At 62.3% G+C, this 56,584-nt stretch carries 49 protein-coding genes and 3 tRNA genes (2 of these 52 only partly in view); 30 read left to right on the top strand and 22 right to left on the bottom strand.

What is annotated here, in order from left to right; all coding sequences use genetic code 11:
* A protein-coding gene (locus AQS8620_RS06875; protein WP_085836102.1) for a sugar-binding transcriptional regulator crosses the window boundary here: on the bottom strand, positions 1 to 821 show its 5' portion. It extends 136 nt beyond the left edge of the window; only the first 821 of its 957 coding nucleotides appear in the window; its start codon is at positions 819 to 821; its stop codon lies beyond the left edge, outside the window.
* A gap of 191 nt (positions 822 to 1,012) precedes the next feature.
* Positions 1,013 to 4,090, bottom strand: coding sequence for a valine--tRNA ligase (locus AQS8620_RS06870; RefSeq protein ID WP_085836101.1), 3,078 nt, complete (start codon positions 4,088 to 4,090; stop codon positions 1,013 to 1,015).
* Positions 4,091 to 4,259: 169 nt separating this feature from the next.
* On the opposite strand from AQS8620_RS06870, the gene AQS8620_RS06865 reads away from it, so the two are divergent.
* Together AQS8620_RS06865 and AQS8620_RS06860 are read left to right on the top strand one after the other, a co-directional pair.
* Entirely contained in the window at positions 4,260 to 5,372 is a 1,113-nt protein-coding gene (locus AQS8620_RS06865; RefSeq protein ID WP_143267453.1) for a serine hydrolase domain-containing protein, read from the top strand.
* 258 nt (positions 5,373 to 5,630) lie between these two features.
* On the top strand, positions 5,631 to 6,923 hold the full coding sequence (locus tag AQS8620_RS06860; RefSeq protein ID WP_085836099.1) for a T6SS phospholipase effector Tle1-like catalytic domain-containing protein: 1,293 nt from the start codon (positions 5,631 to 5,633) through the stop codon (positions 6,921 to 6,923).
* Positions 6,924 to 6,932: 9 nt separating this feature from the next.
* On the opposite strand, the gene metF is transcribed toward AQS8620_RS06860, so the two are convergent.
* Positions 6,933 to 7,799 carry a methylenetetrahydrofolate reductase [NAD(P)H] gene (gene metF, locus AQS8620_RS06855; protein ID WP_085836098.1) on the bottom strand — a complete coding sequence of 289 codons (867 nt, stop codon included), beginning with the start codon at positions 7,797 to 7,799 and terminating at the stop codon, positions 6,933 to 6,935.
* Between the two features lie 94 nt (positions 7,800 to 7,893).
* On the opposite strand from metF, the gene AQS8620_RS06850 reads away from it, so the two are divergent.
* From AQS8620_RS06850 to AQS8620_RS06835, 4 genes are all read left to right on the top strand, one after another.
* Positions 7,894 to 8,799 carry a LysR family transcriptional regulator gene (locus tag AQS8620_RS06850; RefSeq protein ID WP_085836185.1) on the top strand — a complete coding sequence of 302 codons (906 nt, stop codon included), beginning with the start codon at positions 7,894 to 7,896 and terminating at the stop codon, positions 8,797 to 8,799.
* A 132-nt stretch (positions 8,800 to 8,931) separates the two neighbouring features.
* Positions 8,932 to 9,720, top strand: coding sequence for an inositol monophosphatase family protein (locus tag AQS8620_RS06845; protein WP_085836097.1), 789 nt, complete (start codon positions 8,932 to 8,934; stop codon positions 9,718 to 9,720).
* A 223-nt stretch (positions 9,721 to 9,943) separates the two neighbouring features.
* Positions 9,944 to 10,204 carry a hypothetical protein gene (locus tag AQS8620_RS06840; protein WP_143267452.1) on the top strand — a complete coding sequence of 87 codons (261 nt, stop codon included), beginning with the start codon at positions 9,944 to 9,946 and terminating at the stop codon, positions 10,202 to 10,204.
* A 230-nt stretch (positions 10,205 to 10,434) separates the two neighbouring features.
* Positions 10,435 to 10,520: transfer RNA gene (locus tag AQS8620_RS06835), tRNA-Leu, on the top strand.
* Positions 10,521 to 10,581: 61 nt separating this feature from the next.
* Here the strand turns inward: AQS8620_RS06835 and metG are convergent.
* Together metG and AQS8620_RS06825 are read right to left on the bottom strand one after the other, a co-directional pair.
* Complete coding sequence (metG, locus tag AQS8620_RS06830; protein WP_085836095.1) at positions 10,582 to 12,297, bottom strand: methionine--tRNA ligase; 1,716 nt, start codon at positions 12,295 to 12,297, stop codon at positions 10,582 to 10,584.
* A gap of 136 nt (positions 12,298 to 12,433) precedes the next feature.
* Positions 12,434 to 13,189 (bottom strand): SDR family NAD(P)-dependent oxidoreductase, encoded by a 756-nt coding sequence (locus AQS8620_RS06825; RefSeq protein WP_085836094.1) that lies wholly within the window; start codon positions 13,187 to 13,189, stop codon positions 12,434 to 12,436.
* A gap of 203 nt (positions 13,190 to 13,392) precedes the next feature.
* On the opposite strand from AQS8620_RS06825, the gene AQS8620_RS06820 reads away from it, so the two are divergent.
* From AQS8620_RS06820 to AQS8620_RS06810, 3 genes are all read left to right on the top strand, one after another.
* Positions 13,393 to 14,433, top strand: coding sequence for an aldo/keto reductase (locus tag AQS8620_RS06820; RefSeq protein WP_085836093.1), 1,041 nt, complete (start codon positions 13,393 to 13,395; stop codon positions 14,431 to 14,433).
* Between the two features lie 156 nt (positions 14,434 to 14,589).
* Positions 14,590 to 14,940: a hypothetical protein gene (locus tag AQS8620_RS06815; RefSeq protein ID WP_143267451.1), complete on the top strand. Its 351-nt coding sequence runs from the start codon at positions 14,590 to 14,592 to the stop codon at positions 14,938 to 14,940.
* Positions 14,928 to 15,449 carry a lipocalin family protein gene (locus AQS8620_RS06810; RefSeq protein ID WP_143267450.1) on the top strand — a complete coding sequence of 174 codons (522 nt, stop codon included), beginning with the start codon at positions 14,928 to 14,930 and terminating at the stop codon, positions 15,447 to 15,449. The genes AQS8620_RS06815 and AQS8620_RS06810 overlap by 13 nt, the downstream gene beginning before the upstream one ends.
* A 3-nt stretch (positions 15,450 to 15,452) precedes the next feature.
* Here the strand turns inward: AQS8620_RS06810 and AQS8620_RS06805 are convergent, their stop codons facing one another.
* Positions 15,453 to 15,884: a DUF983 domain-containing protein gene (locus AQS8620_RS06805; protein WP_085836090.1), complete on the bottom strand. Its 432-nt coding sequence runs from the start codon at positions 15,882 to 15,884 to the stop codon at positions 15,453 to 15,455.
* 440 nt (positions 15,885 to 16,324) lie between these two features.
* On the opposite strand from AQS8620_RS06805, the gene AQS8620_RS06800 reads away from it, so the two are divergent.
* From AQS8620_RS06800 to AQS8620_RS06785, 4 genes are all read left to right on the top strand, one after another.
* Complete coding sequence (locus tag AQS8620_RS06800) at positions 16,325 to 16,903, top strand: EF-hand domain-containing protein (RefSeq protein WP_085836089.1); 579 nt, start codon at positions 16,325 to 16,327, stop codon at positions 16,901 to 16,903.
* 91 nt (positions 16,904 to 16,994) lie between these two features.
* On the top strand, positions 16,995 to 17,579 hold the full coding sequence (locus tag AQS8620_RS06795) for an RNA polymerase sigma factor (RefSeq protein WP_085836088.1): 585 nt from the start codon (positions 16,995 to 16,997) through the stop codon (positions 17,577 to 17,579).
* Entirely contained in the window at positions 17,572 to 17,991 is a 420-nt protein-coding gene (locus AQS8620_RS06790) for a hypothetical protein (RefSeq protein WP_085836087.1), read from the top strand. Before AQS8620_RS06795 ends, AQS8620_RS06790 begins: the two co-directional genes overlap by 8 nt.
* A gap of 2 nt (positions 17,992 to 17,993) precedes the next feature.
* Positions 17,994 to 18,614 (top strand): periplasmic heavy metal sensor, encoded by a 621-nt coding sequence (locus tag AQS8620_RS06785; protein ID WP_085836086.1) that lies wholly within the window; start codon positions 17,994 to 17,996, stop codon positions 18,612 to 18,614.
* Between the two features lie 165 nt (positions 18,615 to 18,779).
* Here AQS8620_RS06785 and AQS8620_RS06780 read toward each other — a convergent pair whose 3' ends face one another.
* A complete protein-coding gene (locus AQS8620_RS06780) occupies positions 18,780 to 20,189 on the bottom strand; it encodes a diguanylate cyclase (protein ID WP_085836184.1) in 1,410 nt (469 codons plus the stop codon).
* 201 nt (positions 20,190 to 20,390) lie between these two features.
* Between AQS8620_RS06780 and AQS8620_RS06775 the strand changes: the two genes are divergently transcribed.
* Entirely contained in the window at positions 20,391 to 20,669 is a 279-nt protein-coding gene (locus AQS8620_RS06775) for a DUF3572 domain-containing protein (RefSeq protein ID WP_085836085.1), read from the top strand.
* 3 nt (positions 20,670 to 20,672) lie between these two features.
* Here the strand turns inward: AQS8620_RS06775 and AQS8620_RS06770 are convergent, their stop codons facing one another.
* Positions 20,673 to 21,137 carry a MarR family winged helix-turn-helix transcriptional regulator gene (locus AQS8620_RS06770; protein WP_085836084.1) on the bottom strand — a complete coding sequence of 155 codons (465 nt, stop codon included), beginning with the start codon at positions 21,135 to 21,137 and terminating at the stop codon, positions 20,673 to 20,675.
* Positions 21,138 to 21,202: 65 nt separating this feature from the next.
* Between AQS8620_RS06770 and AQS8620_RS06765 the strand changes: the two genes are divergently transcribed.
* The 6 genes from AQS8620_RS06765 (at position 21,203) to AQS8620_RS06740 (ending at position 30,853) form a co-directional block, all read left to right on the top strand.
* Entirely contained in the window at positions 21,203 to 21,898 is a 696-nt protein-coding gene (locus AQS8620_RS06765) for an HAD family hydrolase (protein WP_306345902.1), read from the top strand.
* A 155-nt stretch (positions 21,899 to 22,053) separates the two neighbouring features.
* The gene (locus AQS8620_RS06760; RefSeq protein ID WP_085836083.1) at positions 22,054 to 22,644 is read left to right on the top strand and encodes a heme NO-binding domain-containing protein; all 591 of its coding nucleotides are present in this window, start codon (positions 22,054 to 22,056) and stop codon (positions 22,642 to 22,644) included.
* Complete coding sequence (locus tag AQS8620_RS06755; RefSeq protein ID WP_234990397.1) at positions 22,641 to 23,696, top strand: GGDEF domain-containing protein; 1,056 nt, start codon at positions 22,641 to 22,643, stop codon at positions 23,694 to 23,696. The genes AQS8620_RS06760 and AQS8620_RS06755 overlap by 4 nt, the downstream gene beginning before the upstream one ends.
* A 265-nt stretch (positions 23,697 to 23,961) precedes the next feature.
* Positions 23,962 to 27,336 carry a transglutaminase family protein gene (locus AQS8620_RS06750; RefSeq protein ID WP_085836081.1) on the top strand — a complete coding sequence of 1,125 codons (3,375 nt, stop codon included), beginning with the start codon at positions 23,962 to 23,964 and terminating at the stop codon, positions 27,334 to 27,336.
* A gap of 178 nt (positions 27,337 to 27,514) precedes the next feature.
* Positions 27,515 to 29,956, top strand: a complete 2,442-nt coding sequence (locus AQS8620_RS06745; RefSeq protein WP_085836080.1) for a circularly permuted type 2 ATP-grasp protein — start codon at positions 27,515 to 27,517, stop codon at positions 29,954 to 29,956.
* Between the two features lie 3 nt (positions 29,957 to 29,959).
* A complete protein-coding gene (locus AQS8620_RS06740) occupies positions 29,960 to 30,853 on the top strand; it encodes a transglutaminase family protein (protein WP_085836079.1) in 894 nt (297 codons plus the stop codon).
* Positions 30,854 to 30,919: 66 nt separating this feature from the next.
* Here AQS8620_RS06740 and AQS8620_RS06735 read toward each other — a convergent pair whose 3' ends face one another.
* The 9 genes from AQS8620_RS06735 to AQS8620_RS06695 all read right to left on the bottom strand — a co-directional run bounded on the left by AQS8620_RS06735 (position 30,920) and on the right by AQS8620_RS06695 (position 39,708).
* Entirely contained in the window at positions 30,920 to 32,500 is a 1,581-nt protein-coding gene (locus tag AQS8620_RS06735) for a gamma-glutamyltransferase family protein (protein ID WP_085836078.1), read from the bottom strand.
* Between the two features lie 170 nt (positions 32,501 to 32,670).
* Positions 32,671 to 32,745: transfer RNA gene (locus tag AQS8620_RS06730), tRNA-Glu, on the bottom strand.
* Positions 32,746 to 33,001: 256 nt separating this feature from the next.
* Positions 33,002 to 33,076: transfer RNA gene (locus AQS8620_RS06725), tRNA-Glu, on the bottom strand.
* A gap of 103 nt (positions 33,077 to 33,179) precedes the next feature.
* Complete coding sequence (recJ, locus tag AQS8620_RS06720) at positions 33,180 to 34,931, bottom strand: single-stranded-DNA-specific exonuclease RecJ (RefSeq protein WP_085836077.1); 1,752 nt, start codon at positions 34,929 to 34,931, stop codon at positions 33,180 to 33,182.
* Positions 34,932 to 34,996: 65 nt separating this feature from the next.
* Positions 34,997 to 36,310, bottom strand: a complete 1,314-nt coding sequence (locus AQS8620_RS06715) for a homoserine dehydrogenase (RefSeq protein ID WP_085836076.1) — start codon at positions 36,308 to 36,310, stop codon at positions 34,997 to 34,999.
* Between the two features lie 133 nt (positions 36,311 to 36,443).
* The gene (locus AQS8620_RS06710; RefSeq protein WP_085836075.1) at positions 36,444 to 36,731 is read right to left on the bottom strand and encodes a hypothetical protein; all 288 of its coding nucleotides are present in this window, start codon (positions 36,729 to 36,731) and stop codon (positions 36,444 to 36,446) included.
* 147 nt (positions 36,732 to 36,878) lie between these two features.
* Positions 36,879 to 37,439, bottom strand: a complete 561-nt coding sequence (locus AQS8620_RS06705) for a TadE/TadG family type IV pilus assembly protein (protein WP_085836074.1) — start codon at positions 37,437 to 37,439, stop codon at positions 36,879 to 36,881.
* Between the two features lie 11 nt (positions 37,440 to 37,450).
* Positions 37,451 to 38,014, bottom strand: coding sequence for a TadE/TadG family type IV pilus assembly protein (locus tag AQS8620_RS06700; RefSeq protein ID WP_085836073.1), 564 nt, complete (start codon positions 38,012 to 38,014; stop codon positions 37,451 to 37,453).
* Positions 38,011 to 39,708 carry a TadE/TadG family type IV pilus assembly protein gene (locus tag AQS8620_RS06695; RefSeq protein WP_085836072.1) on the bottom strand — a complete coding sequence of 566 codons (1,698 nt, stop codon included), beginning with the start codon at positions 39,706 to 39,708 and terminating at the stop codon, positions 38,011 to 38,013. Before AQS8620_RS06695 ends, AQS8620_RS06700 begins: the two co-directional genes overlap by 4 nt.
* A gap of 530 nt (positions 39,709 to 40,238) precedes the next feature.
* On the opposite strand from AQS8620_RS06695, the gene dnaG reads away from it, so the two are divergent.
* Positions 40,239 to 42,251, top strand: coding sequence for a DNA primase (dnaG, locus tag AQS8620_RS06690; protein WP_085836071.1), 2,013 nt, complete (start codon positions 40,239 to 40,241; stop codon positions 42,249 to 42,251).
* Between the two features lie 297 nt (positions 42,252 to 42,548).
* Positions 42,549 to 44,558: an RNA polymerase sigma factor RpoD gene (gene rpoD / locus AQS8620_RS06685; RefSeq protein ID WP_085836182.1), complete on the top strand. Its 2,010-nt coding sequence runs from the start codon at positions 42,549 to 42,551 to the stop codon at positions 44,556 to 44,558.
* A 61-nt stretch (positions 44,559 to 44,619) separates the two neighbouring features.
* Here the strand turns inward: rpoD and AQS8620_RS06680 are convergent, their stop codons facing one another.
* On the bottom strand, positions 44,620 to 45,462 hold the full coding sequence (locus AQS8620_RS06680) for an SDR family oxidoreductase (RefSeq protein ID WP_085836070.1): 843 nt from the start codon (positions 45,460 to 45,462) through the stop codon (positions 44,620 to 44,622).
* Between the two features lie 109 nt (positions 45,463 to 45,571).
* Between AQS8620_RS06680 and AQS8620_RS06675 the strand changes: the two genes are divergently transcribed.
* Entirely contained in the window at positions 45,572 to 45,979 is a 408-nt protein-coding gene (locus AQS8620_RS06675; protein ID WP_085836069.1) for a winged helix-turn-helix transcriptional regulator, read from the top strand.
* Between the two features lie 32 nt (positions 45,980 to 46,011).
* On the opposite strand, the gene yghX is transcribed toward AQS8620_RS06675, so the two are convergent.
* A complete protein-coding gene (gene yghX, locus AQS8620_RS06670; protein ID WP_085836068.1) occupies positions 46,012 to 46,938 on the bottom strand; it encodes a YghX family hydrolase in 927 nt (308 codons plus the stop codon).
* Between the two features lie 97 nt (positions 46,939 to 47,035).
* Between yghX and AQS8620_RS06665 the strand changes: the two genes are divergently transcribed.
* From AQS8620_RS06665 to ribD, 3 genes are all read left to right on the top strand, one after another.
* Entirely contained in the window at positions 47,036 to 47,452 is a 417-nt protein-coding gene (locus AQS8620_RS06665; protein ID WP_085836067.1) for a secondary thiamine-phosphate synthase enzyme YjbQ, read from the top strand.
* 119 nt (positions 47,453 to 47,571) lie between these two features.
* Positions 47,572 to 48,036 carry a transcriptional regulator NrdR gene (nrdR, locus tag AQS8620_RS06660; RefSeq protein ID WP_085836066.1) on the top strand — a complete coding sequence of 155 codons (465 nt, stop codon included), beginning with the start codon at positions 47,572 to 47,574 and terminating at the stop codon, positions 48,034 to 48,036.
* Between the two features lie 27 nt (positions 48,037 to 48,063).
* Positions 48,064 to 49,143, top strand: coding sequence for a bifunctional diaminohydroxyphosphoribosylaminopyrimidine deaminase/5-amino-6-(5-phosphoribosylamino)uracil reductase RibD (gene ribD / locus AQS8620_RS06655; protein WP_085836181.1), 1,080 nt, complete (start codon positions 48,064 to 48,066; stop codon positions 49,141 to 49,143).
* Here the strand turns inward: ribD and AQS8620_RS06650 are convergent.
* The 3 genes from AQS8620_RS06650 to AQS8620_RS06640 all read right to left on the bottom strand — a co-directional run bounded on the left by AQS8620_RS06650 (position 49,140) and on the right by AQS8620_RS06640 (position 53,829).
* Positions 49,140 to 51,167 carry a capsule polysaccharide biogenesis protein gene (locus AQS8620_RS06650; protein ID WP_442319878.1) on the bottom strand — a complete coding sequence of 676 codons (2,028 nt, stop codon included), beginning with the start codon at positions 51,165 to 51,167 and terminating at the stop codon, positions 49,140 to 49,142. The genes ribD and AQS8620_RS06650 overlap by 4 nt on opposite strands.
* A 4-nt stretch (positions 51,168 to 51,171) precedes the next feature.
* Positions 51,172 to 52,305, bottom strand: a complete 1,134-nt coding sequence (locus AQS8620_RS06645) for a polysaccharide biosynthesis/export family protein (protein WP_085836065.1) — start codon at positions 52,303 to 52,305, stop codon at positions 51,172 to 51,174.
* Positions 52,306 to 52,500: 195 nt separating this feature from the next.
* Positions 52,501 to 53,829 (bottom strand): capsule polysaccharide biogenesis protein, encoded by a 1,329-nt coding sequence (locus tag AQS8620_RS06640; protein ID WP_085836179.1) that lies wholly within the window; start codon positions 53,827 to 53,829, stop codon positions 52,501 to 52,503.
* A gap of 306 nt (positions 53,830 to 54,135) precedes the next feature.
* Here AQS8620_RS06640 and AQS8620_RS06635 point away from each other — a divergent pair, with 306 nt between their 5' ends.
* The 4 genes from AQS8620_RS06635 to nusB all read left to right on the top strand — a co-directional run.
* Complete coding sequence (locus tag AQS8620_RS06635; protein ID WP_085836064.1) at positions 54,136 to 54,738, top strand: riboflavin synthase; 603 nt, start codon at positions 54,136 to 54,138, stop codon at positions 54,736 to 54,738.
* A gap of 115 nt (positions 54,739 to 54,853) precedes the next feature.
* Positions 54,854 to 55,957, top strand: coding sequence for a 3,4-dihydroxy-2-butanone-4-phosphate synthase (ribB, locus tag AQS8620_RS06630; protein WP_085836063.1), 1,104 nt, complete (start codon positions 54,854 to 54,856; stop codon positions 55,955 to 55,957).
* Between the two features lie 50 nt (positions 55,958 to 56,007).
* Positions 56,008 to 56,553, top strand: coding sequence for a 6,7-dimethyl-8-ribityllumazine synthase (locus AQS8620_RS06625; RefSeq protein WP_085836062.1), 546 nt, complete (start codon positions 56,008 to 56,010; stop codon positions 56,551 to 56,553).
* Positions 56,550 to 56,584: the 5' end (the start) of a transcription antitermination factor NusB gene (gene nusB, locus AQS8620_RS06620; RefSeq protein WP_085836061.1), read on the top strand. The gene runs 466 nt beyond the window's last position; 35 of the gene's 501 nt are visible here — the first part of the coding sequence; it begins with the start codon at positions 56,550 to 56,552; the stop codon falls past the right edge of the window. Before AQS8620_RS06625 ends, nusB begins: the two co-directional genes overlap by 4 nt.

Raw genomic sequence — 56,584 nt, 5'->3', positions numbered from 1 at the left:
TGCGCCAGAGTGCCCAGATCCAGCCCGATGGTGCGCGCATCAATATCAGGGGCGATAATCCGCCCCTCGGCGTCGATGATATGGCCCAGAATGTCGCCAACAGCCCCCGCTTTCAAAAGGGCTTCGACTTCGGAGGCCAGCAGATTGCCCGAATGGACCAGAGCGGAATCCTCGCCCAAGGCGCCAAAGGAAAAGCATAGCAATTTCGCGCCTTTGGCAATGTTGATCACGTCCGACACGATGCGGTCGCGCATCAGGATATCGCGTGTCTCGCGCGCGCCCACGATGGCGGGAACGGGCAGCGGCACAAAGCGCCCGTTGCCTTTGACGGCAAAGGTTTCTGCGACATCGTTGTGCCCGCGCGCCTGCGGCTTGGGGGCCACAGTCCCGTTGATCTGAACCACCGTGACGCCTTGTGCCCAGCCTTCGGGAAGCCAATGGGCGACCTCGGCCATCGTCCGCCCCCACGACACGCCCACCACATCGGGGCGGGGCCGCAAGCCAGCCAGATAGGCCCCCGCAACAAGGGCAACCGCATCGCCGCCCGCGTCCGTTGGCACGACGACCGCATCGCGCAAGCCAAAGGCGCGCAACAGGCGGCTTTCAAGGTCGGGCAGGCGATGATTGCGCGGCACGATTTCAATGCGAACCACACCGGTATCACGGGCATCGGCCAATAGCCGCGCCACTTGCCAGCGGTTCAGCCCGGTTTCCAGTGCAATCTCGGTCTGGGACTTGTCCTGCTGATAGGTCATGCGCGCGACCTGCACCATCAGATGCTCACGCGAGGCGTCGTTGGGGAGGGGCGTGGTGTCATTCATGTGAGGAGATTATCACAAAAGTGACGCTTGTCCACATCTGTGAATTTTGCCAGACATCTGGCTTCTTTCGGATCCAAATACCCACTGTCGGCCCTTTGGCAAGTGGCGTGACGTTGGGTATTTTTATCCGAAAGAAACCAAAAGGCGCGCCCCACTGGAACGCGCCTTTCCCGTTTCAGGAGTGCAAAAGATCAGCCGATTTGCGCGAGTCTTGTGAGGGCAGCTTTGAGTTTTGCGTCTTCTTCTTGGCGCGCGGCGAGGTTTTCGCGGGCTTCGGCGACGACTTCCTCCGGCGCGGAGGCGACGAAATTGGGGTTGTTCAACCGTCCTTTGAGGCCGCCCATTTCCTTGGCCAGTTTGTCGAGCGACTTTTGCAGCCGTGCTTTTTCCTCGGCTACGTCGATGAGGCCGGCCAGCGGCAGGCCGAAGGTGGCCCCCTCCGCAGCGATGGTCACCGCGCCTTTGGGCATCTGCGCGACGCGGGTGACGCCATCGATGCGGGCAAGTTTTTCGATCATCGCTTTGTTGTTGGCAAAGGCGGCGTCGCCGTTGGCATCGATGTCGACGATCACCAGCGGCACTTTCAGCCCTGCGGGAACGTGCATTTCGGCCCGGGCCGAGCGGATGGAGTCGATGAGGCCGATCACCCAGTTCATTTCGCGGTCGGCGTGCGTGTCGATCAACTCGGTTCCAAAGCTTGGCCAATCCGCATGGACCAGCATTTTGCGGCGGGTCACGCCGGTCATGGCCCAGAGCTCTTCGGTGATGAAGGGCATGATGGGGTGCAGCATGATCAGGCATTGATCAAGCACCCAGCCCATGGTTTGGCGGGTTTCGGCCTTGATCGCCTCGTCACCGTCATAGAACAGCGGTTTGGACAGTTCGACATACCAGTCGCAGACCTTGCCCCAGACGAAGGCATAGAGGCCCAATGCCGCGTCGTTGAAACGGTAGGCGCCAAGCGCCGCGTCGACATCCATGCGGACCTTGGCCGTTTCCCCGATGATCCATTTGTTCAGCGTCGCGGTGGGCGTCGGCATTACGGAGGGGTCGTACTGGCTGAAGACCTCGTTCATTTCCGCAAATTTCGTGGCATTCCAGAGTTTGGTGCCAAAGTTGCGATAGCCTTTGATCCGCTCGACCGAGAGTTTCAGCACGCCGCCAATCGAGGCCATGGCCGCGTTGGTCATGCGCAGGGCATCGGCGCCGTATTCATCCACGATTTCAAGCGGGTCGATGACGTTTCCGGTGGTTTTCGACATCTTCTTGCCCTTCTCGTCGCGCACGAGCTGATGCAGGTAGACGGTGTCGAAGGGGATGTCGTCCACCACGGCAAGCTGCATCATCATCATGCGCGCAACCCAGAAAAACAGGATGTCCTGCCCTGTAACCAGCACATTGGTGGGGAAGTATTTTTTCAGCGCGTCGGTGTCTTGGGGCCAGCCCAGCGTGCCAATCGGCCACAGGCCCGAGGAGAACCACGTGTCGAGCACATCTGCGTCGCGCCAGACCGGATAGACCAGTTTGGTCGGGTCCTGATCGACGGCATATTGGCCCAAAGCGGCGGCGAGTGTTTCCATCGCTTCCTGTTTGTCGGCCACTTCGATGATGCGGGCGTGGTTGATCGGGGTGGGGGTGTCGGCAATCTCGCCTTTGAAGGCCTCCGTCACGGCCTCGAAGGAGGCCGCGCAGTGGTAGACATCCTTGCGGTGCATCATGCCGCCCTCGATCAGCAGCTTGTGCAGATCGACTTCGTCCAGATCGCCTTCGGTTTCGAGCGGTTGCTCATAGCCAAGGTCCAGCCCGTACCAGACGGGGATCTGGTGGCCCCACCACAGCTGGCGCGAAATGCACCAGGGCTCGATATTCTCGAGCCAGTGGTAGTAGACCTTTTCGCCCGACTCCGGGATGATCTTGGTGCGGCCAGAGCGCACAGCGTCCAGCGCGGGTTGCACGATCTTGGCCGTATCCACGAACCACTGGTCGGTCAGCATCGGCTCGATCACCACGCCGGAGCGATCGCCAAAGGGCTGCATCACCGGTTTGTTGTCGACAACGGGCACGGCTTCCATGTGCTCGGCGCCTGTGTCCTCGTCGATGGATTTCACCAGCGTGGTCACGGCAAGCCCAGCAGCAGTGATGTCGGCAATCACCGCCGCGCGGGCGTCGAAGCGATCCATGCCGCGGTATTTTTCGGGCACAAGGTTGAGGCTGTCGATCTCCATTTCGCCCGCAACGGCACCGGCGGCAATCTCGCGCGCGCGCGCCACGCAGTCCTCATAGGGTAGCCCGTCGGCACGCATCGCGCCTTTGGTATCCATCAGCCGGTACATGGGAAGATTGCAGCGCTTGGCGACCTGGTAGTCGTTGAAATCATGCGCGCCGGTGATTTTTACCGCCCCCGAGCCGAAATCGGGATCGGGATATTCGTCGGAAACGATGGGGATCAGGCGGTCACAGAGCGGCAGATGCACCATTTTCCCCACGATCGGGGCGTAGCGCGCATCTTTGGGGTTCACCGCAACCGCGCCGTCGCCCAGCATGGTTTCGGGGCGTGTCGTGGCGATCGAAATATAGTCGCGGGTTTCGCGGAAGGTGACCGCGCCGTCCTCGTCTTTTTCGATGTACTCATAGGTCTCGCCGCCGGCGAGTTTGTATTTGAAGTGCCACATGTGACCGGCAACTTCGGTGTTTTCCACTTCAAGATCGGAAATCGCGGTTTCGAAATGCGGGTCCCAGTTCACAAGCCGCTTGCCGCGGGTGATCAGCCCTTTGGCATACATGTCCACGAAAACCTTGAGCACCGCATCGTGAAACTGCTCGTCCATGGTAAAGGCAAGGCGGTCCCAATCCATCGATGTGCCCAGACGCTTGTCCTGCTCGACGATGGTGCCGCCGAACTTCTCTTTCCATTCCCAGACTTTTTCGAGGAATTTCTCGCGCCCCAGTTCGCGCCGCGACGGCTGGTTGGTGGCGGCAAGCATTTTCTCCACCTGCAACTGCGTCGCAATGCCGGCGTGATCAAGGCCCGGTTGCCACAGCGTGTCAAAGCCCTGCATCCGTTTCCAGCGCGTCAGGATGTCCATCAGCGTGTGGTTGAAAGCATGGCCCACATGCAGCGAGCCGGTGACATTGGGGGGGGGCAGCATGATGCAGAAAGTGTCATCGCGCGTGGCATTCGCGCCCGCTTTGAACGCGCCCGCTTTTTCCCAAGCCTCGTAAATGCGTGCTTCGCTGGTGCCCGCGTCGAAGTTCTTTTCCATCGCCATATGTTCGGATCCGCATCTTTTTAGGGTTTGGCGCTTGTGTATCGCGCAGGGCGGGTGAGGGAAAGGGGGATGGGCGCGCGCGCCGCGGCGCGGTTGACCGTATGTTAACTGTCATTGTGCCATACCACGAACAAGCGCGCCGGTGTCTGGCGGCCTTGTGGAGTTGTTGATGACCCTGTCTCGCCTGATCGAAACCCGCCTGCGAAATCCGTGGTACACGGGGGCAACTTTTTCGGCCTATCGTGAAACGGATGGGGCCGAGTTTCACCTTGGCGGGGGGGACCTGGGGCCGCGGCGCGCGTTTTTCGCCACGGGGATCACCAAATTATACATCACCGCGGTCCTGTTGCAGATGCGCGCAGAGGGCAAGCTGGCGCTCAGTGCGCCCTTTGTTTCCTATCTCGATTGCAAAGCCTGCGAGGAATTGCTTGTGCATGAGGGGGTGGATCTGACCGATCAGATCACCCTGCGCCAGTTGCTGTCCCATACGTCGGGACTGGGCGATTTCTTTTTGTACAAAAACAACGGCCGCTCCTATCAGACCGATATTGCGCAGGGCGTTGACGAGGGCTGGGATTTTGACGATGCCATCGCGCGGGCGCGCGCAAACGGGGCGCTGCATGTCCCCGGCGAGACGAAGAAGGCACATTTTTCCGACACGAATTTCCAGATTCTGGGCAAGGTGATCGAAAAACTCGACGACAAGCCGCTTGCGGATGTCATCAAGGACAGGATCTGTGCGCCCCTTGGGCTGCGCTCGACCTACTTGTACTGCGATCCGGCCGATACCAAGCCCGTGAACTTGCGCGCGGGCGAAGAGGAGCTCTTGGTTGGGCGGGCCATGGCGTCCTTTCAGGCGGATGGCGGGATGGTCACCACTGCAAACGAAGGGTTGATCTTTTTACGGGCCTTCATGGAAGGCTATCTGTTCGAGCGCAGTTTGGTCAAAATGCTGTGCGACTGGCGTCCGATGTTTCCCTCAGTTGAGTACGGGCTGGGCATGATGCGCTTGCAAGTGCCCTATTGGATGTCGCTGCCCCACCGTGTGGCCAATCGCAGCTCTCTGTTCATGTCGACGCCGGTGGTCTTTGGGCATTTGGGCATGAGCGGCAGCTTCATGTTCTACGCCCCCAAGGAGCGGATTTACATTACCGGCACGATCAACCAGCTGCACGCGAAGGCGCAAACGGTGGTGTTTGTGCTGATGGCTTTGAATGAACTTCGCGTCGCCCCCAAAACGGCGACGACCCAACCGGCGGTGCGGATGGTGTTCACGCGATAGGGGCGTCGCGCGAAGGGGCTGTTGTGCCCTGCGCCTTTGACCGCTCTCAATCCTTTTTGCCTTGCGCGGCGCAGTAGGGTAACCACCAAGCCGAGGAACGCGAAAGGGCAGGCAGGTGCGGGCAGACAGGTCAAAAGGCATTTTGTCAGAGCGGGCATTGAACCGGCGGGCATTGAACCGGCGGGCACGCTGTCTGCCCGGGAGTGGGATGCCTCGCATGGGGGCGGCTCGGATCGCTCTGTTCGGGATGGCCGCACCATGAGCCTGCTTGGACGGTTTCGCACAGCGCTGCGCAAGGGGCGCACGGTCGAAACCGAACAGGCCCCCGCACCAAGCGGGGCGCAGGGCCCTGCGCAGGGGCGGGCGAACGCGCCCCACAGCGCTGTGCTGCGCGGGCAGGTCACCCATGTGGTGATCTTGGACGGCACGCTCTCCACGCTTGAGGACGGTCAGGAAACCAACGCCGGTTTGACCTATAAACTCTGTCGCGAAGTCGCGCAAAAAACCAGAGCCGCAACAGAGCCCACTGCGCGCCTGTCCCTGCGCTACGAGGCGGGAATCCAGTGGTCCGGCTGGCGCAACGCCTTGGATGTGATCGAAGGGCGCGGCATCAACCGCCAGATCCGTCAGGTCTATGGCGCTCTGGCAAGCCGCTATGTCGAGGGGGACAGGATTTTCCTGTTCGGCTATTCGCGCGGGGCCTATGCGGTGCGCTCTTTGGCGGGGATGATCGACCGGCTGGGATTGCTGGAGGCGGCCCATGCCACAGAACGCAACGTCAGCGTGCTCTACAGCCATTACCAAAGCGATCCCGATACCGCCGTCGCGCAGGAATTCGCGCGTAGTCATTGCCACCAGAGTGTCGAGATCGAGATGATCGGCGTTTGGGATACGGTCTCCGCCATCGGCATTCGCGCGCCGTTTTTGTGGCGCTTGTCCAAGGCGAAACACCGGTTTCGCAGCGCGTATCTGGGGCCACATGTCAAACGCGGCTATCACGCGCTGGCCTACCATGAAAGCCGACGGGCCTATGCGCCCGTGATGTGGCAGACCGATCCTGATGCGGTTGCGGCGGGGACGGCGCCGGAGATGGTGCAAATGTGGTTTCGGGGCAATCACGGCGATGTCGGCGGGCAGCTGGGGGATTGGGCCGAGGGACGCAAGCTGTCCAACGCCGCGCTGGTCTGGATTCTCGACAAGGCCGAAAGCGCGGGCCTGCCATTGCCCTTTGGCTGGCGGATGCGGTTTCTGGCTGATCCGACGGGCCCCAAAAGCCCGCCTTGGCGGGGGTGGGCCAAGTTGTTTTGGGCGCGCAAGCCGCGTGTCGTCGGCGCGGACCCGTCCGAGGTGCTACACCCCTCGCTGACGCAGCGGGTACGCAGGCGGCGCGGTGGTCTTGCGTGGTGGCGACTGGTGCGCCGGCGCCTGCGCCGTTGGCAACGCAAAAACCGCTCCGCCCGGGCGCGCAGCTATCGCGCCACGCCGCCGCGTAATCCCTATGAGGGGCAGCGCAACAAAGGCGCGGGCAGCCGTATCCGGCTGCGCCGCTAAAGCGTCCGATCAGGCGGTGATGCCCAGATTTTCAAGCACGGCCGACGTCAGATGCGGCTTGTTGAGCGTGTAGAAATGCAGATCCTCAACCCCGCCCGCGATCAGCGCTTCACACATTTTCGTGCAATTTTCGATGGAATACGCGCGCTCGCGATCGGCGGCGATGGCGGTGTTGAACGCTGCATCAAGACTGTCGGGGACTGGCGTGCCACAGCGGGCGGCGAATTTTTTCACACCGTTCCAGTTTTCAATCGGCAGGATGCCGGGGATGATCGGCTTGGTGATGCCTGCCGCTGCGCATTTGTCGCGAAAGCGGAAATAGGTGTCCGCCTCAAAGAAGAACTGCGTGATCGCCGTATTCGCACCGGCCTGGATTTTGCGCTTAAGATAGGCGACATCGGCGTCGGTATCGCCGCTTTCGGGATGCGGGTCGGGGTAGGCGCCCACGTGCAGCTTGAATTTGCCGGTCTCGGCGAGGGCTTCGACCAGTTCGACCGAGGATGAAAACCCGTCCTTGTGGGCCGTGAACTGGCCCGCGCCCTTGGGCGGATCGCCCCGCAGCGCCACGATTTCGCGCACGCCGGCCTCGTAATAGCTGTCGGCGATGGCCAGCGTTTCCTCTTTGGTGGCGTTCACGCAGGTCAGATGCGCGGCAACATTGAGGCCGTAGATTTTGTGCAGGGTGGCCACGGCATCATGGGTCAGCGTGCGTGTCGTGCCGCCCGCGCCATAGGTCACCGACACGAAACCGGGCTTGAGCGGGGTCAACGCATCCACTGTGCGCGCAAGGCGAAAGGTCGCCTCGATGCTTTGCGGGGGAAAGAATTCAAACGAGATGCGTGGCGGGGTGGGGCGCGCGCTGGAGGCAGCAGTCATGAGGGTATCCTATCAGATTTGCGCCCTTGTCTCACAAAGGCCCATGTGAGACAAATTCATAATCCTCAACAAGGTTATGAATGGGTTTCAATCGATGCACATCGAATTCCGCCACCTGCGTACCATCAAGGCCATCCACGAAGCAGGCGGTCTGGCGCGCGCGGCAGATAAGTTGAACATCACCCAAAGCGCCCTGTCCCATCAGGTCAAAGGTCTGGAAGATCAGGCGGGCGTCGAGCTGTTCGTGCGCCGCTCCAAGCCGTTGAAACTGTCGGCGGCGGGTATGAAACTGCTGGCGCTGGCCGATGATATCCTGCCCCGCGTCGCCGCGATGGAAGAGGATTTCGCAGGGCTTGTCGCAGGCAAATCGGGGCGCTTGCATATCGCGATCGAGTGCCACGCCTGCTTTGAGTGGCTCTTTCCCGTCCTCGAAGAATTCCGCAAGGCCTGGCCCGACGTGGACGTGGATATCCGCCCCGGTCTGGCCTTTGGCGCCTTGCCTGCGTTGCAGCGCGAGGAAGTGGATCTGGTGGTCTCCTCCGACCCGGAGGATATCGAGGGCATCGAGTTTATCCCGCTGTTCGACTATTCGCCGGTCTTCGTGGCCTCCTCGAAAAACCCGCTGGCCGACAAAGCCTTTGTCGAAGCCGAGGATTTTCGCGACCAGACGCTGATCACCTATCCCGTGGACCGTGCGCGGCTCGATATTTTTTCCCAGCTGCTTGCGCCGGCAAAAGTCGAACCCAAAGCGCTGCGCCAAGTGGAATTGACGGCGGTGATCCTTTTGCTGGTGGCCTCCAATCGCGGGGTGGCGGTGTTGCCCGATTGGGTGGTGCGCGAAGTGAAATATCACAGCGATTACGTGACGCGCCCGCTGACCGCCACAGGCGTGACGCGCCGTCTCTATGCCGCTGTGCGCCGCGAGGATGCAACGCGCCCCTATATGGCGCATGTTTTGCGTCTTGCGCGCACCGAGCCGGTGAAATTGCAACGTGCCTGAGGCGCGGCTTGTGCCTTTGGGACCGGATTTCGACGCGTCATTGCGAAATGCGCCGGTTTTTGGGGCATAATTGGCTTCACATGCGCGGCTGCGCGGCTTATACGCGCGGGCTGAACCCAAAGGAGCGAGACGATGCAAGGTAGCGCCAATCTCAACGTGATGATCAAGGCCGCACGCATGGCGGGGCGGTCGTTGGTCAAAGACTTTCGCGAAGTCGAGAACCTGCAAGTCTCGCGCAAGGGCGCGGGCGACTTCGTGTCCAAAGCCGATATCGCCGCCGAAAAGATCGTCTATGACATTCTGACCGAAGCCCGCCCGACCTACGGCTGGGTTGGCGAGGAAAGCAAAGCCAAGGACGGGCAGGACCCGACCCGTCGCTGGATCGTCGATCCGCTTGATGGCACAACGAATTTTTTGCACGGCCTGCCGCATTGGTGCATTTCCATCGCGCTTGAGCATAAGGGCGAAATCGTGTCGGGTGTGATTTTCGATGCCGCCAAGGATGAAATGTACTGGGCCGAAAAAGGGTCGGGCGCGTGGATGAACGAAAGCCGCATCCGTGTGTCGGGGCGCACCCGTTTGAACGAAGCCCTCGTGGGCGGTGGCGTTCCGGGCTCGGGGCGGGGCGTCTTGCCGCGCGTGCTCAAGGACCTTGCCAAGGTGATGCCCGAAGTGGCGGGCATGCGCGCGACGGGGTCTGCCGCGCTCGATCTGGCCTATGTCGCCTCGGGGCGCTTTGACGGCTACTGGGAACACCGGTTGAATTCCTGGGATCTTGCGGCGGGGCTTGTGCTGGTGCGCGAGGCGGGCGGCTTTGTCGATACCGTGCGCGCGGGCGGCAATCCCGTTGAAGCCGGTTCGATCATTTGCGGCAACGAGGCGATTTTTGAAAAGCTCGCCAAATTGGTCCGTGCCGACTAAAACATCGTTAAGATTTCACCACCACGCCAGCGCTACACCGCGGCCCCGACCGGGATTTTTCTCGGTTCGGGGCCTCTTTTTTGGGGGATTGAGCGGCTGGTGGAAACAGTGCGGGAGGGCGCTTTGGATTGTTCAAGGAGCGTCCTGAAGATTTGATTTTCCCGACATATTTTGGCCCGAAACGAGCGGCATAGGTGATTTACCAAGTATGGAGGACCATCACGTGCTTCGGCTCATGTTAAACAAGTTTCGCGGTCTTGCGAGCGATGAAGAGGGTGCGGTCACGGTTGACTTCATCGTCATCACCTCGGCCGTTGTGGGGATGGGTGTTGCCGTCCTTGCCCAGATCGCCGATGGCGGGATGACCTATGGCACACGCCTCAATCAAAGCATCGCCGAGATGGATTTCTCGGGGGGCATGACTGGCTCGGGCGGAGGGGAATCCTCTGGATCCTCTTCGGGGCTTCAGTCAAACGTCGATTGACCTGACGCGATAACTTGGTGACCCAGTGGATCACCCCCCAGGCGCGGCCTGCGGGGTGATTTGCGCTGTCGAGTTGATCTGGGGACGCTCTGGGGACGCTCTGGGGGCGATCTGCGCACCGGATGGATCTGTGGTTCTGGCTGGTCTCGGCGGGCTTGGGGGCGGTCCTGAGGATCGCCTGCGGCGCGGTTGACAGCGGCGCAGACGCGGGTAATGTCGCGCGACCGCTGGCCCGCGTGGTGGAATGGTAGACACATGAGACTTAAAATCTCCCGGCTGTATGGCCGTGCCGGTTCGAGTCCGGCCGCGGGCACCAACGGAACGTAAAAAGCCGGACCTGAACAGGTCCGGCTTTTTTGTCGGGCTGCGGTCAGTGCCTAGCTGCGCACGCCGGCAAATTTTTCCTGCCAGTCTTCGCGCTGCTCGTCGCTGATCTTGGTAAAGAGGTTGTCGGGCACGGTGAAGGCATGGCCGGCGGGCAGGGCCGTCAGAGCCGCTGCGGCATCCGTCGGCCAGCTCAGGTCCGTGCCCATCGCATCGCTCAAGGTTGCCGCTGCATCGGGGATGAAGGGGGCCGAAAGTTTGGCGTAGAGCGCGATCAGGTTCAGCCCCATGCGCACCTGCATTGCGGCCACGTCCGGTTCGGTTTTGAAGGTGGCCCAAGGGGCGGCAGATTGCAGATACTCGTTGCCCGCGACCCAGATGGCGCGCAGTTCGCTCGCCGCTTTGCGCACTTCGATGGCCGACAGGCAGGCCTCGTAGGTGGCAAGTTTCGCGCTGAGATCGGCGATCAGCGCCTCCTCGCGCGCGCCATAGGCGGTGCCTGCGGGCACGTCTTCGCCGAATTTCGAGCGGCAGAACTTGGTGATGCGCGACACGAAGTTGCCCAGCACATCCGCCAGATCCTTGTTCACAGACCCTTGGAAATTTTCCCACGTAAATTCGCTGTCCGAGCTTTCGGGCGCGTGGCTGAGCAACCACCAGCGCCAGTAATCGGCGGGCAGGATCGAGAGCGCCTGATCCATGAACACGCCGCGCCCGCGCGAAGTTGAAAACTGGCCGCCGTCATAATTGAGGTAGTTGAAGGACTTGATGTAATCGACCATCTTCCACGGCTCGCCCGAGCCGAGCATGGTCACGGGGAAGGACAGGGTGTGGAACGGGACGTTGTCCTTGCCCATGAACTGGACGTAGCGCACATCGTCTGCGCCTTTGTCGGTGCGCCACCAGCGTTCCCAATCAGCCGTGCCCTTGCCATTGGCCTCGGCCCATTCGCCCGCGCAGGCGATATATTCGACCGGCGCGTCGAACCAGACGTAGAACACCTTGCCTTCCATGCCTTCCCAGGGCTGGTCGCCCTTTTGCACCGGCACCCCCCAAGACAGATCGCGCGTGATGCCGCGGTCTTGCAACCCGTCGCCATCGTTGAGCCATTTCTTGGCAATCGAGGTGGTCAGAACCGGCCAGTCGGTCTTGGTTTCGATCCAGTCCGACAGCGCGGTGCGCATGGATTTCTGTTTGAGGTAGAGGTGCTTGGTCTTGCGTTCTTCCAGATCGGTGGCACCGGAAATGGTCGAATGCGGGTTGATCAGATCGGTGGGGTCAAGTTGCTTGGTGCAATTGTCGCACTGATCCCCGCGCGCGGAATCATAGCCACAGTTGGGGCAGGTGCCCTCAATGTAGCGGTCTGGCAAGAACCGCCCGTCTGTCTGCGAATAAATCTGGGTCTCTTCGACTTCCTCGATCAGGCCGCGTTCGGCCAGAACCCCTGCAAAATGCTGCGTCAGCACGCGGTTCTGTTCGGAAGAGGAGCGCCCGAAATGGTCAAACGACAGGCGAAACCCGCGCGCGATTTCGGCCTGTGTCGCGTGCATCTCGGCGCAATAGTCCGCGACGGGTTTGCCCGCCTTCTGGGCGGCAATCTCGGCAGGGGTGCCATGTTCGTCGGTGGCGCAGAGAAACAGGACCTCATCGCCGCGCGCGCGGCAAAACCGTGCGTATAGATCGGCCGGAAGCTGGGAACCGACAAGGTTGCCAAGGTGCTTGATGCCGTTGATGTAGGGCAGGGCGGAGGTGATGAGCGTACGGGCCATGGGAGTCCTCTGGATCGGGTTGCCCTTTCTCTAGCGTGGCAAGGGCCAAGGAGCAACGCAAAGGGCAAAACAGGCGACACTTGCGTGCCGCCCGTTTCTTTGATCCGGCCCTTTATCGGGGCAAAGGACGAAAATCCTATTTCGCCGTATAGCCACCATCGACCAGATGATAGGAACCGGTGATGAAGCTTGCCTGATCCGACAAAAGGAACAGGCAGAAATTGGCGACTTCTTCGGGGGTGCCCATGCGATTTTGTGCGGCCTGCGCGGAAAGGAACGCCTTGGTGTCGTCATCAAGGTTTGCGTCCAGCAGCGGTGTTTTGATGAAGCCCGGGCCGATGGAATTGATGCGGATGTTATCTTCGGCGTGTTCCAGCGCGGCCGATTTGGTCATGCCGACAACGCCGTGTTTGGCCGCGACATAGGCCGAGGAATTGGCGATCCCGACGGAGCCAAGCATCGAGGCGATGTTCAAGATGACGCCGCCACCGGCGCGTTTCATCGCCGGAACCCCGTAGCGGATGCCGTAAAACACGCCGTTGAGGTTCACGTCGATCACGGATTTCCAGCTGTCGACGGGGTAGTCGCCGATTTTGGCCGCAGCGCCGCCGATGCCTGCGTTGTTTACCAAAAGATGCAGCGCACCGGTTTTTTCCTCGGCAAATTTCACCATGGCTTCGACCGCTTGCGGGTCGGCCACATTGCCTGCAAAGCCGAACGCCTTGCCGCCTTTGTCGGTGATCGCCTTGGCTTCGCGATCGGCGTCCTCTTGTTTGAGGTCGGCGACGATCACGGTCGCGCCAGAGGCGGCAAGCCCCTCGGCAATCGCAAGCCCGATGCCGGATGCGGCCCCTGTGACGATGGCTGTTTTGCCGGTGAATGTGATATCCATGATGTCCTCCTACGGGCAGTGTGTCTGTTGAAGTTGATGTATGCGGTGGTGTGCCGTGATCAACGGTCCGTTTCGCACAGCGCCCTGTGCATCCGCAGAGAGTGAGGCAGCAATTGCGGGTATGCGGCGCAAAACCGCTCTTGCCCTCGGGGCCTGGGGGGCTAGTGTTTGCGCTCACAAATTTGCACCGAAAAGAGAACCGCATGCGCAGACGCACCCTCGGAAAAACCGATATCTCCGTCTCCGAGCTTTGCCTCGGCACAATGACCTGGGGCACCCAGAATACGCTGGAAGAAGGCCACGCCCAGATCGAGCGCGCGCTGGAGGCGGGCATCAATTTCATGGACACGGCGGAAATGTACCCCGTGAACCCCGTGAAGGTCGAAACGGCCGGTCGCACCGAAGAAATCATCGGCGACTATTTCAAACGCTCGGGCAAGCGCAACGAATGGGTTCTGGCGACCAAAATTGCAGGCCCCGGTCCTGTGCGCAAGGAGGGCATCACCGCCGCAAGCCTTCCGGTGGCGGTCGAGGCGTCGCTCAAACGCCTGCAAACCGAAGTGATCGACCTCTACCAGTTCCACTGGCCCAACCGTGGATCCTATCACTTTCGCCAGAACTGGGGATTTGCGCCCGACAAGCAGGACGTGAACGCCGTCAGCGACAATATGTTTGAAGTCGCCGAAGCGATGAAAGCCCTGGTGAAATCGGGCAAGATCCGCGCCTTTGGCACCTCCAACGAAAGCGCCTGGGGCATGGCGCGCTGGGCCGAAGTGTTGCGCGAAACCGATGCGCCCGCGATGCAGACCATCCAGAACGAATACTCGCTGATGTGTCGTCTCTATGATCTCGATCTGGCCGAGGCCTCCCATCACCTCGATTTCACGCTTTTGGCCTATTCGCCGCTGGCCACGGGGATGCTGACGGGCAAATACAAAGGCGGCACGGTCACGCCGGCGAAATCGCGCCTTGAAGTGGGCGATGGCAAACTGGGCGGTCGCGTTACGCCCAACGCATGGGCGGCTTCGCAAGCCTATGTCGAGATTGCGCAAAAACACGGGCTGAACCCGACGAAAATGGCGGTGGCCTGGACTCTGGATCGCCCCTTTGACTGCCTGCCGATCATTGGCGCGACCAGTGTCGCACAGTTGGACGAAATCCTCGGGGCCGAGGACCTTGTGCTGTCCAAAGAGGTCAAAAGCGACATCGCCAAAGTGCACAAACAATTCCCGCTGCCCTATTGAGGCAGCACAAAGACAGCAAAGAAAAGGGGGCGCTTTGGCGCTCCCTTTTTTGCTGCGCGCCGCTCTGAGCGTTTGGGGGACTATCGCAAAGCGCGGCACAGAGGTATGGAAGGACCCAAAGGCGACGCAAGGTCGCAAGCGAGGTGTGAAATGGGCGTGCGACACTCTTTTTGGACAATTCCGGCGCTTGCCGTTGTGGTGCTGGCCGCCTGCGTCAGCGAGCGCGAGGTGCCCGATTACGGGCTGGCAGGCTTTGACCCCAAAGCCAACGAAACCCGCGCGGCCGATTGCCTTGCGCGGGGCGGTTCCTACGAAACAGCAGGTCTGGCCGGGTTGCAGGCCTGCATCACGCGTCCAGCGGATGCGGGGCAGTCCTGTCAGTCTGCAAGCGATTGCGAAAGCGCCTGCCTTGCCCGATCGCGCAGTTGCGCGCCGGTGCAGCCGCTGTTTGGCTGCAATGCCATTCTTGACGAGAGCGGGCGCGAGGTAACCTTGTGCGTGGATTGATCCCGGCCTTTGCGCTTGGCGCTCTTGCGATGCTGTCGGCCTGCGCGCGCGCGCCACAGGCCACCGCCCCTGCAAGCTTTCGCGATCCGTCAGTGCAGATGTCCTCGATTGCCGCTTTCGATCCGTTGCGCTTTTCGGGGCGCTGGTACGAGGTGGCGGGCTATTTCGACGACAGTGCTGTGTGTTCGGTCGGCGCTGTCACCTACACGGTGCAAAAGGGCGGTGCGGCCTGGACCGTCACCGAGGGCCCCTGTTCGTCGTCAAGCCCGCGCAGCGGCATGGCCGTGGTCGACGGACCCGGCCGCTTTACCTTCGCCGCAGAGCGGTACTGGGTGTTGTGGGTGGATGCGGATTATCGCACCGCCGTTGTTGGTCAACCCTCGGGCGGGCAGGGCTATATTCTGGACCGCACGCGGCAGGGATCGCCGGATCGCCTTTTGGCCGCGCGCGACATCCTGCAGTGGAACGGTTACGATCTGGGCGCGCTTAAGCCCGCGCGCTCGCAGTAGGGTCTATTTTTGGGCAAACCGGTTGGTGGTGTCGAAACCATGCATCCGTTTGGCCCATTGAAACCCGATCATCGCCCCTTTGAAGCGCGGCAGCAGATAGAGTGACAGGGCCGTGCAACCGGTCGTGAAAATCGCGACGATCACCAGCGGTTCGGGGCGGAATTCGACAAAGGCCCACAACAGCAGCGGTCCCATCAGGTGTCCGACAATGAGAATGGTCAGATAGGCCGGACCGTCGTCCGCGCGGTGATGGTGCAGGTCTTCGTCACAGACCGGACAAGCATCGCGTACCTTGAGAAACCCTTTTAGCATGGCGCCGGAGCCGCAGCTTGGGCACCGCCGACGCCAGCCGCGCAGCAGCGACGTTTTCACATCGCGTTCAGCCGGAGATGCGCCCCCAAAGGCGGGCGACAGTGTCGGATCAAGATCAATCATGGGGCACTCTCAGTTCAATGGGGTGGTGTCTGGGGGAGTCGGGCGTGGTGTCGAGGTCGTGTGGCGCAGCTTAGCGGCTTGCGCGTGGTCTGTCCTTGCGGCGCGGTGTCACGCTCTGTGCAACTTAGGGTCTGGGCAACACAGGCGCGACACAGGAGCGGCGGCATTTTTGCAATAGCACCCCTGCGCGCCGGCGTGACATTTTATCCGACCTGCGCGCGGGGGCAGGCGACGGAACCGCGCTGTTGACGCGTATGTGATCATGACCCGCACAGACGCGCGCGTGCCGGCATACACGCCCGTGTGAGCGATTGTGAAAGAGCAGAGGGACGGAAACAGGCGGTGGTGCCGTTTGACCTTACAGAGCAGGACGGGACGGTCTTGCTTACCATCGCAGGACGGGACGGTCCTGCATTGATCCCTTTTGGAGGAAGACCAGAATGAAACGTAACGCACTTATTTCCGCCCTCGCCCTCACTGCAGTTCTGGGCGGCAGCCTTGGCGCCTATGCAAAAGGCGGCGACGACATGCAGGGTCAGGGCCGCAAAGGCGGCGAACAGCATCAGTCGATGCGCGGCATGAAAGGCGACATGAAGGGTGACATGGGCAAAGGCCGCATGGGTGGCTTTGATTTCGCGGCCGCAGATACGAATGGTGATGGCGCGATTTCCGCCGAGGAAATGGCCGCTTACCAGCAGGCCAAATTCGACGAGATCGACGCAAACGGTGACGGCGAAGTCTCGGGCGAGGAAATGACCGCCTATCGCGACGCGCAACGCGCCGCTGAAATCGCCGAGCGTCAGGCCGCGATGATCGCCGAGCGCGACACCGACGGGAACGGCACCCTCAGCCTCGAGGAAATGACCTCCACCACAACCACCACGCAAACCATGTTCGAGCGCATGGATCGCAACGGGGACGGGGTGGTGGATGCCAGCGATATGCCTGCACGTCGCGCCGCTCCCGGCCAGTCGGACGCACCGGCTCCTGGCGCGCCTGCCGAACCGGCCGCAGAATAAACCCGGTGGCGGGCAGGGCGGTTGATCCGCCTTGCCCCTGCCACCTGGGCGGATTGCCTGGGACATGACTTTGAGATACGCATCCGGGAAGATGAATATGCCCTACGACGCCCTCAACGATGTGCCCGACGAGGCTTTGCTGGTTGCTTATGGCAATGGCGATGGTGCGGCTGCCCGTGCCTTGACCATGCGGTTGGCCCCCCGGGTCACCGGCTATGCCAACCGGCTGCTCAAAGATCGCGCCGAGGCCGAGGACGTGACGCAGGAGGCCATGCTGCGCCTGTGGAAAATCGCGCCCGACTGGCGGCAGGGCGAAGCAAAGGTGACGACGTGGCTTTACCGCGTCGTGACAAATCTGTGCACCGACAGGCTGCGGCGTAAACGTGGCTCGGCTCTGGAGGATATTCCCGAACCCGAGGATGACACGCCGGGCGTCGAACAGTCGATGCAGAATTCGGCCCGCGCACAGGCGCTGGAAGCGGCGCTGCGTCTGCTTCCCGAGCGCCAGCGGCAGGCCGTGGTGCTGCGCCACATCGAGGGGCTGAACAACCCCGAGATCGCGCAGGTGATGGACATCAGCGTCGAGGCAGTCGAAAGTCTGACGGCGCGGGGAAAACGGACATTGGCGACGGCACTTGCCGCGCGCAAGGAAGAACTGGGGTATACGGATGGCTGATCGTGACTTGATGCTCGATGATACTGATCTCGACGCGTTTTTCGACGCGGCGCGAGAGGCCTCGGTGATGCCCACGGGCGATTTGATGCAGCGCATCATCGCAGAGGCCGATGCCCAAGGCGCGCAGCGGCTGGTGCCGGCGGCACCGGCGGTGAAACGGGGCCTCTTTGCCACGGCTCTGGCCGCGCTGGGCGGCTGGGTGAGCGTGGCAGGACTGGCAACGGCCACCGTGGCGGGCATCGGCATCGGGGTGACCTCGCCTGCAACGGTGGGCACGTTGGGCCTGTCGGCGCTGGGCCTGTCGGCCTATTCGGCCTCGGCAAGCACGCAGGCGACGAGCGCTGCAAGCGACACCACTTACGGCGAGACAGATTACGCGACCGGATTTTACGATCTGGCAGTTGAGGGATAACTATGGCGCGCGATACGGAGCAAAATGTGGCCTCCCCGGACCCGCAAAGCGGTGGGACGCCCCCCAAGCGGCGCCTGCGTTGGCGCAGGGGCGTTCTTGCGGTGTCTTTGGCGCTGAATCTGGCGGTTGTGGGGCTTGTGGCTGGTGCGGTGTTGCGCGGCCCGCCTGACCGCGATGTCAGCGGCGGCCGGATGATGGGCGCGCGCGATATCGGCTTTGGGCCCTATCTTGCGGCGCTCGATGACAGCGACCGCAAGACTATTGGTCGCGATTTCGTGCGGCGTGTCGGGTCGCCGTCGCAGATGCGGACCCGCATCGAGGATCATTTTTCCGAGGTGCTGGGGGCCCTGCAACGCGAGCCGTTCGCGCCGGAGGTTTTTGAGGCGGCGCTGGACAGCCAGTTGGACGAGCTGCGCGCGTGGCAAGCCGCCGGTGTGCAGTCGCTTGTCGCCCATGTGGACAGCATGAGCGAGGCGCAGCGCGTCGATTTTACGGCCCGGCTGGAGAGTGTGATCGCCAACCCGCCGCGCGATTTGAACAAACGTGACGCTGGTAAAGGCGGCAAAAGCGGGTTTGACAAAGAGGGGTTCGAGCGGCCCGAACAACCCGACGCAAGGAACTGATCCAGGCGGCGGTTGCCCAAGTCACCGGTTATGGACAGTGAAAACCGCCCTGACTTGAGAACTGCCCCGACTTGAAAGCCACCCCGACTCGAAAACCGCCCCGACTTTCGGGCGGTTTTTTTATGGCCTGCGGGCTGGGGGGCGCGAGATGGGCTGCGGGCGGTTCTAGGCGGCGTAACAGCCCAGTGTGACCTGATTGCGACCTTCGGCTTTGGAGGCATAAAGCGCGCGGTCCGCCGCGCTCATCAGTTCGTCGAGGGTGGGCGCCTGGGGGCCGGTATCCCCGCCCATCACCAACCCGATGGACACGGTCACATGGGTCTGGCCGATGGCGCCCTCGCCGGACGCGCCGTTGCGCAGGCCATAGTCAAAGGGGCGCGACGAAATCACTTCGCGCAGACGTTCTGCGGCGCGGCGGGCATCGACCAGACTGGTTGCGGGCATGGCAACAAGAAATTCTTCGCCGCCGATGCGCGCAATCAGATCCATGCTGCGCAATCCGTTCTGCAAACGCTGGGCGACCTGTTGCAGCACGTCATCCCCCGCCGCGTGTCCAAGCGTGTCATTGACGACCTTGAATTTGTCGATATCCACGAGCATCAGCGCGAAGGGGCGGTAGTTGGCTTCGCTTTCGCGGGCAAGTTTCTTCAGATGCGGCAGGGCGTAGCGCCGGTTGTAGAGGCCGGTAAGCGGGTCAACGATTGCCAGTCGATAGCCGTCCTCGACCGAGGCGCGCAGCCGGTCGGTTTCAATCTTGCGCTTCATCTGCGCGCGCAGCCGGATGGCCATTTCTTCGGGGTCAAAGCCGCGGGTGATCAGGTCGTTTGCACCGAGATCCAGCGCCATGATCGCACTGTTGCGATCAGCCATTTCATGCACGATGACGGTCGCACAAAAGCGGGTATTCTCGCGTGAGCGCAGTTCCGACAACAGGCGCAGCCCGGCGCCGGGGTCCGGTAGGTCGGATGAAATGACATATATATCGGCGGCTTGACCTTCGGCGGCCAGTTCCAGGACCCGATCATGCGGGATCACTTCGATGGTGTCGCTGATCATGCCGCGCAGCCCCGCGCGCCATGTCAGCGCATCATCGGTTTCGCGCCCCACCAAGGCAATGCGCCCCTTGCGGGTAAAGGCCGTCGGCATTTCGGCAAAGCCCAGTTCGCGTGCGGTGGCGTCGCGGCGCGCAAGCTCGTCAGAGGTGGCGCGACTGCGCAAGAGGTTGCGCACCCGGGCCAGCAGGGTCATTTCGTCCAGCGGCTTGGTGAGAAATTCATCCGCGCCCGCTTGCAGCGCCGTCAGTTTGGTTTCGGTATCGCTGCGCGCAGTGGCGATGATCACGGGAATCGCGGCGGTCACCGGATCGGCCTTGAGCTGTAGACAGACTTCGGGCGCGCTCATGTCGCCCAGCGTCATGTCCAGAATGATCAGATCGGGAATTGTCGCGCGCGCCATCGCCAGCGTGTCGTGGCCGTTGATTGCCTGCGACACCTCGTAAAAGGCCGCGCTCAGCTTGACCTTCATTACGATGCGATTGGTCGCAACATCATCTGCAATCAATATCCGCCCTGGCATTGCACCCTCATTGGCAAAATCGTCCACGTCCGCATCGAAAACGCCTGTCGCTTCTCAGGGCTCCATGCGGACCGCGCTTTGGTTTCCCTGCGTGGTGCCCCGCGTTCGAGCATAAAAAATGCGTCGTATTCGACTTGTTTCATCCATTGATCGTTGAGAAAGGTTAACAAAGCGTTTCCACCCCTCAGCAAAGGGCATAACATGCAGCAAGAAACCGCCGAGACGATCGGTCTACAAGCTCTGGGATGGCTTGCGGGAAACGAGGAGCTTTTGCCTGTTTTTATGGGCTCAAGCGGTGCTTCGATCGAGGATTTGCGCAGCCGCGCCCTGGAACCGGAGTTCCTTGGCGCCGTGCTTGAGTTCATTTTGATGAATGACGACTGGGTGCGCGATTTTTGTCGCGCGACGGGGCAGGCCAGCGATGCGCCGATGCGCGCACGGCTGGCGCTTCCGGGCGGGGCCGAATTTCACTGGACCTAGGCGCTAAAGACGCGGCAAGGACTGTGGATCGCGGGCTTTGAGTATCCCCAACAAGCGCAGAAGCTCGGCCTTTTCCTTGGCGCTGAGCAGCGCGTCCAGTCCGGCGTTGTTGTCCATGGCAATCGGCGTGCCCTGTGCAAGGGTGTCGCAGCCCTTGTCGGTCAGAATGACGTCGGTCGTGCGCCGGTCCGCAGCGCCCGAGGAGCGCGCGATCAACCCTGCCGTTTCCATCTGGCGCAGGGCGCGGGAGGTGGCCGTGCGGTCGATGCCGACAAACAGCGCGATCTCGGAGGGCTGTTGCAATCCTTCAACCCCGACCGCGAGCAACACGCACCAGGTGGTGCGCGTGAGGCCGAGGGTTTTCAACCCGTCGTCCAGCCGCTTTTCCTGCACGCGGGCGGCCACGGACATGTGATAGGCCAGCGATTGATGCAGCCGGTAGGGCGGGAGGGCTTTGTTTTGGGTCATGTTGACTTTGTCCTCTGTGCCCGTTTCGTTGTCAACGTGCCTGCTTGGGGCGCGAAAGGCGGGGCATGATGGACGGAATTGCGGGTATCCTGTTCGACAAAGACGGCACTTTGTTCGACTTTACAGCAACTTGGGCGCCGTGGGCGCAGGAGATGCTGCTCGGATTGGCACAGGGAGACGCGGGGTTGGCCGCGCAGCTCGGGACGCTGGTGGGCTTTGATGCGCAGCGGATGTGTTTCGAGCGCCGCTCTGTCGCCATCGCGGGGACGGCTCGCGAGACGGCAGCGGTTCTGGCACCCGCGCTGCAAGGGCAGAGCGTGGCGCAGATCGAAGCGCGGATGGTTGCGGCGGCCGCGCAGGTACGCGCCGTTCCGGTGACCCCGCTGCGCCCGCTGATGGCGCAGTTGCGGGCGCGCGGCTTTGCCTTGGGCGTGGCGACGAATGACGGCGAGGCCCCTGCACGCCGCCAGTTGGACGCCGCGCAGATCACCGCGCACTTCGACTTCATCGCGGGCTATGACAGCGGCTTCGGGGCCAAACCTGCGCCGGGAATGGTCAGCGCCTTTGCGGTGAAAACCGGCGCGATCCCCGCGACCTGCCTGATGGTGGGCGACAGTTTGCATGACCTCAAAGCGGGGCGCGCGGCAGGGTTTCGCACGCTCGGCGTTCTGAGTGGTCCCGCGCGCGCCAGCGATCTTGCGCCCTATGCGGATGCGGTGCTGCCTTCTATTGCGGATCTGCCGGATTTTTTGACGCGGTAGGGCGTCAGTTTTATAGAAAGATATGCCTTTCCCGTTGGTTGACCCTGACCGGAATGCGGACAATCGTGCAAACACCCGCCCCGGATCCCGGCGCTGTTGAGAGAATGTTAATGCCTGTCGCGTAGCGTCACCCCAGACTTAAGGTTAGAGGTGCTATGCACGGCTTGGTAAATAGGGCGATCCAATGTTTCTTGCGCGATACCTACGGGAGCGCGACATGGAGCACTGTGGTTGAAACATCCAATATCGGCTTCAACGATTTCGAGGCGATGTTCGTCTACCCTGACAGCGTCACTGTGGCGGTGATCGAAAGCGCCTGCAAGACGCTGGGCAAGCCTGCGGATGTGATCCTTGAGGATATCGGCACCTATCTTGTGACCCATCCCAATACGGAATCCCTGCGCCGGCTGCTGCGCTTTGGCGGGGAAACATTCGAAGAATTTCTATATTCTCTCAATGACTTGAAGGGCCGCGCACAGCTCGCGCTTGCCGATATCGAAATCCCTAATCTGACGGTGGAAGAAACGGCACCGGGCGCATTTTCCATCGGCGTCGACTTTAGTCAGCCGGGGTATATCTATGCGGTGATGGGGGTGCTGCGCACGATGGCCGATGACTACGGCGCGCTGGTCTATCTGGAACGCGGTGCGCGCGAGGGAACCGTGGAACGCATCGAGGTCTTCCTGCTCGAAGCCTCCTTTGCAGAAGGGCGCAGTTTTGATCTGGCGGCGAGGCAGGGCGCATGACACGACAGCCTTTGACCATGACGAATTCGGTGCTCGACACCTTGATGCCGATGCACCTTTTGGTGTCTGCCTGTGGCACGATTCGCCGCGCAGGGCCGACGATGTCCAAGCTGCGCGAGGGGCCGCTGGCAGGGCAGGCGTTTTCTACCCTGTTCACCGTGCGCCGCTCGCGTCGGGACCCGACTGGCGAGGAGAGTTTCATCCCGCTCAACCAAAAGCTGCATCTGGTGTTTTGTGATCCGCCCAAAACCAGCCTGAAAGGCATCGCGGTGCCCGTTCTCGGCTCGTCCGACATTTTGATCAACCTGTCCTTTGGCTTGTCCGTCGTGGATGCCGTGACAGACTATGAGCTGAATTCGGCCGATTTCGCGGCCACGGAAATGGCCATCGAAATGCTCTATCTTGTTGAAGCGAAATCGGCGGTCCTCGAAGAAACCAAACAGCTGAATGCCCGTCTGCAGGGGGCGAAGATCGCTGCCGAGGAACAGGCCTATACCGACACGCTGACCGGGCTGAAAAATCGCCGCGCGATGGATCACGTGATGGAGCGCATGACCTCCAGCAAGGTGCGTTTCGGTCTGATGCACATTGATCTGGATTATTTCAAATCGGTGAATGACACCTATGGCCATGCGGCGGGCGATGCTGTGTTGCAAACCGTGGGGCGTATTTTGTCGGAAGAAACCCGCGGCGATGATATGGCCGCTCGGGTTGGGGGCGATGAATTTGTTCTGATTTTCAACCGGTTCACAGAGGTGTCGCGGTTGGTGAAAACCGCAGAGCGGATCATTGAACGCCTCGAAGTGCCCACGATCTGGGAGGATGCGCAGTGCCGGATTTCCGGCTCGATCGGCATCACGACCTCGGATTTCTACGACACGCCGGATGTGGCGCGCATGCTCGCGGATGCCGATGCGGCGCTGTATTTGTCAAAAGACAAAGGGCGCGCCTGCGTTTCCGTGCATGATCCCGCGGTGGGGCAGGAGGCCAAGGGGGCGCCCCTCGGGCCGCCCGCAGATCGCGCGGGCCAGCAGGCGGGGCGTTTGGGATAGGCTTGGGCGCCTGCCACAACGCCTGCCACAACGCCTGTCACGGCGGCGTGCCTAAAAGCCGCGCCTGAAAGCTGCGCCTGAACGCGTCGCGCGCCACCTCCCGCTGATCAACGCTTGCTGAAAAACCATGCATCTGTCGCGGGGCGGCGCAAAGTTGCGCCGCGATCACGTCCACTGCATTTCCCTTTCCTGCTCAGAGGTGCCACAAAGGGGTAAGTGGCGGGCGTCTGGCTGGCCACATCAGGCGAAGGCAGAGCGGCGCAAAATGGCAATCACGGCAAGCATTTATCACCTCACGCATTACAAATATGACCGTCCGGTCATGCTGTCTCCCCAGATTATCCGGCTGCGGCCGGCCCCCCATTCGCGCACACGGGTGATTTCCCATTCGCTCAAGGTGTCGCCGGGGGGGCACTTTGTGAACCACCAGCAAGACCCCTATGGCAACTGGTTGGCACGCTTTGTCTTTCCCGAACCGGTCACAGAATTCAAAATCGAAGTGGATCTGGTTGCGGATATGTCCGTCTACAACCCGTTCGATTTTTTCGTGGAAGACAGCGCGCAGACCTGGCCCTTCGAGTATCCCGATGCGTTGCGCACCGATCTGGAAATTTACCGCCGCGCCGAGCCTGCCGGTCCCCTGTTGCAGAAATTCCTGTCCGACGTGCCGCGCGATCCAAGGCAAGTTGTTGATTTCCTTGTCGATCTCAATGCGCGCATCAACCAGATGCTGGGCTATGTCATCCGCATGGAACCCGGCGTGCAGACGCCCGAAGAAACGCTTGGCCTTGGCACGGGGTCGTGCCGCGACAGTTCGTGGTTGCTGGTCAATGCCCTGCGCCACCTCGGCTTTGCCGCGCGCTTTACCTCGGGCTATCTGATCCAGCTCAAACCCGATCTTGAGGCGCTCGATGGCCCCTCCGGCACGGATACGGATTTCACCGATTTGCACGCCTGGTGCGAAGTCTACCTGCCCGGAGCGGGCTGGATCGGACTTGATCCGACCTCGGGCCTGCTGACCGGCGAAAGCCATATCCCCCTTGCCGCGACCCCGCATTTTACCAACGCCGCGCCGATTGTGGGCGGGTTTACCGCCACCGGCACGCCCGAGGTCAGTTTTGATTTCGACATGAAAGTCACCCGCGTGGCCGAAGCGCCGCGCATCACCAAGCCCTTCTCCGAAGAGGCCTGGGAGGCACTCGACAAGCTTGGCCATCAGGTCGACAAGGTGCTGGACGACAACGATGTGCGCCTGACCATGGGCGGCGAGCCAACCTTTGTATCGATCGACGATTTCGAGGCGGCGGAATGGAACACAGGCGCGGTTGGCCCGATGAAGCGCCCGCTGGCGGATAAATTGATCCGCCGTCTGCGCGACCGTTTCGCGCCGGGTGGCTTTTTGCACTACGGTCAGGGCAAATGGTATCCCGGCGAGACCCTGCCGCGCTGGACGTTTTCGCTGTACTGGCGGCGCGACGGTGCGCCTGTGTGGCGCGATGCAAGTCTGATCGCAGAGGAAGGCACCGATTACGGCGCGACGCCCGAGCAAAGTCAGGCCTTGCTTAAGGAGGTCGCGCGCCGCCTTGCCGTGACGCCCGAAAACGTGGTCCCCGCCTATGAGGACCCCGCCGAATGGCTGGTCAAGGAAAGCCAGCTGCCGGAAAATGTCACCCCTGAAAACAACGAGTTGAAAGACCCCGAAGCGCGCTATCGCATCGCGCAGGTCTTTACGCGCGGCCTGACCACGCCCACGGGCTTTGTGCTGCCGATCCAGCGTTGGCAGGCAGGGGCCAAGGCGCCGCGCTGGCTGTCGGAGGTCTGGGCCGTGCGCCGCAAGCACCTGTTCCTGTCACCCGGCGACAGCCCTGTGGGCTACCGTTTGCCGCTGGGCTCGCTCAATCACATTCCGGCCTCGTCCTATCCCTACATCAACACGGTTGATCCGACCGTCACGCGGGGCGATCTGCCCGAGCATTTCCTGGAGGTGGAGGAGGGCGAGAACCCCGAAGAAACCGGGGGTGCCGGTGGCAAGGGGCCGCAGGCCCATTCGGGTCTGAAAGAGGGGTCAGAGGGCGAGCGTCAGGAGCGGTTCGAGCAAAGTTTTGTCGCCGAGATCGACGGTCACGTCCGCTCTGCCATGTCCGCCGAACCGCGCGAGGGCCGGATTTGTGTGTTCCTGCCGCCTGTCGAGGGGGTCGAGGACTATCTGGAGCTGCTTGAGGCCGTCGAGGGCGCTGCGAAAGCGCTTGATCTCAGGGTCCATATCGAAGGCTACGCCCCGCCCCATGATCCGCGCCTGAACGTGATCCGCGTTGCCCCCGATCCCGGCGTGCTGGAGGTCAACGTGCATCCGGCGAGCAATTGGGATGAGGTCAAATCCATCACCCAAGGTGTGTATGCCGAGGCGCGTCTGTGCCGCCTCGGGGCCGATAAATTCATGATCGACGGCAAACATACCGGCACGGGCGGTGGCAACCACGTGGTCGTTGGCGGCGCCCATACCGGCGACAGCCCCTTTTTGCGCCGCCCCGATCTGTTGCGTTCGACCATCCTGCATTGGCAGCGCCACCCGGCATTGTCCTACCTGTTTTCGGGGCTGTTCATCGGCCCGACCTCGCAGGCGCCGCGCATCGATGAGGCCCGCCACGATAGCCTCTATGAGGCCGAAATCGCGCTGCAACAAATCCCGGCACCCGACGAGGGGCAGCAACCGTTCCCCTGGCTGACCGACCGTCTGCTGCGCAACATCATGACGGATGTGACGGGCAACACCCACCGCGCGGAAATCTGCATCGACAAGCTGTTCTCGCCCGATGGTCCGACGGGCCGTTTGGGACTGGTCGAATTTCGTGGCTTCGAGATGCCGCCAGACCCGCGCATGTCGCTTGCGCAACAGGTGCTGATCCGCGCGCTGATTGCCCGGATGTGGAAAAGCCCGATCCAAGGCAATTTCACCCGATGGGGCACCACTTTGGCCGACCGTTTCATGCTGCCGCATTTCGTCTGGGAGGATTTCCTCGATGTGCTGCGCGACCTCAAACATCACGGGTTTGACCTGTCGCCCGAATGGTACGAGGCGCAGGCCGAGTTCCGGTTCCCCTTCTACGGTGAAGTGGAATACGAGGGCGTCAAACTGGAATTGCGCCAAGCGCTGGAGCCGTGGCACGTCCTGGGCGAAACCGGCGCAATCGGCGGGACGGTGCGCTACACCGACAGCTCGACCGAGCGGGTGCAAGCCAAGCTGACGGGGGCCGACCCCGAGCGCTATATCGTGACCTGCAACCAGCGCCGCGTGCCGATGACACAGGTCGGATCGGGCGTAGGGGTGGGCGGCGTGCGCTACAAGGCATGGCAGGCCGCCTCGGCGCTGCATCCGGTGATCGCGCCCCATGCACCTTTGACCTTTGACATTTACGACACCTGGTCGAAGCGCTCGATTGGCGGCTGCATGTATCACATTGCCCATCCGGGCGGGCGCAATTACGACACGTTCCCCGTCAACTCGAACGAGGCCGAAGCACGGCGTCTGGCGCGTTTTATTCCCATCGGGCACACCCCCGATACCTTCGTGCCGCCGCTCGAGGTGCCCCATCCCGAATTCCCGATGACGCTTGATTTGCGGCGTTTGGCAGGGCTGTAACCCGACCCTGTTCAGGGCGCAGGCTTGGGGCTGACACCTGCCCAAAAGACGGCCTGTCGTCTCGACCCAAACGGGGTAAGACAGTGCGACCGCACAGCGCCCGCTGCTGGAAATTCCGGCTGCGGGTGTTTACGGTGTTGCGGGGCGGCGATGCAGCGAGATCAAGGCAGGGGATAGGATGAGCGGCGCAGAGAAAGACACGACCACGTCGCCAGAGGCGCGGCCCGATCTGTCGCAGGCCGAGGCCGCAGCGGCACGGCTTGCCGATCTTTTGACGGGATACCAACCGCTTGCGGGCGTCACCGATGAGATGATGGATGCCAGCGGCAAGCCGCGCGCCCTCTGGCGGGATTTTCTGAGCGGCTTTGCCGCGATGACCGAGGCCGAGCGCGAGGAACGCTACCAACGCGGCGATCAGTATCTGCGCGATGCGGGGGTGTTTTTCCGGCAATACGGTGAAGAGGGCGGCGCGATCCGCGACTGGCCGCTCAGCCATGTGCCGGTGCTGATCAGCCAGTCCGATTGGGACGACATCGAACAGGGGCTGTGCCAGCGCGCCGATCTTCTGGAAGCGATCATGGCCGATCTCTACGGCGCGGGGCGCTTGGCGTCAGACGGGATTTTACCCGCCAGCCTGATCGCGCAAAGCCCCGAATGGCTGCGCCCGATGGTGGGCTACAAACCGCAGTCCGGCAATTTCCTGCATTTCGTCGCCTTTGAATTGGGGCGCGGCCCGAATGGCAAATGGTGGGTCTTGGGCGACCGCACGCAAGCGCCCTCGGGGGCGGGCTTCGCGCTGGAAAACCGCTTTGCCGCAACACGGGTATTTTCAGAGCAGTTCAACCGCGGCAATGTGCACCGGCTGGCGGAATTTTTCAGTGCCTTTCGCAATACGTTGCAAGGGCTGACGACGGCGGAGGCCCCGCGTGTGGGCATCCTGTCGCCCGGCGCGCTGAATGACACCTATTTCGAGCACGCCTATATCGCGCGCTACCTCGGGTTCCACCTGCTGGAAGGCGGGGATCTGACGGTGGAAAACGGGCAGGCGATGATCCGCACCGTGGCCGGATTGAAACCCGTGTCGGTGTTGTGGCGCAGGATGGACGCCGGATTCGTCGACCCGTTGGAACTGGATGGCAGATCGGCCATTGGCTCGCCCGGATTGCTGGGCGCGCTGCGGGCGGGGAACCTCACGATGATCAACGCGCCGGGGGCAGGGGTGTTGGAAACCCGGGCCTTGCTGGCTTTCATGCCGCGCATGTGCGAGGCACTGCGCGGCGAGTCTTTGACCCTGCCCAATATCGCAACATGGTGGTGCGGCCAGAAAACCGAACGCGATTTCGTGCGCGCCAATGCCGAAAAGATGATGATCGGGCCGTCGATGGCCACATCCCTGCTGTATGAAAGCGACCAATCGACCTTTCTTGGGGAAAAGGTCCGTTCCGGTGCGCTGGATGCGGTTGACCATCTGCTTGAGACCGAGGGCGCGCATCTGGTGGGGCAGGAGGCGGTCAAACTGTCGACCACGCCTGCGGTTGTCGACGGCAAACTGGTGCCGCGCCCGATGACCTTGCGGGTCTATATGGTGCGCACGGCGCAGGGGTGGAAGGCCATGCCCGGAGGCTATGCCCGCATTGGCAGCGCGACGGATGCGCGTGCGATCGGTCTGCAAAAAGGCGGGCGGGTGGCCGATGTCTGGGTGGTGGGCGACACGCCGGTCGACACCAAGGTCAGCCTGGCCCCCAAAGACGAGGATTACATCCGCCGCCTGCCCGGGGCGCTGCCGTCGCGCGCTGCCGATCACCTGTTCTGGCTGGGGCGCTATGTGGAGCGGGCGGAGGGCGCCATGCGCCTGATGCGCGCTTATCATGGCCGTGCGCAGGATGCGGCGGAAGGCCCGTTGTTACAGGCGCTGGCCGAGTACCTCAAAGGCTACGGCATCACCGATCCGCAAGCGGGCATTTCACCGCAGCTCACGGCGACGCTCGGGCTGGCGCTGACCAATGCCTCGCATCTGCGCGACCGGTTTTCGACCGACGGGTGGGATGCGCTGCATGATCTGGATGTTCTGGCGCGCGACCTCACGGGGACGCCTGCGGGCGATCAGACCGCGCAGGCGCTGGGGCGGCTGCTGCGCGGATTGTCGGGGTTTGCGGGGCTGGTGCAGGAAAACATGTACCGCTTTACCGGCTGGCGGTTCCTGACCATCGGGCGCGCGATGGAGCGTGCAAGCGGTCTGGCGCAGGCGATGGCACAGTTTGCAGGCCACGAGGCGGGGGAGGATGCGCTGGATATGCTGGTCGAGGTGGGCGATAGCGTGATGACGCATCGCCGCCGCTACCAGACGATGACCAACCGCGCTTCGGTGATTGATCTTTTGGCGCTGGACGGGTTGAACCCGCGCTCGATCCAGTTCCAGCTGGACCGTGTGCTGGAGCAGGTCAGCAAATTGTACCCGCCCGACGCCGGCGAGATGAACGATGCACATCGCGCCGCTCTGGCCTTGCAAGCCGGTCTGGCAGTGCGCAAAGTCGCAGATATGTCTTCGCAAACCTTTGCCGAGATTGCGCAGGACGTGTCGGATTTGTCCGATACCCTTGCCCAGCTCTATCTGAGGTAGGTCATGCTCTACGATATTCGTGCTGAAATCACCTATTCCTACGCGGTGCCCGCGCACTCCACGCGGCAGGTGCTGCGGTTGGTGCCTGCGGATCTTGACGGGCGCCAGCGTCTGATCAGCTGGTCTCTCGAAAGCGCACCCCATCCACAGGAACGGGATCACGGCTTTGATTTCTTTGGCAACCGGACCGTTTTGTTGCGCCAGAACGATCCCCATTCCAAACTACATCTGGTGATGCGCGCGCGGGTGGAGCGGTTTTCCGAACCGCTCGGGCTTGATATCTCGCCGCCCTTTGACGGGCTGATGCGCGAGATCGCGAGCTATCGCTCCATCGCGCCGCAAAGCCCGCACCACTTTTTGGGAGCCTCGCCGCGGCTGGCGCTTGAGGCACCGATCACCGCCTATGCGCGGGCGCTGTTGCGTCCCACCGACACGGTTCTGTCCTATCTTAAACGGCTGACCGCGGCGGTGCATGCCGACATGAGCTTTGATGCCACGGCCACCTCCGTGGAGACGCCACCGCTGGAGGCCTTCGAAAAGCGCCACGGCGTCTGTCAGGATTTCAGCCAGATCACCATCGCCGCCCTGCGCGGTCTTGGCATTCCGGCGGGCTATGTGTCGGGCTATCTGCGCACGCTCCCGCCGCCGGGTGAGAAGAAGCTGGACGGCGTGGATGCGATGCACGCCTGGGTCATGGCGTGGTGCGGCCTCGATATGGGCTGGATCGCGGTCGATCCGACCAACAACATGGTCGCGGGCAGCGATCACGTCGTGGTGGGCGTCGGGCGCGACTATGACGATGTGTCTCCGGTGCGCGGCGTCAGCCGGTTCGCCGGGTCCCATACCACCAAGCAGATCGTCGATGTGCGCCAAGTGCGCGACCACGCCCCGGCGTGAAACGCCCCTGCGCCCCGGCGTGAAAACGCCTCTGCACCCGGGCGTGAAACGCCCCTGCACCCCGGTCTAGGCGACCAGGGCCGCCCCGTCGGCGCGCGGATCAAAGGCCGCTTCGATCAGCCCGTTTGCGTGGCTGACAACAGCGCCTGCATGCCCTGCATTGTCGCTAAAGCTGCCCATCGCTTCGCAGATATGTCCCGCCCCACGCAGCGCGTCGATCAGCGCAGGATCAAAGCGGTCTTCGTATTTCAGCGTGGTGGAGGCATCTCCCCATGTGCGCCCGAGCAGCCAGCGCGGCGCGGTGATCGCGCGTTGCAGGCCTTGGGCGCATTGGACGTAGCGGGTAAAAATCTGCGCCTGCGTTTGGGGCTGGCCTTCGCCGCCCATCGTGCCATAGGCCATCACGCGCCCGTCCTTCAGCTGTGCGAGGGCGGGATTGAGGGTGTGGAACGGGCGCTTGCGGGGCGCCAGCTGGTTGGGGCCTGCCGCCAGCGAAAAACCGGCACCACGGTTTTGAAAGGCAATTCCCGTGTCAGGGCAGGTCAGCCCCGAGCCGTATTCCCAGAAGGTGGATTGGATAAAGCTGACCACCGTGCCGTGGCGATCCGCTGCGCCCATCCAGATCGTATCGCCCTCAGCGGGGCGGTGGGGCCACGGCGCGGCGCGGTTCGGGTCGATCCGGGCGGCCATGCGCGCCAGAGTGTCCGGACTTAGAAGGGCCCGCGTGTCGGTGCCGTCGCCCAGATGACTGTTGCGCCACAGGATCGCCTGTTTCACCGCTTCGATCAGCCTGTGATGGAACGCGGGGCTGTCGAGGGGCGCTGGGGCGTGGTGATCCGCGATGCCGAGAATCGCCAAAGACACCGCGCCTTGCGTCGGCGGGGTCATGTTGAACAGCGTGCCATGGCGCGTCGTCAGCTGCAGGGGCGTGACCTGCTGTGCGTGATAGGCGGTAAAATCCGCCTGACGCAGCGGGCTGCCCTCGGTAGCGCAGAACTGCGCGTGGCGGGCCGCGATCTCGCCCTCGTAAAAGCTGCGCAACCCGTGGCGCGCGAGCTGTTCGAGCGTGTCGGCCAGCGCAGGCTGGTAAAAGCGGCTGGCGCGTTGGGGCACGTCGCCGTCTTGCAGGTAGGTTTGTGCAAAGCCGGCAACGGAGCGGATTCCCTCCAGTTTGAGGGCGGTGTTGCGCTGCTGGTTGGCGGTCACGGCAATGCCGTCGCGGGCATGGGCGATGGCAGGGGCCAGAAGCTGGCTCAGCGGTCGGGGGCGCTCGACGAGGCGTAGCGCCTGCGCCCAGCCGTCCACCGTTCCGGGCACGGTGAGCGCGGCAAGCGGCCCACGCGGCGGGATTTCGCCCGTCGTGGACAGGCTCACACCGCGATCCGCGTACCACGCAAGGCTCGCCAGTGCGGCGCTGGGGCCGGCGGCGAAAATGCCGACAGGCGGCTTGTCGCGCCGGTGAATCAGCCAAAACCCGTCGCCGCCCAGACCGTTCATATGGGGATAGGTGACGGCGATGGTCGCCGCCGCGCTCACCATCGCTTCGATGGCTGTTCCGCCGTCGCGCAGGATATCCTGACCGGCTTGGGCAGCGCTGTGGTGGGGGGCTGAAAACCCGCAGGAAAACCCCATGCTCGTTTCGATCATCCTGCGCCTCGCTGGAAAAAAGGTGATGGCGCGGGCGTGGAACAGAGCCGCACGCCCGCCTGACAGCAGGCTAGGCCACTCGCGGCGTAAACGCACGAAAAAGCGGCACAGTTGTCCGCGCGGCGGCCAAAAAACCCCGTCACGGGAAAGTTATACATGATGGGGAAAAGTGGCAGCCCGTAGGGGAGTTGAACCCCTCTTTTCAGGTTGAAAACCTGACGTCCTAACCGATAGACGAACGGGCCGCGCTTGGTGTGTGGGGTGTTTAGGGGGTTCGCCGCGCGAGTGCAAGAGGAGATTTTACCTGAAAACAAGAGTTTTTACGCCGCGGTGCAGAAAGCCCCATCAGCAGGGGCCATGAGCGGCGGGCACGGGATACATCTGTGGACAACAGGGGAAGAAGCTGCAAAAGCCTGTGGAAAACTACGGGGGTAATCGAAGCTTCGCGGTGAGGGGGAGGCGATTTTCACACTTTGCGAGCAGTGCTGAAAAAAGCACCAATGGCAGCCCGTAGGGGAGTTGAACCCCTCTTTTCAGGTTGAAAACCTGACGTCCTAACCGATAGACGAACGGGCCGCGCTTGGTGTGAGCGGGTATTTAGGGCAGGGCGCTTTTCAGTGCAAGTAGAAATTTCCGCCTTGTTCGAATTTTTTAAAAATATCCGATTTGCTCTGTGATTTCAGCGATGCACCGGCTCTGCGGCATCTTCCAGTCGCAGTTGCACCGACTGGCGCCCGCCCCATTGATTGATCTCGAGCCGCCCCGCGAGATGGAAGGGCGCGCCCCTGTGCCCCTCAAGACGCGGCCCGAGGGGACCGTCATAGGCCCCAAAAGAAATCGCGTCGATTTTCGCGCCAAAGCCATCGCCAAAGGTCACTTTCAGGTGGCTTTCGCCCACGCGGCGGGTGTGCAGGATCTTGGCATTGGCAAAGGCAAAACGCGGGGCAGGGGCGGAGGCCCCGAAGGGACCGGCCGCCTCGATCCGGTTCACCAGATCAAGCGTCGCCGCCGCTGGCATCAACAGGCCGTCGAGTTTCAAATCAGCCGGACCGGCCAGCCCTGCGCCCTGTTTGGCAAGCAATTCGCCCAGACGCTCCATCGCCGCTTCGAGGCGTGATTCCTCGACCGACAGGCCTGCCGCCATTTTATGGCCGCCGCCTTTGACCAAAAGCCCCTCGGCGGCCAGCCGTTGGATCGATGCGCCCAGATCGACGCCCGAAATGGAGCGCCCCGATCCTTTGCCCATGCCGTCCTCAAGCCCGATGACGACAGCGGGGCGGTTGGTTGATTCCTTGAGGCGCGAGGCAACGATCCCGACCACGCCGGGGTGCCAGCCTTCGCCTGCAGCCCAGACCAGCGGCCCGTCGAGGCCCCGCGCCGTAGCCTGCTCGATGGCCGCTTCGCGCACGCGGTTCTCGATCTCGCGCCGCTCGGTGTTCAGCTCGTCCAGCTGGGCGGCAAGTGCTGCGGCCTCGTGTTCATCGGTGCAGGTCAGCAGTTTCGCCCCCAAATCGGCGCGGCCCACGCGGCCACCGGCGTTGATGCGCGGCCCCAGCAAAAACCCAAGGTGGTAGGCGTTGGGCGCGGTGTCCATGCGACTGACATCCGCAAGCGCCGTCAGCCCGATGCGCTCACGGTTGGCCATGACCTTTAGTCCCTGGCGCACGAGGGCACGGTTCACCCCGACCAGCGGCGCAACATCGGCCACGGTGCCAAGCGCGACCAGATCGAGGTAGCGCATCAGGTTTGGCCCCTGCGCCCCCTCAAGCCGCATTTGCCGGTTGGCTTCGACCAGCATCAAAAACACCACGCCCGCCGCGCAAAGATGCGCAAGGTCGCCGGTTTCATCCTGACGGTTGGGGTTCACCACCGCCACGCAATCCGGCAGGGTTTCCCCGCCCAGGTGGTGGTCGAGCACGACGACATCGGCCCCCTGTGCAGCGGCAATCGGGGCATGGGACAGGGTGCCGCAATCGACGCAGACAATCAGATCGTGTTCGCGCGCCAGTGCCGACATCGCGGCGTCATTGGGGCCGTAGCCCTCGTCGATGCGGTCGGGAATATAGAGCGTGGCGCTCAACCCCATGTCGCGCAGCCAGACGATCAAAAGCGCCGCAGAGGTCGCGCCGTCCACATCGTAATCGGCAAAAATCGCGATGCGCTCGCGGTGTTTCACCGCCTTTAGAAACCGCGTCGCGGCGATTTCCATGTCCCGAAGGCTGCGCGGATCGGGCAGCAGCTCTTTGAGTTTGGGATCGAGAAAGCCCGTTGCCTCCTCCTGCGCGACACCGCGTTTGGCAAGGGTCAGGCACAGCGGCAAGGGGAGGCCGGTCCCCTGCGCCATCGCTTCGGCGGCGCGGTCTTCGGCGGCGGAAGGGCCGACCCAGCGGCGGCCCGTCAGGGAGGCGGAAATGTCGAGAAAATCACTCATGCGCCCTTATGGCGCTGGAACGGGGGCGGGCGCAATCGGCTTTGCACCTCGCTCGGCGCACAGGCTTAGACTTCTTCGATGCGAATCGCGACCGGATCGGAGGCCAGAACGCCGGTCTTGCGGGCGGCTTCGATGGCAAGGTCGAGCGAGGAACGCATACAGGCATCGGTGACAATCACCACGGGCGAGGTGTCGGGATATTGGTCGTCATTGCCGTATTGGCGCATCTGATCGATGGAGACGCCCGCATCGCCGAGTGCAAAGGCGACCTTGGCCAAGGCACCCGGTTTGTCCTCAAGTTCGAGGCGCAGGTAATAGGGCGCAGGGATGGCGGCGATCGCGGGTTTGGCGGCGACCAGCGCGCTGGCGTTCTGACCAAAGGTCGCCATGCGAATCCCGCGCGCGATGTCGCAAATATCCGACAGGACGGCAGAGGCGGTCGGGCCTTCGCCCGCGCCTGCGCCGCGCAGCACGATCTGCCCGACATCGTCGCCTTCGAGCACCACCATATTGGTGCCGCCCGCCAGTTGCCCCAGCGGCGAAGTTGCGGGCACAAGGCAGGGGGTCATGCGTTGCTCAAGGCCGCGCGCAGACATTTGCGCCACACCCAAGAGTTTGATTTTATAGCCAAGTTCGCTGGCCTGTTCGATGTCATCGAGCGTGATGTCCTGAATGCCCTCAATGGTGATCGCGTCGAAATCGACCTGCGTGCCATAGGCGATGGCCGCAAGCAGCGCCAGTTTGTGCCCTGCGTCGATGCCGCCCACATCGAGCGTCGGATCGGCTTCGAGATAGCCGAGTTTGGCGCATTCGTCGAACAGAACGCCATAGGGTTGGCGCGTTTCTTCCATGCGGGTGAGGATGTAGTTGCAGGTGCCGTTCATCACGCCCATGACGCGCTTGATTTCATTGCCCGCAAGGCCTTCGGTCAGGGATTTGACGACTGGAATGCCGCCAGCGACCGCCGCCTCGAAGCGGATCACCAGATCGCGCGCTTCGGCGGCTTCTGCCAGTTCCTGCCCGTGTAGCGCCAGCATGGCTTTGTTTGCCGTGACGACATCCTTGCCGCTGGCAATCGCGGCTTGGGTGGCATCTTTGGCAGGGCCATCTGCACCGCCCATCAGTTCGACGAACACGTCGATGTCGTCGCGTTTGGCCAAGGCGACCGGATCGCTTTCCCACGCGTAAGCCGACAGATCCACGCCGCGGTCCTTGTCTTTGGAACGGGCAGAAACGGCGGTGATGACCACTTTACGGCCAGTGCGCGCTTCGAGCAGGGCGGCTTTTTTGTCGATGATTTTTACCACGCCGATGCCGACGGTGCCCAGACCCGCAATGCCGAGACGCAGGGGGGATTGGCTCTTGTCGGTGGGGGTCATGGGATTGGCTCCGGCTTTGGTCTGTTGGATGGTCGAAATGGATCGCGTTCTGTTAGCGGGGAAATCCCTTTGGTGCAATGTCGGACCGCGCGACAGGCTGCAACGGGCCGCGACAGGCCGCAAAAGGCGGTGTCTACAGCGGTTGCGCCCGCAGGGTGTCGGCGCGCGCGCGTAGGGCTGCCGCGCGCGCCTCCAGCGCAGCGCCTTGCGCCGTGAGGCTGGTTGTGGCCTCGGGCGTTGCCGCGAAATCAGCCGTCGGCAGCAAAACGGGATAGTCCGCGCCCAAGGCCTGCCGGGAAAGGGCGGCATCGAGTTGGGGCGGCGGCGTGCAGCCCGCAAGCCACAGGCACAGGCCCGCCAATCCTGCGCGACAGCAGGCCAATTCGGTCAGGCGGAGGGCTTTGGCGCGCGGGTGGATCATCTGCGGTTCCTGTTGGGGTTTGGCGCACCCTAGCCGTGCCTTTGGTCCTGCGCAATGTGGTGTGGCACGCGCCGGTGAAGGCGCAAAAAGGGCCAGCCCCGAAAGGCCGGCCCTTGCTGTTTTGGGCGGTGTCGCGACAGGCGGCGCTTAGTTCGCCCAGGCGACCTGAGCGGCAAAGCGCGGAGAGGTCACGACGAAATTGTCGAATTCGGTCTGTGCGACCCCCGCATCGAAGGGCGGGCTCCAGGTTTCGCTGGTCTGGATGATCACGACGGTTTCGCCATCCACCATCGTTGGCAGGCGGTCTTCATAGTCGCTGAGTTGCGCAGAGGTCAGCGCGCCCCGTGTGCCGGTGCTTTGCGACCATTCGATCACATAGGCGCCGTTGTTCACGCTTTCGCTCCAGCGCACCGAGGAGGCCGTCAGCCCGCTGTTGTCCGAGCGGGTCAGATAGGCAAAGACATCGCCCATGCCATCCACGAACTTTGCGTCGACTTCATCGGTTTGACGCGACAGAAGATCGGCAACCACATAGGCGGCCTTTTCCGACGTGAGCTTGGCGCGGTAGCCTGCAAAATAGACATAGAGCGCCATCATGAAAAAGATCAGGAGCGGCAGCATGAACATGGCTTCTACTGTGTAGGAACCGTCGGTGTCCTTGCCAAAGGTCCGGATGCGGGTCGCAAGGCGTTTGCTAAAGCGGATCATCTCGGGCCTCCTTAAATGTTGGGTTCGTTGACAAAGGCCGAGTTGGCCGACAGCGGATAAGCGCCATCATCGGTGCTGCTGGAGCTGAACAGCGCCGCAACGGGGAAGACGGGATTGGCCATGATGCAGGCGCGCACCAGCATCAGTTCGTTCTCATTGCCCTTGTCGAACTTGCTATCGGGATTGGCCGAAGTGGCGCTTTGGGCGTCACACATCGCCCAGGGGTTGGGCATGGACCAGTCATCGGTCGACACCGGGTCCAGTTCGACGATGATGCGGCTTTCGCAATTGCGCACATAGCGGGCATATTCGCAGGTCGCAGAGGCCAGTTTGGCCGGGGTCACCTGGCCCGTGCGACCAAGGCGCAGATCGCGCACGGCCATATCAAGGCCCCGTTCGAGCATGGCCTGGCTGACCGAGAGGTAGCTGATTTCATAGCCGACCATCATCAACAAGAGGATGGCGGGGTAGATCAAGACCAGCTCGACCGTCGCCGCAGCGCCGCTTTCATCGCGTTTGAAGCGCTTGAAGGGGCGGGCGAGGCGTGCGGGGAGTTTGAACATCGACTGCGTCATTGCACCAACCTCAATTGAGTAAGTTTCGCGGCAACTGCGTTAAAGGCTTCGGCAATTTCCATCCCCTCGACGCGGTAGTAGTGGCTGGCCGAAGAGGCGCAGGCCTTGAGGCCGGGTTCGTAGTCGTCCTCGATTTCGAAGCCGATGGTAAAGATCATGATCCCTGCGTCTTTTGCAGCAGAACAGATCGCGCTCATGCGGGTGTCTTTTTCCGAGGTGTCAGGGCCGCCCATCGCGTAGGTGTACCAGTGGTAATAGTCGTTCGCGTTGCCCGACATGGTGTAGCGGCCATAGGCGTGGAAATAGAGCGACATGGAGCCAAAGACATCAACCCAGCTCAGCTGTGTGGCGCGACTTCCCCCCGGCGCATTCGAGGAATAGTTGCGCGAGGCGGGGTAATAGTAGGATGTCACGTCTTCACAGGTCGTTCGGTAGTACCCGCTGCGCCGGCCGGTGCTGACGTAGGTCTTGGTGCATTCCTCTTTCACGATTTGGAAGGCGATGTTGCTGCGGTTGGCGCTATCGACATACACATCCGACATGCCGGAGGTGTAGCTGTCGTTGATCCGGTATTGCTGGGTGTTGAGACCGTCGGTCATCACCACCATCACCTTCATCGTCGCGCTGTCGTCATAGGACGCGGGGCGGTTGATGAAGGATTGATCGAGCTTGCCCTTGCTGACGAGGCTCTGCACCACGGGGGCGGTTTCGGGGTCGAGCAGGGCCGTGCCCCATTTGATCCCGAGGTCGATAGAGGTGTTCCCTTTCGCATTGAGGTTCGTGATCTTGCTTTTGACGGCATCAAGGGAACCCGACAACGGCATGATCGCCTGCGACTCCGTGGTGGCACAGATCGGCGATTTGATCTCGGGATTGGTATTGGACCCTGTGAAGGGGTCGAAATGCGTGGCGCGCTGCAACGAGGCGGTCGGATCGATGCTGGTCGAGGAAAAATCGGCCTCGGCGAATTCGGCACAGGCAGAATAGGCGTGTTCGGTGGTCAGCGCATATTCCGGCGCCAGCGTCGAGCCAAGGCTGACCTGCGTGGAATAGGGAATGACGGACACGGAAACGGCGCCTTCTTCGGAAGCGTCGAACACCGTATCGGCGAATTCTTTGGCGGCCGTTTTGAGCTGGCCCAGTTTGGTGCCTTCCATCGAGGTCGACACGTCGAGCACGAGCGAGATTTCCAGATCCGAAATCCGCTGCTCGGCGGTGCCAGCGACGTTGATGTTGAGCGTGTCGATGCCGACCCAGCTGAAAAACAGCGTGTCCATTTCGAAAATCGCTTCGGCGGTGACGGTGCGGTAGCCCAGATCCTCGTCGACCGTAATGGTGGTCAACGCGCCTTCCATGCCGGCGCCGCGGAAATAGTCGTTCACGACCGTTTGGGGGTCTTGGGTGTTTTTCAGGCTGGCCGCTGCGAGAATCGCGCGGTCCAGCGTGTTCTGAACACGGGTCCGCATCGCTTCGTGGCGCATCAGGTCAACGCCCATCCCCGCAAGGCCGCCGATCATGGCGATCATAAAGACGGTCAGAATGGCGATAGAGCCATCGTCGGCCCGTACGAATTTTGCCGTGCTCATCCGCAAAGTGGACGACACACTACGCGCTGCCACAACCGGACGCACCGCTTCGCGGATCACATCCTGTGTCTCAGCCGTTCCACGCCTTGAAAAAAGACGACCCATCATAGCACCATGCTCCAATTCAGGAGTGGCGCCCCCAACCACGTTTCGAGACGGCCCAGTTCCGATCTCTTGCGTTGTGTATAAGGCATTCTGCCACTCCTCTTCCAACTCTATTGAGGTATTGGCGAGAACTGGGGCGACAAAGTGGCGGGGGTTGGGTCAATTGTTGCTCATTGCGAAAGGGCTGCCCTGATGCTGCCACATTGCCGACAGGGCGGGGCCGCAAAGCCTGCGCCGCACGGGTCGAAAGCATTTGATTAAAAGGCAATGTGATTCGGCTTTGACGTTGAAAACGGGGTGGTTGCGCGGGGGGTAACGCAGGTCTGGCCGCCTCAAAGGGCAGCGTTGGGGCGCAAATGTGCGGGTCTTGCCCAAAAGGTTACCAAGGCCCGCCCCCGAGCCTTCCCCGGGCCTGCCCCCAGACCCCTCCCCCAGACCCTCCCCGGAAGCCGTCCTTGGGCGGCTGCGCGGGCGGGGCGCTTTGGCGGTTGCGCACCCTTGCGGCGCGCGGCGTGCGGGGGGATACTACGCGCATGAGTCTACCACCCGGTTTCCTTGATGAGCTTCGGACCCGCACCTCGCTTGCGCAGGTGGTCGGGCGCAAAGTCCTGTGGGACAATCGCAAGTCCAATCAGGGACAGGGCGATTGGTGGGCACCATGTCCTTTCCATCAGGAAAAATCCGCCTCTTTCCACGTGAAAGACCGCGAAGGCTACTATTACTGCTTTGGCTGCCACGCCAAGGGCGATGCGATTTCCTTTGTGCGCGAAACCGAAAATGTCGGCTTCATGGAGGCGATTGAAATCCTTGCGACGGAGGCGGGGATGCAGATGCCCGCCCGCGATCCGCGTGCTCAGGAAAAGGCGGATGAGCGCAGCGAACTGGCCGATGTGATGGAGGCGGCGGTGCGCTTTTATCGCCTGTCGCTCAAAACCAATGCGGCCACGCAGGCGCGCGCCTATCTGGCCAAGCGTGGATTGTCGGAGGCGGATCAGGACCGATTCGACATCGGTTTCGCGCCCGAGGGCAACGCGCTGATCGGCCATCTGACGGGGCAGGGCGTGTCGATGGACAAGCTGCTGGCCTCGGGTCTTGCCGCCAAACCCGACGACGGGCGCAGCCCCTATGACCGGTTTCGCGGGCGGATCATGTTCCCGATCCGCAATGCCCAAGGGCGCTGCATCTCCTTTGGGGGCCGCTCGATGGACCCCGAGGCGCGGGCGAAATATCTAAACGGCAATGAAACGATCCTCTTTGACAAGGGGCGCTCGCTGTACAATCACGGTCCCGCACGCGTGGCCTGCGGCAAGGGGCAGCCCCTGATCGTGGCCGAGGGCTACATGGATGTGATTGCCCTCTCGCTCGCGGGGTTCGAGGCGACGGTGGCGCCCCTTGGCACCGCTGTGACCGAAACGCAGCTGCAGCTTTTGTGGCGCATCTCGCCCGAGCCGATCATCGCGCTGGATGGCGACAAGGCGGGCATCCGCGCGGCCCTTCGGGTCATCGACCTTGCCCTGCCCATGCTCGCGCCCGGGCAGTCGCTGCGCTTTGCGGTTCTGCCCGAGGGGCTTGATCCCGACGATCTGATCAAAGCCAAGGGTGCGCAGGCCATGCAGGAGGTGATCGAGGGTGCAAGGCCGCTGATTGACCTGCTGTGGAACCGTGAGGTCGAGGGCAAGGTTTTTGACAGCCCCGAACGCAAGGCGGGCCTTGAAAAGGCGCTGCGCGAGGCGACGGCGCGCATCGAGGACCGGCTTTTGCGCGAACATTACGAGGCCGAAATCAAGCAAAAGCTGTGGCAGTTTTTCCGCCAGAAACCGCAAGCGCAGGGCGCAGGCGCAAACGGGCAGGGCGGCAAACGCCCTTTCACGCCACAGTCGACCTTTGGCGCAGGGGGCAAGGGGCGGTTTGGCAAATTCGTGCCCCCCGCCGTGCCGACCCCCGAAGCGATGGCTTCGGCCCTCGTGGGGGGCGATGCGGCCTATGCCGACTACCTGCGCGAGGCGGTGATCCTGGCGACGCTTTTGGTGACGCCGCAGGTCATCTTGTCGTTTCTCGCGCCGCTGGAGGGGTTGGACCTGACCACAGACGACCACCGCGCGATCCTCTCAAGCCTGTTGCGCCACGCCGAAGAAGAGGACGCCGAGGCCCTGCGCGCGCAGGTCTTGCAAGATGTCGGCGCTGTGGCCCTTGAAAAGCTGATGTCGCTAAGCCACGTAACCATTGCGCCCCCCGTGCGAAAGCCGGGGAATGCGGAAATGGCCCAGCAATGCGTCAGCGAAGAACTGGCAAAGCTGCGCGCCGAACGGGGCCACCGCTCCGAACTTGCCGTGGCTCTGGATTCGATCCGCGAGGATCAGGGCGACGACGAGGGGCTGACCTGGCGCTTGGGGCAATCTGCCGAGGCGCTGGGCCGGGCAACCCGCTCGGAAGCCGAAGACACCGCCGAATATGATTTCGGTAAAAATGGCGCGCCCATGCGTCGAAATGAACGAAATGCCCTCGACACGCTGCTGTCCAACATTAGCTTGTCGAAACGAAAGTGAACCTCGATCAGGGTCTTAACACACCCCAAGCGCAACGCCCGCCCCTCTCTGGTGGATCAGCCCTGAAACACTTAAGGATATATGGGAGTGCGAATCACTGATTCGAGGTTAATGATTCGCTAAGCCATCAGGGATAGGCTGCGCCTGTCCCCGCTGGTCGAAATGAGGAACCGCCAGATGTGTGTTGTGCACGCTGGCAACGCTGGAATTTGCGGCGGGTTGCGCGGGGGATGCTCCGCAAACGGCCCGACACCAACGCTTCGGATGACGGGGCGCGTTCTGGATGAGGAGTGCCTGATGGCCGCTAAAGATACCGACGACCAGAAGACTGACGATCAGGATCAGGAAGCCATGCTCGACATGAGCCAGACTGCGGTCAAAAAGATGATCGCAGACGCTCGCGAGAAGGGCTACATCACCTACGATCAGCTCAACAAAGTGCTTCCTCCCGAACAGGTGTCCTCCGAGCAGATCGAGGACGTCATGTCGATGCTGTCGGAAATGGGCATCAACGTGATCGAGGACGAGGATGTCGAGGACGAGGACGCCTCCAACACCGCTGCGGGCGGTGATCTGGTGCAGGTGGCTTCGGGCGGGCGCGATGTCACGCTGGCCAATTCCGAAACCGAAAAGCTGGATCGCACCGACGACCCCGTGCGCATGTATCTGCGCGAAATGGGCTCGGTCGAACTGCTGTCGCGCGAGGGCGAGATCGCCATCGCCAAACGGATCGAAGCCGGTCGCAACACGATGATCGCGGGTCTGTGCGAAAGCCCGCTGACCTTTCAGGCGATCACGATCTGGCGCGACGAACTTTTGTCGGAAGACATTTTGCTGCGCGATGTGATCGACCTTGATGCGACCTTTGGCGGCTCGCTTGAGGAAGAGGCCGAAAACGCGGGCGTGGTCGAAGGTCTGGGCGCCGCCCCTGCCGCGGCCAACGCGGGCGAGCAGCAGTCGGGCGGACAAAGCGAACTCGACGCCGATGGCAACCCGATTGCCTCCGATGACGATGACGACGAAGACGAAAAAGAAAACATGTCGCTTGCGGCGATGGAAGCGGCGCTTAAACCGCGCGTGCTTGAAACCCTCGATCGCATTGCGGACGACTATGCGCTGCTCTCGGAAATGCAGGATCTGCGGATGTCCGCGACCCTCAACGAGGATGACAGTTTTTCCGAGCGCGAAGAAGCGGCCTATCAGAAATTGCGTAGCGAAATCGTTGAGTTGGTCAACTCGATGCACCTGCACAACAACCGGATCGAAGCGCTGATCGACCAGCTTTACGGCATCAACAAACGCCTGATGATGATCGACAGCGGCATGGTCAAACTTGCCGATCAGGCGCGGATCAACCGCCGCGAATTCATCGAGGAATATCGCGGCTACGAACTGGACCCCACCTGGCTGGAGCGGATGAACCAGAAAAGCGGTCGCGGCTGGGAAACGCTGATGGAGCGCTTCACACCCAAGATCGAGGAACTGCGCGGCGAGATGGCGCAGGTCGGCACCTATGTCGGCGTCGACATCACCGAATTCCGCCGCATCGTCCAACAGGTGCAAAAGGGCGAAAAGGAAGCGCGTCAGGCCAAGAAGGAAATGGTCGAGGCCAACCTGCGCCTCGTGATTTCGATTGCGAAAAAATACACCAACCGTGGTTTGCAATTCCTCGATTTGATCCAGGAGGGCAACATCGGTCTGATGAAGGCCGTCGATAAGTTCGAATATCGTCGCGGCTATAAATTCTCGACCTATGCGACCTGGTGGATTCGTCAGGCCATCACCCGCTCGATCGCCGATCAGGCCCGCACCATCCGTATTCCGGTGCATATGATCGAAACGATCAACAAGCTGGTGCGCACCGGGCGCCAGATGCTGCACGAGATCGGCCGCGAGCCGACCCCCGAAGAGCTGGCCGAAAAGCTGCAAATGCCGCTGGAAAAAGTGCGCAAGGTGATGAAAATCGCCAAAGAGCCGATTTCTCTCGAAACGCCGATTGGCGATGAGGAAGACAGCCAGCTTGGCGATTTCATCGAGGACAAGAACGCGATCCTGCCGCTGGATTCCGCCATTCAGGAGAACCTGAAGGAAACCACGACCCGCGTGCTGGCGTCCCTTACCCCGCGCGAGGAACGGGTTTTGCGGATGCGCTTTGGCATCGGCATGAACACCGACCACACGCTGGAAGAAGTGGGTCAGCAGTTCTCGGTCACCCGCGAACGCATCCGCCAGATCGAAGCAAAAGCGCTGCGCAAACTGAAACACCCCAGCCGCTCGCGCAAGCTGCGCAGCTTCCTCGATCAGTAAACGGCCACAGGTCGGACAATCGAAAAAGGGCGCCCGCAAAGGCGCCCTTTTTGTTGTCGGGTTACAGCAGGTCGCCGATCGGCGTGGTCGGGCGGCCGATCAGGTTCGAGAGCGTTTTGCTGTCGTCAAACAGCCAGCCCTCGGCCGCTTTCGCGTCTGAATCGGCCAAGATCTCTGCAAGCCCCTCGGGCAGGCCCGCGCCTTTCAGGGCAGCGGCGAAATCGGCTTGGGGCAGATCGGTGTAGGTCACCGGTTTGCCAGAGGCTTTCGACAGAATAGCGGCATAGTCCGACAGGGTGACGGCGCTATCGCCCGCCAGTTCCAGCACCGTGCCATCGTGCCCGCCCAAAAGCACCGCCACTGCGGCTTCGGCATAGTCCTGACGGCTGGCGGTCGAAAACTTTCCCGCACCGGCCGCGCCGAAATGTTGCCCCAGCTCAAGGTCTTGCGCCGCTGTCATGGTGATGTTTTCCGAATACCAGCCGTTGCGCAGCAGCGTAAAGGAAAGGCCCGAGGCGGCGAGCATGGCTTCGGTTTCCAGATGCTCGCCCGCCAGCGCCATGGGCGAGCTATCGGCGCGCAGGATCGAGGTATAGGCGATAAAGCTAACCCCTTCGGCCTTTGCGGCGTCGATGACGTTGCGATGCTGGACCGCGCGCTGGCCCACTTCGCTGGAGGAAATCAGCAGCAGCCGATCCACCCCTTTGAGCGCGGCAGATAGCGCCGCTGTGTCGGTGTAGCTGGCAAGCCGCGCGTCATAGCCCAGAGCGCGCAACGCGGCGACATCGGCCTCTTTGCGCGCCAGAACGCGGATCTGCGCGGCTGGCACGGTTTTGGCCAGGGTAGCGGTCACTTTTTGGCCCAATTGGCCCGTGGCGCCGGTGATGAGGTAGGTGGTGGACATGATGTTTTCCTTTTTGGTCTCGAATCAGTTATAGGTCTCAATATGAGACTCTATCTGCCGCTGAAAAGGAGGCAGGATTTGGGAACAAGGGAACACGAAGGGAACCACCATGCGTGACACGGGCACCATGAGCCGCTTGGACAGGCTCAAAATGCAGCGCGAGTTGCATGTGGCGGGGCTGGAAAATTGCCCCGTGCGCAACCTGCTGGACCATGTCGCGTCCAAATGGACAACTCTGGTGCTGATGGAGTTGTCGCAGGCACCACAACGGTTCAATGCGTTAGGGCGGGCATTACCGGATATTTCAAAGCGGATGCTGACGCAGACGCTGCGCGATCTGGAACGCGACGGAATGGTGGCGCGGCGCGTTTTCGACACCAAACCACCCTCGGTGGAATATAGTCTGACCCCGCTGGGGCAGTCCGTCTTGCAGCCCATCGGGGCGCTCATCGACTGGGCCAATCTGCACGCCGAGGACATTCGCGCCGCGCGCGTGCAGTTTGAGGCATTAGGGTAGCGGGGCCGCGCGCGTCAGCCCCGCCCTGTCGCTCAGGCCAGCTGCGCGTTGAACAGGTCAATGGTGCGTGACCAGGCCAGTTCTGCCGCTTGCGGGTCATAGCGGGGGGTTGAATCGTTGTGGAACCCGTGGTTGACGCCTTCATAAATGAAAGCCTCATAGGGGATGCCCGCGGCGTCCAATGCCTCTTGGTAGGCGGGCCAGCCATCGGTGATGCGCGTATCCAGGCTGGCATAGTGCAGCATCAGCGCCGCTTTGACGTCCTTGGCGCTCTGCGGGTCGGGTTGGCGTCCGTAAAACGGCACCGCCGCGCGCAATTCGGGGTAGGCAACCGCGGCGGCATTGGCGACACCGCCGCCGTAGCAAAAGCCCGTGATCCCGACTTTGCTATTCACCATCGGGCTGGCCATCAGGAATTCGACAGCGGCAAAAAAGTCGTTCATCAGCTTTTCAGGATCGACCTGCGATTGTAATTCGCGGCCCTTGTCGTCGTTTCCGGGATAGCCGCCAAGGCTCGACAACCCGTCAGGGGCCAGCGCGACAAATCCCGCTTTGGCGGTGCGGCGCGCGACATCTTCGATATAGGGATTGAGGCCACGGTTTTCGTGAACCACCACAACGCCCCCTTTCGGCTCGACCACGGCGACACCCTCGACAGCGGGGCGCACGAGGTAGCCACGCACCTCACCATGTCCGTTTGGCGACGGATAGGTGATATATTCGGCGATGATATCTGGATCGGTAAAATCGATCTGTTGCGCCAGCGCGTAGTTCGGTTTCATCAGGTTCAGAACGGCGATGGCGGTCAGCCCGCCAAGCGCGTAGCGGCCCGCTTTTTCCAGAAAATCACGTTTGGTGATCTTGCCGTGGGCGTAGAAATCGTAAAGTTGCAGCAGTTCTGGCGGGAAATCTTTGGCGCTGAGGCGCGGGGGCGTTGTGGGCGTGGGGTTCTGGGTCATAGACTGTCTCCATCCGGTTTGCAGGTGCCCCCAAAGGCTAGACCAGGTCGAACCGTTTCAAGATGACAGTGCCGTGATCACGGCCCGAGGAGCGCCTATGCACATGAATTTCACGATCCAGACGGCGGGGGCGGGGCTTTATGAATTTACCCGCGATGTGGTTGCCTGGGTAAGGCAAGCCGATGCGCGTGAAGCCCTGTTGACGCTGCAGGTGCGCCACACCTCTGCCTCGTTGCTCATTCAGGAAAATGCCGATCCCGAAGTGCAAAGCGATCTGGCGGCGTTTTTTCACCGCCTTGTGCCGCCGACCAGCGACCCGTCGATGGCCTATCTCACGCATACCTATGAGGGGCCGGACGATATGCCCGCCCATATCAAGGCCGCGATGTTGCCGATCACCTTGTCTATTCCGGTCATAAACGGGCGTATGACGCTTGGAACATGGCAAGGACTATACCTTTTCGAACATCGTGCCCGCGCGCAGACCCGCGAGGTCGTGGCGCTGCTGCGCTGATCCTACAATTAGCGAATCATTTACCCTCTACCCAAGATGTGGCGGCTCGCCTATAGTTCCTGTGGATAACTGGGGCATCAGACCCCAGCATCACGAGGCGGTAGAGGGAAAGTTGCGACATGCGTTGCCCATTTTGCGGAAATGTAGACACTCAAGTTAAAGATTCACGTCCGGCAGAAGACCATGTTGCCATCCGGCGGCGGCGGTTCTGTTCGGCCTGTGGCGGGCGGTTCACAACCTATGAACGCGTCCAGTTGCGCGACCTTGTGGTGATCAAAACCAACGGACGGCGTGAGGATTTCGACCGCACGAAACTGGAGCGGTCGATCCGCATCGCCGCGCAAAAACGCCCCATTGATCCCGAGCGTCTGGACCAGATGATTTCGGGGATTGTGCGGCGTCTCGAGAGTCTGGGCGAAACCGACATCCCCTCCAAAGCCATCGGCGAGATCGTGATGGAAAGCCTCGCGCGGATCGACACGGTCGCCTATGTGCGTTTCGCGTCCGTGTATAAAAACTTCCAAGCCGCGGATGATTTTGACAAATTTGTCTCCGAGCTGCGTCCGCAACTCGACCCCGAGTAAAGCGTGAGCGCCTGCGACATCGACCACATGCGCCATGCTCTGGCCTTGGGGCGGCGCGGCTTGGGCCGCGTTTGGCCCAATCCGGCTGTGGGCTGCGTCTTGGTGAAGGGCGCGCGCGTCATCGGGCGGGGCTGGACGCAGGACGGGGGGCGCCCCCACGCCGAAGCGATGGCTCTGGCACAAGCGGGCGCGCAGGCGCGCGGCGCCACGGCCTATGTCACGCTGGAACCCTGTTCGCATACCGGCAAAACCGGACCGTGTAGCGAGGCGCTGATCGCGGCGGGCATCTCCCGGGTGGTCTGCGCGCTGGGCGATCCCGATCCGCGCGTGAATGGTAAGGGTTTTGCAAAATTGCGCGCAGCGGGCGTCGAGGTTGGGGTTGGGCTTTGCGAAAAAGAGGCGACATCGGACCAGATCGGCTTTCTGAGCCGCATCTTGCGCGGCCGCCCGATGGTGACCTTGAAATTTGCCAGTACTCTGGACGGGAAAATTGCCACGGCGAGTGGCGAAAGCCAGTGGATCACGGGGCCATTGGCGCGGCGGCGTGTCCATGCGGACCGCGCGGCCCATGACGGGGTGATGGTCGGGGGCGGGACTGCGCGTCACGATGATCCCTCGCTCACCGTGCGCGAGATCGGCCATGATCGCCAGCCGGTGCGCGTGGTATTGAGCCGGATGCTCGATCTGCCGCTTTCGGGCGCTTTGGCGCGCACGGCGCGCGATGTGCCGCTCTGGCTGATCCACGGCCCGCAGGCAAGCCCGGAGCTGCGCCGTGTGTGGGGCGATCTGGGTGCGCAGCTGATCGAAGTGCCGCTGTCCCGCGGGGCTGTCAGCGCCAGCGCCGCTTTGACGGCCTTGGGGGAACGCGGGCTGACGCGGGTGTATTGCGAGGGCGGCGGCGGCCTCGCGGCCTCATTGCTTGCGGGGGATTTAGTCGATGAGGTCCACGCCTATGCGGCTGGGGCGATGATCGGCGCCGAAGGTGTTTCGGTCGTGGGCGCGCTGGGGCTGCAACATCTGGCCCGCGCACCGCGCTTTGCGTTGCAGCGCATCGACCGGCTGGGGTCGGATGTTTTGTCGATCTGGCGCAGCACGACGCCGCTCTAGCGCCACAGATGGGCGTAGCTGGCCGCAGCGCCCTGAGCCTTGGCAAGCAGTCGCAACGCCAATCCGCTGCGCGGCACCGTGCCGCTTTCCAGCCGGTCGATGATCACTTCGACAGGGCAGGGCAGGCCGGTTTTGGCATCATAATAGCGCGGGTAGTCGATGTAGGCGGCGTGGATGAGAGCAAGAAGGCCGGCCCGCCCCCCACGGCGCGCAGGCACGCTGCCGCGATCCTCGGTCAGCCCGTATCCCGCATAAAAAGGCGCGCCAAGCGTGACAACCTTGCGGTCGCGCAACAGCGCCTCAAAGCCCAGGAGAGAGGTGATGGTCCAGACCTCATCCACCGCCGCGATCAGCGCCACAGGATCGGCTTTGGGGACCACCACATCGGCCAAGGTCGCGGCGCTGTCCACGGCGCCCGCGCGCAGGCCTTTTTCAACATCAGGGTGGGGTTTATAGATCAGGATGGCATCCGGGCGAGCGGCACGGGCGGCCTGCAACAGGGCGGCATTCGTGCGGACTTCCTGCGCACCGGTTCTGATCGAGGCGTCATCTTCGACCTGCCCGACGACGAGGATGCGCTGCCCCTCGGGTAATGCGGGGGCATCCCCGCCAATGTTGTATTTGGTCAAAGATGCTCGGGTGATCCGCGTCAAAACCGCCTCTGCTCTGTTCGATTTGTGCAGGGGCAGGTCGGTGTTGTCAGCGATCATCCTTTCCAGTCGCGAGGGGCTTTGCGGGTCGTAGTAGATCCCGCAGTCATCCGCGACCAGCGAGGCAGGCGGAACAAGGTCCGCGCCCAAGCCCTTGGAGCGCAGAAAACCGTCTTCGACCCGTAGATCGGCGTTGCCCTTCGCGGCCCAGATCATGGCCCGCCGCCCGTCAGCCTTGAGTTTGGCGATCCGCTTTGGCCGGTTGGTAAAGACGATGTTGCCCCCGTAAAACCGGCTCAAACTGCGGCGTTTCCACAGGCGCATGCCGGAGGCGACATAGCCGTGGCGATCTTCGCGCCACGCGCGGGTTTGCGCTTCAAGCGCGGCCAGCACATCCTCGATCTCGCAGAGGCGGTCGCGGTAGGGGTCATACCAATGGGGGTAGAGCATCATCCCCCCCGCAAAAAGTTGTGCCCGCGTCAGGCGGCGTTCACGGCGCGCCACAGGGTTTTCATCCTGCGTCAGCCCCCAACCGCTGTACCACGGTTGGCCGAACACCCGCGGGCGGTGGCCGGCTAGGATCGCCTCGAACCCCATCTGGCTCGAGACGGTGTAGACCGCAATGGCGCCCTCCATCAGCGCCCAGGGGCTGACGGGATCGGTCAGGATTTCCACATTCGGGCGCAGATGTTGGGGGCCGAAATGCCCGCTGCGCGCGCCGGCGCTGGTTTCGGGATGACTTTTGATGATGATCTTGGCACCGGGGTTTTCTTCCTGCGCAAAGACAAGCATTTCGGCGAACATCTCGTCATTCGCACCGCCGTATTTGATCGAAGCGTCACCCCGTGTCTGATCAATGACCAGCACATATGGCGCATTCGGAAGCGGTTTTTCCAAGGAATAGGCATTATACTTGGACAAATGCGACATCCGCATCCAATCCATGGCCGCGCGCGCGCGGTTAAGCAGCGCCGCGTCATCCAGCGGGTCGCTTGCCAGAAGGTGTTCGAGATCGCTGGGCTGGCGGCTGTCGAAATGCACCCCGCGCCTGTCGATCAGCAGGCCCATCGGCCCGGGGTCCACGCCTCTTTCACGCGGAGCGCGGGCGGGAAGGACGGAGCGCAGGAAGGCATCCTCGACACGCAAAACCGCGGCCCCGTATCTGGCCGCGACCGCCTCGCCACGCGCGGCGTAGGGGGAATGGCCCCAAACGGCCACGCCATCATCGGCGCGCGGACGCCCCAGATGCAGCGGGGTACCCGCCAAGGCCATAATCCGGCGCAGGCGCTTATCGCGCGCAAAGCCCAGATTGTAGAAAAAGACCCGCCGCGAGGGCTGCTCGGCGGCGGGTCGATCCGGATCGTATCGCGACACGTTGTTAGTTGCCTGCGAGCGTGTTCAGCGAGTCCGCCGAGGTCGCAACGCCGGTGAGGGCGGAGACGGTTTTGCTCCACTGGCTGAACGGCGCTTCGGTGACATAGACCGTATCGCTGTCGCGGATGATAAAGTCGCGGGCCATGAACATGCCGTTGGGTTCGGTCAGATCAAGGACATAGACCATGCGCTGTGCGCCCACCAGATCGCTGCGCCCGAGGACGGAGGCGGCGATCTCTGCGGGTTCGTTGCGCATGATGAACACGCCGGTGGGATCGGCAAGCGCCGGATTGAGGCCGCCGACCTGCGCGATGGCTTCCAGGGCGGACAATTCCTGGCTGTCGAAGGCCACGCGGCTTTGTGTGCCGGTCGCGCCAAGCGCGGTGTAGGAGCGCGTGTCTTCCTCGACGAAAATGCGGTCGCCGTTGCGCAGGGCGATGTCGTTTTGCGGGTTGGAAAACAGATCGTTGAACCAGATCTCACCAACCTGATTGCCGCGCACCACCTTGATGCGGGCAATGTCGGGGGCAATCGCCACGCCGCCTGCGCGCGCGATCATCGAGGACAGCGTGCGGGTGGGGCGCTCGATGGGGTAAACGCCCTGACCGCTGATCGCACCGGTGAGCGACACGGAGGCACCGTCACCAGCCACGCGGGTGACCATGACCTGGGGATCGGGGGTCTGGCTGTCGAGCTTTTCGGTGATGATGCGCCGGATCGCTTCGGGGCTGTTTCCGGCGGCTTTTACACGCCCTGCATAGGGCACGAAAATAAAGCCGTCGCCGTCCACTTGCACTTCGGCGAGTTGCGACATGTTCATGCCGGTCGCTGACAACAGCCCGCTTTCGACGTTTTCGTAAATCGTCAGCCCCAGCACGTCACCGGCATTGATCGTATCCGAGCCAAGCGTGCCTGCGGTGGTAAAGCTGGACGAAAAGCCCAAAGCCGGTTGCACGGCGGTGGCGCGGGTCACCTGGTCGTTGACGCTGACGATGAAGGCATCGCCCTCGCGCAGGACCGAACCGGCGAAGATTTCTTTCTTGTTGGGACCTGAACGCGGCAATCCGCAACCCGCGAGGGAAACGGTGAGCGCAAGCAGGAGCGCGGCCTTTGCCGCGCGCTTTGTCAGGTGTGTCACTGCTGGTCTCCTCGACCTATGTCTGCCTCAAGTTTTTCTTTCAACCTACCGGAATCCCGCTGCTATTGCCAGTCCTGCGCAAGGGGGAGCGACCTGCATGGGGCAGGTGTTGCGCGACTGCCGCGCCGAGGTAGGGAGTGTGGGCCATTGGGGGGCACACACTTTATCTAGTGGGGGGCAGGGGCGGTTTTTTGCCTATTTCACAGGCCGGACCGGTTGGCGCGGTGCCGCGGTGCCCGTGGCAAGCGCTTGGTAGGGGTCTTCGCGGGCAAGCATCATGTCCACCACAAGGCGCAAAAGTTGCCGGCGACCGGAGGCGGAATAGAACCCGCCGGGCACTTGGCTGGTCTCGAGCAAAAACTGGCGATAGTCGCGGTAAGCACGTGTGTCGGGGCGCGCGGGGTGGGCAAAGAAATCCGGTAAATCCTGTGTGGAGACGAATTCGGGTTTGTCAAAGACGGCCGCGCCGAACACTTTGACGGGCAGGCCCCGCCAGAGCACCTGTTGGGCGGCGGTGGAGTTGACGGTCACGGCCGAACGCGCATGATCGAGCAGTTGCGCCAGTTTGCCGCCGCGCACGTAATGCACCCGCCCAACGACGCCGTGCACGCGCGCCCGGGCATTCACTTCGCGCGCAAGATTGCGCCGACCGGTTTCCAGCGGATGCGCCTTGAACACCAGATGGTGGTGCTGGGGGGCGCCCCTGGCAAATCCTGCGACCACGGCTTCGATGAATTCGGGCATGGTTTCAAAGGGGGAGTGGAACAGGAAGCTGCTGTCATGTTCCAGCTGCATCAGCGCGATGTGGTAGGGGTAGCCCCCCTGTTTGACCCGCCGCGTCGACCAAACGCGCGTGGCCCAATGCAGCGGCATCAGCGCAAGGCGTTTGAAATAGAGTTTGAATTCCTGTGTGACGCTTAATTCGCGATGACGGCGGAACTTGCGAAACTGTCCGTTTCGAAACAGCACAAAGAAATGGTAGAGCGCGCCGTAAAACACGTGGTGACGCATGTCGCCCCAATGGGCGGGGGCTTCGGTGTTATCGTGGTCCTGCAAGGCAAGGGCCGCCTGCATATCCGCCACACTCAGCGACATAAGTGCCGAATTGCCGTTCGAGCCATCACGCTCGTAGGTAATCCACCACGGGCGCAGGTAGCCCTCTTCGAAGACATGGACCGTCAGCCCCAATTTGCGCGCCTGCGCGATGGCGATGGCATGGGCCGGGCGGGTGTCGCCGTAAAGCACGATGTCGGTGATCCCTTTTTCGGCCACCAGCGCGCCAAAGCCTGCGGCCCAGTCATCCGGCGCGCCCGTGAAGGGCACAAAGGTTTTGCTGTCAAACCAGAAGGCGCGGTCCCCTGCGTTAAACCCGATGCGCCAGACCTGCGCCCCGGCAAAGCGCAGCATCCGCCCCAAGCGCCAGAAAAACGGCCCATGCGGCCCTTGCAGCATCGCAAAAACCTTCGGCGTTTTGGCAGTGGGGGGCGCGACCTGCGGGGTCTCGCCTGCGCGACTTGCGACCATGCGCGTGAACTCTTTCCTGTTTCGCCCGAGATTGCGGGGCACCTTGACTGCGGCGGAGACTGCCGCTGCGGGGGTTTTCGGAAACAATGCCCCGCGATTGCGGTCAATTTGTGACCAAGTTGCGCCGAAGGCCACCGCAAAATGACATGTCGCGGGGCGGTGTGTCCAAAGAAACGCACAGCAGCCCTGCGGATTTTTCAGCGGTTTGGCGCCCTGACGGGGGTGTTGCTGCTCTTGTGGAGCGCGGGGTGCGCCGTTACCTCTGGAGCAACGGGCCTCTCTGGGCATCACGAAAAGGGTTTGGACATGTTCACCGGCATCATCAGCGACATCGGGCGCGTGGCGCAGCTTACGCAAAAGGGCGATCTGACAGCGCGGATCGAAACCGCCTATGATCCGGCGGGCATCGACCTTGGCGCGTCGATTGCCTGCAACGGCGTCTGCCTGACCGTGGTCGATATGGGCACCACCGGGGGGCAGCATTGGTTCGACATGGAGATTTCGGCAGAAACCGTGTCGAAAACCAACGTGAACGGCTGGGGTGTGGGCACGCGCCTGAACCTTGAAAGGGCGCTGAGGCTGGGCGACGAGCTGGGCGGGCACATCGTGTCGGGCCATGTTGACGGGGTGGCGCGTGTGATTGATCTGCGCGACGAGGGCGACAGCACGCGCCTGACGTTCCAGGCGCCCGAGGCCTTGGCCCGTTTCATCGCGCCCAAGGGCTCGGTGGCGCTGAACGGCACCTCGCTGACGGTGAACGAGGTGGCGGGGGTGACCTTCGGGGTGAACCTGATCCCGCATACCAAAGAGGTGACGATTTGGGGCGATATTGCGCTGGGCGATGCGGTCAACCTCGAAATCGACACGCTTGCCCGCTATGTGGCGCGCCTTCAGGAATGGCAGGCCTGACGCGGTCGCGCTGCGGCGGCGCTTTCCAAAAACGCCCCGCTGCGATATTTGACACCCAAGACACCCAAGACACCCGCAGATCACCCCTGTGATCCCCGAATAAAAGGCCCCGACCATGAGTGACACCGATTACACCGCCGCCATTTCCCCGATCGAGGAAATCATCGAAGACGCGCGCAACGGGCGTATGTTCATTCTTGTGGACCATGAGGATCGCGAAAACGAGGGCGATCTGGTGATCCCGGCGCAGATGGCGACCCCCGAAGCGGTGAATTACATGGCATTGCACGGGCGCGGTCTGATCTGTCTGACCTTGCCCGGCGAGCGGATCGACGCGCTTGATTTGCCGCTGATGGCCTCCAACAATTCCTCGCGCCACGAAACGGCTTTTACCGTGTCGATCGAGGCGCGCGAAGGCGTGTCGACGGGCATTTCCGCCCATGACCGCGCGCGCACGATTGCGGTGGCGATCGACCCGTCCAAAACGGGGGCCGATATCGCCACGCCGGGCCATGTGTTTCCGCTTCGCGCGAAAAACGGCGGTGTTCTGGTGCGCGCAGGCCATACGGAGGCCGCGACTGATATCTCCCGCCTTGCCGGGCTGATGCCCGCCGGTGTGATCTGTGAAATCATGAATGAAGACGGGTCGATGGCGCGCCTTCCCGATCTGGTGGCCTTCGCGCAAAAACAGAACCTCAAGATCGGCACCATCGCGGACCTCATCGCCTACCGCCGCCGCTACGACAACCTTGTGAATGTGGTGCGCGAAGAAAGCGTCGAGGGCGCATTCGGCGGTAAATGGGAGATGAAAATCTACGCCGACAGCACCCAGGGGGCTGAACATATTGCCCTGATCAAAGGAGATATTTCCGGGGATACCCCTGTGCTGACGCGGATGCATACGCTTGATCCCCTGCTGGATGTGGTGGGCTTGGGCGGTTTGGGGCGCACGACCGAATTTGGCTCTGCCATGGAAGAAATTGCGCGCGAGGGGCGCGGCGTGTTGGTGTTGCTGCGCGACACCCATATGAAAATCGCCAATGACGCCGATGTGTCGCCTCAAACCCTGCGCCAATACGGTCTGGGCGCGCAGATCCTGTCCTCGCTGGGCCTGAGCGAGATCGAACTGCTGACCAATTCGCCCGTCCCCAAAGTCGTGGGGCTGGAAGGCTACGGTCTGGCCATCGCGGGCACCCGCGCGATCCCCACCAAGGGCTGACAAGCCCGCGTTAACATTTGCCTGCTAGATGAATTCCAAAGGACGATCCCATGGCCGCCAACGAACAGCATTACACCCTGCCGCTGCCCGAGTTTGATACTCCGGTCAAAGTCCTGATCGTGGTCGCCCCCTATTACAAAGACATTGCGGACCAGATGGTCGCCGGGGCCAAAGCGATGATCGAGGACTGCGGCGGCACCTGGGAGGTGGTCGAGGTGCCCGGCGCTTTGGAAGTGCCGACAGCGATCCGTCTTGCCGACCGGCTGGCCAATTTCGACGCCTATGTGGCGCTGGGCTGTGTGATCCGCGGCGAGACGACCCACTATGACACCGTCTGCAACGATTCGTCGCGCGCGCTGCAATTGATGGGGCTTGAGGGGCTGTGCATCGGCAATGGCATCCTGACGGTCGAAAACCGCACCCAAGCGGAGGTGCGCGCCGAGGCGCAGGGCCAGAACAAAGGCGGTGGGGCGGCGGCTGCGGCCTTGCATCTGGTCGCGCTTTCGCGCAAATGGGGGCGCTCCGGCAAAGGCGTTGGCTTCACCTCCGACGCGATCCGCCTTGCCGGTGATGCAAAAGGACCCGCGACCGCATGACCGATACGCCCGATACCCCGCCGCAAGACGC

It is taken from the genome of Aquimixticola soesokkakensis, from assembly GCF_900172375.1.
Taxonomy (GTDB): Bacteria; Pseudomonadota; Alphaproteobacteria; order Rhodobacterales; family Rhodobacteraceae; genus Aquimixticola; species Aquimixticola soesokkakensis.
This window is presented reverse-complemented; position numbering and strand designations above follow the sequence as displayed.

Bases quoted from the DNA above. Each gene is read 5' to 3' on its own strand.
- AQS8620_RS06870 (WP_085836101.1), bottom strand. From the start codon at position 4,090: ATGGCGATGGAAAAGAACTTCGACGCGGGCACCAGCGAAGCACGCATT.
- AQS8620_RS06865 (WP_143267453.1), top strand. From the start codon at position 4,260: ATGACCCTGTCTCGCCTGATCGAAACCCGCCTGCGAAATCCGTGGTAC.
- AQS8620_RS06860 (WP_085836099.1), top strand. From the start codon at position 5,631: ATGAGCCTGCTTGGACGGTTTCGCACAGCGCTGCGCAAGGGGCGCACG.
- metF (WP_085836098.1), bottom strand. From the start codon at position 7,799: ATGACTGCTGCCTCCAGCGCGCGCCCCACCCCGCCACGCATCTCGTTT.
- AQS8620_RS06850 (WP_085836185.1), top strand. From the start codon at position 7,894: ATGCACATCGAATTCCGCCACCTGCGTACCATCAAGGCCATCCACGAA.
- AQS8620_RS06845 (WP_085836097.1), top strand. From the start codon at position 8,932: ATGCAAGGTAGCGCCAATCTCAACGTGATGATCAAGGCCGCACGCATG.
- metG (WP_085836095.1), bottom strand. From the start codon at position 12,297: ATGGCCCGTACGCTCATCACCTCCGCCCTGCCCTACATCAACGGCATC.
- AQS8620_RS06825 (WP_085836094.1), bottom strand. From the start codon at position 13,189: ATGGATATCACATTCACCGGCAAAACAGCCATCGTCACAGGGGCCGCA.
- AQS8620_RS06820 (WP_085836093.1), top strand. From the start codon at position 13,393: ATGCGCAGACGCACCCTCGGAAAAACCGATATCTCCGTCTCCGAGCTT.
- AQS8620_RS06805 (WP_085836090.1), bottom strand. From the start codon at position 15,884: ATGATTGATCTTGATCCGACACTGTCGCCCGCCTTTGGGGGCGCATCT.
- AQS8620_RS06800 (WP_085836089.1), top strand. From the start codon at position 16,325: ATGAAACGTAACGCACTTATTTCCGCCCTCGCCCTCACTGCAGTTCTG.
- AQS8620_RS06795 (WP_085836088.1), top strand. From the start codon at position 16,995: ATGAATATGCCCTACGACGCCCTCAACGATGTGCCCGACGAGGCTTTG.
- AQS8620_RS06790 (WP_085836087.1), top strand. From the start codon at position 17,572: ATGGCTGATCGTGACTTGATGCTCGATGATACTGATCTCGACGCGTTT.
- AQS8620_RS06785 (WP_085836086.1), top strand. From the start codon at position 17,994: ATGGCGCGCGATACGGAGCAAAATGTGGCCTCCCCGGACCCGCAAAGC.
- AQS8620_RS06780 (WP_085836184.1), bottom strand. From the start codon at position 20,189: ATGCCAGGGCGGATATTGATTGCAGATGATGTTGCGACCAATCGCATC.
- AQS8620_RS06775 (WP_085836085.1), top strand. From the start codon at position 20,391: ATGCAGCAAGAAACCGCCGAGACGATCGGTCTACAAGCTCTGGGATGG.
- AQS8620_RS06770 (WP_085836084.1), bottom strand. From the start codon at position 21,137: ATGACCCAAAACAAAGCCCTCCCGCCCTACCGGCTGCATCAATCGCTG.
- AQS8620_RS06765 (WP_306345902.1), top strand. From the start codon at position 21,203: ATGATGGACGGAATTGCGGGTATCCTGTTCGACAAAGACGGCACTTTG.
- AQS8620_RS06760 (WP_085836083.1), top strand. From the start codon at position 22,054: ATGCACGGCTTGGTAAATAGGGCGATCCAATGTTTCTTGCGCGATACC.
- AQS8620_RS06755 (WP_234990397.1), top strand. From the start codon at position 22,641: ATGACACGACAGCCTTTGACCATGACGAATTCGGTGCTCGACACCTTG.
- AQS8620_RS06750 (WP_085836081.1), top strand. From the start codon at position 23,962: ATGGCAATCACGGCAAGCATTTATCACCTCACGCATTACAAATATGAC.
- AQS8620_RS06745 (WP_085836080.1), top strand. From the start codon at position 27,515: ATGAGCGGCGCAGAGAAAGACACGACCACGTCGCCAGAGGCGCGGCCC.
- AQS8620_RS06740 (WP_085836079.1), top strand. From the start codon at position 29,960: ATGCTCTACGATATTCGTGCTGAAATCACCTATTCCTACGCGGTGCCC.
- AQS8620_RS06735 (WP_085836078.1), bottom strand. From the start codon at position 32,500: ATGATCGAAACGAGCATGGGGTTTTCCTGCGGGTTTTCAGCCCCCCAC.
- recJ (WP_085836077.1), bottom strand. From the start codon at position 34,931: ATGAGTGATTTTCTCGACATTTCCGCCTCCCTGACGGGCCGCCGCTGG.
- AQS8620_RS06715 (WP_085836076.1), bottom strand. From the start codon at position 36,310: ATGACCCCCACCGACAAGAGCCAATCCCCCCTGCGTCTCGGCATTGCG.
- AQS8620_RS06710 (WP_085836075.1), bottom strand. From the start codon at position 36,731: ATGATCCACCCGCGCGCCAAAGCCCTCCGCCTGACCGAATTGGCCTGC.
- AQS8620_RS06705 (WP_085836074.1), bottom strand. From the start codon at position 37,439: ATGATCCGCTTTAGCAAACGCCTTGCGACCCGCATCCGGACCTTTGGC.
- AQS8620_RS06700 (WP_085836073.1), bottom strand. From the start codon at position 38,014: ATGACGCAGTCGATGTTCAAACTCCCCGCACGCCTCGCCCGCCCCTTC.
- AQS8620_RS06695 (WP_085836072.1), bottom strand. From the start codon at position 39,708: ATGATGGGTCGTCTTTTTTCAAGGCGTGGAACGGCTGAGACACAGGAT.
- dnaG (WP_085836071.1), top strand. From the start codon at position 40,239: ATGAGTCTACCACCCGGTTTCCTTGATGAGCTTCGGACCCGCACCTCG.
- rpoD (WP_085836182.1), top strand. From the start codon at position 42,549: ATGGCCGCTAAAGATACCGACGACCAGAAGACTGACGATCAGGATCAG.
- AQS8620_RS06680 (WP_085836070.1), bottom strand. From the start codon at position 45,462: ATGTCCACCACCTACCTCATCACCGGCGCCACGGGCCAATTGGGCCAA.
- AQS8620_RS06675 (WP_085836069.1), top strand. From the start codon at position 45,572: ATGCGTGACACGGGCACCATGAGCCGCTTGGACAGGCTCAAAATGCAG.
- yghX (WP_085836068.1), bottom strand. From the start codon at position 46,938: ATGACCCAGAACCCCACGCCCACAACGCCCCCGCGCCTCAGCGCCAAA.
- AQS8620_RS06665 (WP_085836067.1), top strand. From the start codon at position 47,036: ATGCACATGAATTTCACGATCCAGACGGCGGGGGCGGGGCTTTATGAA.
- nrdR (WP_085836066.1), top strand. From the start codon at position 47,572: ATGCGTTGCCCATTTTGCGGAAATGTAGACACTCAAGTTAAAGATTCA.
- ribD (WP_085836181.1), top strand. From the start codon at position 48,064: ATGCGCCATGCTCTGGCCTTGGGGCGGCGCGGCTTGGGCCGCGTTTGG.
- AQS8620_RS06640 (WP_085836179.1), bottom strand. From the start codon at position 53,829: ATGGTCGCAAGTCGCGCAGGCGAGACCCCGCAGGTCGCGCCCCCCACT.
- AQS8620_RS06635 (WP_085836064.1), top strand. From the start codon at position 54,136: ATGTTCACCGGCATCATCAGCGACATCGGGCGCGTGGCGCAGCTTACG.
- ribB (WP_085836063.1), top strand. From the start codon at position 54,854: ATGAGTGACACCGATTACACCGCCGCCATTTCCCCGATCGAGGAAATC.
- AQS8620_RS06625 (WP_085836062.1), top strand. From the start codon at position 56,008: ATGGCCGCCAACGAACAGCATTACACCCTGCCGCTGCCCGAGTTTGAT.